This window comes from Streptosporangium sp. DT93, from assembly GCF_049844535.1.
Classification (GTDB): Bacteria; Actinomycetota; Actinomycetes; order Streptosporangiales; family Streptosporangiaceae; genus Streptosporangium.
The window spans coordinates 113,014-170,214 of the sequence record NZ_JBNCLF010000002.1 but is presented as its reverse complement, the minus strand read 5'-3'; the positions used below and the strand labels follow the sequence as shown (position 1 = coordinate 170,214).

At 72.2% G+C, this 57,201-nt stretch carries 49 protein-coding genes (2 of these 49 cut by a window edge); 28 read left to right on the top strand and 21 right to left on the bottom strand.

Annotation, left to right across the window (positions count from 1 at the left end):
* From ACLQ2R_RS06055 to ACLQ2R_RS06035, 5 genes are all read right to left on the bottom strand, one after another.
* Positions 1-577, bottom strand: partial view of a VWA domain-containing protein gene (locus ACLQ2R_RS06055; protein WP_425958314.1) — the beginning only. The gene continues 578 nt to the left of window position 1, outside the view; the window shows 577 of its 1,155 coding nt (coding positions 1-577); the start codon lies at positions 575-577; its stop codon lies beyond the left edge, outside the window.
* Complete coding sequence (locus ACLQ2R_RS06050) at positions 570-3,374, bottom strand: DUF5682 family protein (RefSeq protein ID WP_425958313.1); 2,805 nt, start codon at positions 3,372-3,374, stop codon at positions 570-572. The genes ACLQ2R_RS06055 and ACLQ2R_RS06050 overlap by 8 nt, the downstream gene beginning before the upstream one ends.
* Before the next feature lie 72 nt (positions 3,375-3,446).
* Entirely contained in the window at positions 3,447-4,514 is a 1,068-nt protein-coding gene (locus tag ACLQ2R_RS06045; protein ID WP_425958312.1) for an ATP-binding protein, read from the bottom strand.
* Positions 4,511-5,947: a DUF5691 domain-containing protein gene (locus tag ACLQ2R_RS06040; RefSeq protein ID WP_425958311.1), complete on the bottom strand. Its 1,437-nt coding sequence runs from the start codon at positions 5,945-5,947 to the stop codon at positions 4,511-4,513. Before ACLQ2R_RS06040 ends, ACLQ2R_RS06045 begins: the two co-directional genes overlap by 4 nt.
* Positions 5,944-7,476: an SWIM zinc finger family protein gene (locus ACLQ2R_RS06035; RefSeq protein WP_425958310.1), complete on the bottom strand. Its 1,533-nt coding sequence runs from the start codon at positions 7,474-7,476 to the stop codon at positions 5,944-5,946. The genes ACLQ2R_RS06040 and ACLQ2R_RS06035 overlap by 4 nt, the downstream gene beginning before the upstream one ends.
* 182 nt (positions 7,477-7,658) lie before the next feature.
* Between ACLQ2R_RS06035 and ACLQ2R_RS06030 the strand changes: the two genes are divergently transcribed.
* The 3 genes from ACLQ2R_RS06030 (at position 7,659) to ACLQ2R_RS06020 (ending at position 10,854) form a co-directional block, all read left to right on the top strand.
* Positions 7,659-8,090, top strand: coding sequence for a cupin domain-containing protein (locus tag ACLQ2R_RS06030; RefSeq protein WP_425958309.1), 432 nt, complete (start codon positions 7,659-7,661; stop codon positions 8,088-8,090).
* A 233-nt stretch (positions 8,091-8,323) separates the two neighbouring features.
* Positions 8,324-9,859, top strand: coding sequence for an aldehyde dehydrogenase family protein (locus ACLQ2R_RS06025; RefSeq protein WP_425958308.1), 1,536 nt, complete (start codon positions 8,324-8,326; stop codon positions 9,857-9,859).
* 185 nt (positions 9,860-10,044) lie between these two features.
* A complete protein-coding gene (locus tag ACLQ2R_RS06020) occupies positions 10,045-10,854 on the top strand; it encodes a class I SAM-dependent methyltransferase (protein ID WP_425958307.1) in 810 nt (269 codons plus the stop codon).
* 102 nt (positions 10,855-10,956) lie between these two features.
* Here the strand turns inward: ACLQ2R_RS06020 and ACLQ2R_RS06015 are convergent, their stop codons facing one another.
* The 3 genes from ACLQ2R_RS06015 to ACLQ2R_RS06005 form a co-directional block, all read right to left on the bottom strand.
* Positions 10,957-11,244 (bottom strand): hypothetical protein, encoded by a 288-nt coding sequence (locus tag ACLQ2R_RS06015; RefSeq protein ID WP_425958306.1) that lies wholly within the window; start codon positions 11,242-11,244, stop codon positions 10,957-10,959.
* A gap of 508 nt (positions 11,245-11,752) precedes the next feature.
* Positions 11,753-13,579 carry a M14 family zinc carboxypeptidase gene (locus tag ACLQ2R_RS06010; protein ID WP_425958305.1) on the bottom strand — a complete coding sequence of 609 codons (1,827 nt, stop codon included), beginning with the start codon at positions 13,577-13,579 and terminating at the stop codon, positions 11,753-11,755.
* Positions 13,580-13,698: 119 nt separating this feature from the next.
* Positions 13,699-14,106 carry an ATP-binding protein gene (locus tag ACLQ2R_RS06005; protein WP_425958304.1) on the bottom strand — a complete coding sequence of 136 codons (408 nt, stop codon included), beginning with the start codon at positions 14,104-14,106 and terminating at the stop codon, positions 13,699-13,701.
* A 150-nt stretch (positions 14,107-14,256) separates the two neighbouring features.
* Between ACLQ2R_RS06005 and ACLQ2R_RS06000 the strand changes: the two genes are divergently transcribed.
* On the top strand, positions 14,257-15,123 hold the full coding sequence (locus tag ACLQ2R_RS06000; RefSeq protein WP_425958302.1) for a helix-turn-helix domain-containing protein: 867 nt from the start codon (positions 14,257-14,259) through the stop codon (positions 15,121-15,123).
* A gap of 33 nt (positions 15,124-15,156) precedes the next feature.
* Positions 15,157-15,384, top strand: coding sequence for a DUF397 domain-containing protein (locus tag ACLQ2R_RS05995; protein ID WP_425958301.1), 228 nt, complete (start codon positions 15,157-15,159; stop codon positions 15,382-15,384).
* Positions 15,385-15,548: 164 nt separating this feature from the next.
* On the opposite strand, the gene ACLQ2R_RS05990 is transcribed toward ACLQ2R_RS05995, so the two are convergent.
* On the bottom strand, positions 15,549-18,209 hold the full coding sequence (locus ACLQ2R_RS05990) for a glycoside hydrolase family 3 N-terminal domain-containing protein (protein WP_425958300.1): 2,661 nt from the start codon (positions 18,207-18,209) through the stop codon (positions 15,549-15,551).
* A gap of 436 nt (positions 18,210-18,645) precedes the next feature.
* Between ACLQ2R_RS05990 and ACLQ2R_RS05985 the strand changes: the two genes are divergently transcribed.
* The 9 genes from ACLQ2R_RS05985 (at position 18,646) to ACLQ2R_RS05945 (ending at position 26,112) form a co-directional block, all read left to right on the top strand.
* Positions 18,646-19,236 (top strand): TetR/AcrR family transcriptional regulator, encoded by a 591-nt coding sequence (locus tag ACLQ2R_RS05985; protein ID WP_425958299.1) that lies wholly within the window; start codon positions 18,646-18,648, stop codon positions 19,234-19,236.
* A gap of 67 nt (positions 19,237-19,303) precedes the next feature.
* Positions 19,304-20,449, top strand: coding sequence for a cytochrome P450 (locus ACLQ2R_RS05980; protein ID WP_425958298.1), 1,146 nt, complete (start codon positions 19,304-19,306; stop codon positions 20,447-20,449).
* A gap of 120 nt (positions 20,450-20,569) precedes the next feature.
* Entirely contained in the window at positions 20,570-21,391 is an 822-nt protein-coding gene (locus tag ACLQ2R_RS05975; protein ID WP_425958297.1) for an SDR family oxidoreductase, read from the top strand.
* A gap of 243 nt (positions 21,392-21,634) precedes the next feature.
* Positions 21,635-22,942, top strand: coding sequence for a cytochrome P450 (locus ACLQ2R_RS05970; protein ID WP_425958296.1), 1,308 nt, complete (start codon positions 21,635-21,637; stop codon positions 22,940-22,942).
* Positions 22,939-23,199, top strand: coding sequence for a ferredoxin (locus tag ACLQ2R_RS05965; RefSeq protein ID WP_425958295.1), 261 nt, complete (start codon positions 22,939-22,941; stop codon positions 23,197-23,199). The genes ACLQ2R_RS05970 and ACLQ2R_RS05965 overlap by 4 nt, the downstream gene beginning before the upstream one ends.
* Positions 23,199-23,747 (top strand): hypothetical protein, encoded by a 549-nt coding sequence (locus tag ACLQ2R_RS05960; protein WP_425958294.1) that lies wholly within the window; start codon positions 23,199-23,201, stop codon positions 23,745-23,747. Before ACLQ2R_RS05965 ends, ACLQ2R_RS05960 begins: the two co-directional genes overlap by 1 nt.
* On the top strand, positions 23,744-25,186 hold the full coding sequence (locus ACLQ2R_RS05955) for an aldehyde dehydrogenase (protein ID WP_425958293.1): 1,443 nt from the start codon (positions 23,744-23,746) through the stop codon (positions 25,184-25,186). Before ACLQ2R_RS05960 ends, ACLQ2R_RS05955 begins: the two co-directional genes overlap by 4 nt.
* Before the next feature lie 145 nt (positions 25,187-25,331).
* Positions 25,332-25,760 carry an NAD(P)-binding domain-containing protein gene (locus ACLQ2R_RS05950; RefSeq protein ID WP_425958292.1) on the top strand — a complete coding sequence of 143 codons (429 nt, stop codon included), beginning with the start codon at positions 25,332-25,334 and terminating at the stop codon, positions 25,758-25,760.
* The gene (locus tag ACLQ2R_RS05945; RefSeq protein ID WP_425958291.1) at positions 25,729-26,112 is read left to right on the top strand and encodes a carboxymuconolactone decarboxylase family protein; all 384 of its coding nucleotides are present in this window, start codon (positions 25,729-25,731) and stop codon (positions 26,110-26,112) included. The genes ACLQ2R_RS05950 and ACLQ2R_RS05945 overlap by 32 nt, the downstream gene beginning before the upstream one ends.
* Positions 26,113-26,261: 149 nt before the next feature.
* On the opposite strand, the gene ACLQ2R_RS05940 is transcribed toward ACLQ2R_RS05945, so the two are convergent.
* On the bottom strand, positions 26,262-27,521 hold the full coding sequence (locus ACLQ2R_RS05940) for a nucleotide sugar dehydrogenase (RefSeq protein ID WP_425958290.1): 1,260 nt from the start codon (positions 27,519-27,521) through the stop codon (positions 26,262-26,264).
* Between the two features lie 487 nt (positions 27,522-28,008).
* Between ACLQ2R_RS05940 and rffA the strand changes: the two genes are divergently transcribed.
* Entirely contained in the window at positions 28,009-29,205 is a 1,197-nt protein-coding gene (gene rffA / locus ACLQ2R_RS05935) for a dTDP-4-amino-4,6-dideoxygalactose transaminase (RefSeq protein ID WP_425958289.1), read from the top strand.
* Positions 29,202-30,065 carry a GNAT family N-acetyltransferase gene (locus ACLQ2R_RS05930; RefSeq protein ID WP_425958288.1) on the top strand — a complete coding sequence of 288 codons (864 nt, stop codon included), beginning with the start codon at positions 29,202-29,204 and terminating at the stop codon, positions 30,063-30,065. Before rffA ends, ACLQ2R_RS05930 begins: the two co-directional genes overlap by 4 nt.
* Here ACLQ2R_RS05930 and ACLQ2R_RS05925 read toward each other — a convergent pair.
* Complete coding sequence (locus tag ACLQ2R_RS05925; RefSeq protein ID WP_425958287.1) at positions 30,016-31,083, bottom strand: glycosyltransferase family 2 protein; 1,068 nt, start codon at positions 31,081-31,083, stop codon at positions 30,016-30,018. The genes ACLQ2R_RS05930 and ACLQ2R_RS05925 overlap by 50 nt on opposite strands.
* Positions 31,084-31,258: 175 nt before the next feature.
* Here ACLQ2R_RS05925 and ACLQ2R_RS05920 point away from each other — a divergent pair, with 175 nt between their 5' ends.
* The 5 genes from ACLQ2R_RS05920 to ACLQ2R_RS05900 all read left to right on the top strand — a co-directional run bounded on the left by ACLQ2R_RS05920 (position 31,259) and on the right by ACLQ2R_RS05900 (position 37,179).
* On the top strand, positions 31,259-31,633 hold the full coding sequence (locus ACLQ2R_RS05920; RefSeq protein WP_425958286.1) for a GtrA family protein: 375 nt from the start codon (positions 31,259-31,261) through the stop codon (positions 31,631-31,633).
* A gap of 126 nt (positions 31,634-31,759) precedes the next feature.
* Positions 31,760-32,827 carry a glucose-1-phosphate thymidylyltransferase gene (locus ACLQ2R_RS05915; protein ID WP_425958285.1) on the top strand — a complete coding sequence of 356 codons (1,068 nt, stop codon included), beginning with the start codon at positions 31,760-31,762 and terminating at the stop codon, positions 32,825-32,827.
* A gap of 118 nt (positions 32,828-32,945) precedes the next feature.
* A complete protein-coding gene (locus ACLQ2R_RS05910) occupies positions 32,946-33,650 on the top strand; it encodes a class I SAM-dependent methyltransferase (RefSeq protein ID WP_425958284.1) in 705 nt (234 codons plus the stop codon).
* A 205-nt stretch (positions 33,651-33,855) separates the two neighbouring features.
* A complete protein-coding gene (locus tag ACLQ2R_RS05905) occupies positions 33,856-36,387 on the top strand; it encodes a hypothetical protein (protein WP_425958283.1) in 2,532 nt (843 codons plus the stop codon).
* A 351-nt stretch (positions 36,388-36,738) separates the two neighbouring features.
* A complete protein-coding gene (locus ACLQ2R_RS05900; RefSeq protein ID WP_344891015.1) occupies positions 36,739-37,179 on the top strand; it encodes a hypothetical protein in 441 nt (146 codons plus the stop codon).
* Between the two features lie 31 nt (positions 37,180-37,210).
* On the opposite strand, the gene ACLQ2R_RS05895 is transcribed toward ACLQ2R_RS05900, so the two are convergent.
* The 3 genes from ACLQ2R_RS05895 to ACLQ2R_RS05885 form a co-directional block, all read right to left on the bottom strand.
* Entirely contained in the window at positions 37,211-37,411 is a 201-nt protein-coding gene (locus tag ACLQ2R_RS05895; protein ID WP_425958282.1) for a hypothetical protein, read from the bottom strand.
* Positions 37,412-37,922: 511 nt separating this feature from the next.
* Positions 37,923-38,393: a hypothetical protein gene (locus ACLQ2R_RS05890; protein ID WP_425958281.1), complete on the bottom strand. Its 471-nt coding sequence runs from the start codon at positions 38,391-38,393 to the stop codon at positions 37,923-37,925.
* A 307-nt stretch (positions 38,394-38,700) separates the two neighbouring features.
* Positions 38,701-39,090 carry a PPOX class F420-dependent oxidoreductase gene (locus tag ACLQ2R_RS05885; RefSeq protein ID WP_425958280.1) on the bottom strand — a complete coding sequence of 130 codons (390 nt, stop codon included), beginning with the start codon at positions 39,088-39,090 and terminating at the stop codon, positions 38,701-38,703.
* Positions 39,091-39,161: 71 nt separating this feature from the next.
* Here ACLQ2R_RS05885 and ACLQ2R_RS05880 point away from each other — a divergent pair, with 71 nt between their 5' ends.
* Both ACLQ2R_RS05880 and ACLQ2R_RS05875 read left to right on the top strand, forming a co-directional pair.
* A complete protein-coding gene (locus ACLQ2R_RS05880) occupies positions 39,162-39,584 on the top strand; it encodes a MarR family winged helix-turn-helix transcriptional regulator (protein ID WP_425958278.1) in 423 nt (140 codons plus the stop codon).
* 366 nt (positions 39,585-39,950) lie between these two features.
* Positions 39,951-40,676 carry a thermonuclease family protein gene (locus ACLQ2R_RS05875; RefSeq protein WP_425958277.1) on the top strand — a complete coding sequence of 242 codons (726 nt, stop codon included), beginning with the start codon at positions 39,951-39,953 and terminating at the stop codon, positions 40,674-40,676.
* 115 nt (positions 40,677-40,791) lie between these two features.
* Here the strand turns inward: ACLQ2R_RS05875 and ACLQ2R_RS05870 are convergent, their stop codons facing one another.
* The 3 genes from ACLQ2R_RS05870 to ACLQ2R_RS05860 form a co-directional block, all read right to left on the bottom strand.
* Positions 40,792-41,091 (bottom strand): helix-turn-helix domain-containing protein, encoded by a 300-nt coding sequence (locus ACLQ2R_RS05870; protein ID WP_425958276.1) that lies wholly within the window; start codon positions 41,089-41,091, stop codon positions 40,792-40,794.
* Positions 41,088-41,444, bottom strand: a complete 357-nt coding sequence (locus ACLQ2R_RS05865; protein WP_425958275.1) for a type II toxin-antitoxin system RelE/ParE family toxin — start codon at positions 41,442-41,444, stop codon at positions 41,088-41,090. The genes ACLQ2R_RS05870 and ACLQ2R_RS05865 overlap by 4 nt, the downstream gene beginning before the upstream one ends.
* A gap of 248 nt (positions 41,445-41,692) precedes the next feature.
* Entirely contained in the window at positions 41,693-43,270 is a 1,578-nt protein-coding gene (locus ACLQ2R_RS05860; protein ID WP_425958274.1) for a right-handed parallel beta-helix repeat-containing protein, read from the bottom strand.
* 467 nt (positions 43,271-43,737) lie between these two features.
* On the opposite strand from ACLQ2R_RS05860, the gene ACLQ2R_RS05855 reads away from it, so the two are divergent.
* Positions 43,738-45,300: a carbohydrate-binding protein gene (locus tag ACLQ2R_RS05855; RefSeq protein WP_425958273.1), complete on the top strand. Its 1,563-nt coding sequence runs from the start codon at positions 43,738-43,740 to the stop codon at positions 45,298-45,300.
* A gap of 195 nt (positions 45,301-45,495) precedes the next feature.
* Here ACLQ2R_RS05855 and ACLQ2R_RS05850 read toward each other — a convergent pair whose 3' ends face one another.
* Positions 45,496-47,772: a hypothetical protein gene (locus ACLQ2R_RS05850; protein ID WP_425958272.1), complete on the bottom strand. Its 2,277-nt coding sequence runs from the start codon at positions 47,770-47,772 to the stop codon at positions 45,496-45,498.
* 520 nt (positions 47,773-48,292) lie between these two features.
* On the opposite strand from ACLQ2R_RS05850, the gene ACLQ2R_RS05845 reads away from it, so the two are divergent.
* Positions 48,293-49,162 (top strand): sulfotransferase family protein, encoded by an 870-nt coding sequence (locus tag ACLQ2R_RS05845; protein ID WP_425958271.1) that lies wholly within the window; start codon positions 48,293-48,295, stop codon positions 49,160-49,162.
* A gap of 40 nt (positions 49,163-49,202) precedes the next feature.
* On the opposite strand, the gene ACLQ2R_RS05840 is transcribed toward ACLQ2R_RS05845, so the two are convergent.
* From ACLQ2R_RS05840 to ACLQ2R_RS05830, 3 genes are all read right to left on the bottom strand, one after another.
* Complete coding sequence (locus ACLQ2R_RS05840; protein ID WP_425958270.1) at positions 49,203-50,381, bottom strand: glycosyltransferase; 1,179 nt, start codon at positions 50,379-50,381, stop codon at positions 49,203-49,205.
* Entirely contained in the window at positions 50,378-51,652 is a 1,275-nt protein-coding gene (locus ACLQ2R_RS05835; protein WP_425958269.1) for a hypothetical protein, read from the bottom strand. Before ACLQ2R_RS05835 ends, ACLQ2R_RS05840 begins: the two co-directional genes overlap by 4 nt.
* Positions 51,653-51,713: 61 nt before the next feature.
* Entirely contained in the window at positions 51,714-52,865 is a 1,152-nt protein-coding gene (locus ACLQ2R_RS05830; RefSeq protein WP_425958268.1) for a methyltransferase domain-containing protein, read from the bottom strand.
* Positions 52,866-53,364: 499 nt separating this feature from the next.
* Between ACLQ2R_RS05830 and asnB the strand changes: the two genes are divergently transcribed.
* From asnB to ACLQ2R_RS05815, 3 genes are all read left to right on the top strand, one after another.
* Entirely contained in the window at positions 53,365-55,275 is a 1,911-nt protein-coding gene (gene asnB, locus ACLQ2R_RS05825; RefSeq protein ID WP_425958267.1) for an asparagine synthase (glutamine-hydrolyzing), read from the top strand.
* Positions 55,260-56,555, top strand: coding sequence for a lipopolysaccharide biosynthesis protein (locus ACLQ2R_RS05820; protein WP_425958266.1), 1,296 nt, complete (start codon positions 55,260-55,262; stop codon positions 56,553-56,555). The genes asnB and ACLQ2R_RS05820 overlap by 16 nt, the downstream gene beginning before the upstream one ends.
* A 422-nt stretch (positions 56,556-56,977) precedes the next feature.
* On the top strand, positions 56,978-57,201 hold the 5' portion of the coding sequence (locus tag ACLQ2R_RS05815; RefSeq protein ID WP_425958265.1) for a glycosyltransferase. Its footprint extends 958 nt past the window's final position; 224 of the gene's 1,182 nt are visible here — the first part of the coding sequence; it begins with the start codon at positions 56,978-56,980; the stop codon falls past the right edge of the window.

The window sequence follows — 57,201 nt, the reverse complement described above, 5'->3', positions numbered from 1 at the left end:
GCCTGGAGGGGATCACGGTGTTGCGGTCGGGCAGGTAGTTCTTCAGGTTGACGCGGATCGTACGGTCCCAGTCGATGTCGGAGACCCGCTTGGGCCGGTGGGTGCGGGCCGAGCGGTCCAGCGCCCCGGTCACGGCCGCCTTCGTCTTCTGCACGAGCCGCCGCTCCAGCTCGGTGACGACCTTGCGGACCAGTGCCCTGGCCGACTCGCGCGCCTTCTCCGGCATCACCCGGTTGAGCGACAGCAGCGTGCCGACCATGTGGACGTCCGGCTCGACCGCCTCGAGCATCTCCGGCTCCATCAGCAGCCGGGTCAGGTTCAGCCGCTCGACCGCGTCCTTCTGCATGACCTGGACGACGGTCGAGGGGAAGTAGGAACGGATGTCGCCCAGCCAGCGCGCCACCCTGGGCGCCGAGGCGCCCAGACCTCCGCTCCGCTCGCCCGTCCCCTCGCCGCCGCCGTTGTACAGGGCGGCCAGGGCGCCGTCCATCTGGGCGTCGGTCCCGGTCAGCGAGCAGCCGGTGCCGTCGGCGTCGCCGCCCAGGACCATCCGCCAGCGGCGGAGCCTCTCATCCATCGGTCCGTCCCGTCCTTCCCAGGATCGCCAGTACGGTCCGCACGGCCGGTGCCGCGCGCTCCTCGTCGAGGTCCTCCGCCTCCGGTCCCCGGTCGGCGACGCCCGTGTCCAGCGAGCGGACACGCGAACCGATCGAGCGCCGCTCCGGGGCGGCGAACGCGCCGAACGTCCTGCGGAGCAGCGGCAGGACGTCGACGAAGGTCTCCGGGGCGAGCCCGGTGAGCCAGGCGTCGACCAGCCCGAGCAGCCGCGGGTCGTGGACCAGCAGCAGCCCTCCGCCCGACAGGAAGCCCTCGATCCAGGCGGCCGCCCTGGCCGGGGGGTGCCCGGCCGACATGGCCCGCGACATGCGCCGGTCCACGTCGGTCGTGTCGAGGTCGCCGGCGTCCAGCAGGATCCTGGTGAGCCGTCCCTCGATGAGCCCGTGCAGGTCGGCGCGGCCCGAGGCGGTGCGCAGCGCCGCCAGCCACCGGCCCCTCGGCGCCTCCTCCGTCCCGGCGTCGCGCTCCCCGGAGCCCGCGGAATCGGGGCCCGCGGAGCCGGAGCCCGCGGAATCGGAGCCCGCGGAGCCGGAGCCCGCGGAATCCGGGCCCGTCGAGCCTCCCGAGTCCGAGGCACCGTCCGCGCCCGCCGGTCCCGCCGGCCCTGTCGGCCCTGTCGGCCCTGTCGAGCCGGAAGAGTCCGAGGGGTCCGTCGCCCCCGGGGAACCCGTCCCCGAGGTACCCGTCGAGGCCGCGGTGCCCGTGGAGCCCGCCGGGTCCTCCTCGATCAGGGCGACGGCGGCGTGCACGGCGTCGATGTGGCCGATCAGGTCCCGGGCCGCGTCGTCGTCGAGACCGGTGACGGCACCGCCGACGCCGACGCAGATCCGGGTGAGCATGGCCTCGACGATGACCGTCAGGCCGGTGGCGGGGGTGCCGCGCACGTCACCGTAGCGCTGGGCGCGGACCATCGCCGGGAGCGCGGCCATCAGGTGCGTGACGTCGCCGTCCAGCGCCGCCCGCTCCGACAGCGCGTCGAGGACGTGCGGCAGCGCCTCGGGCAGGTCGGCGAGCAGGCAGCGCTCCACCAGGCCGGTGAGGGTGGCCAGGGTGACCCCGCCGGACGTCCGTCCGCCGGTTCCTCCCGGTCCCGTCCCTCCCGGTCTCGCGCCACCCGTTCCCGCGCCGTCCGTGCCCGGGGTCGTTCCCCCGTCGGCGAGGTCGCGGACCCGGGCGGCGGCCGCCGCCGGGACGGTCGTGCCCCAGGCACTCGCCTCGATCAGGTCGATGTCGAACTCGGGCCGCCAGGCCAGCGACCACGACTCACGGAAGGTGCCCTTGCTGCGGCTGTGCTGCGGGGTGCCCCACCCGACGCCCAGCAGGCGCAGGCGGTGCAGCAGCCTGCTGCGCTCCAGGTCGAGGGGCTTGCGCAGGTCGAGATCGTACTCGCGGTCGAGCGCCTCGGGCTTGAGGCGCACCCTGCGCTGCTCCTCGCGCAGGTGGCGTTGCAGGGGGACCATCGGGGTGCTGTCGGGCACCTGGCCGAGCCGCTCTCCCACGACCATGCGCCGCTGGATCAGCTCCACCGGCAGGTCGTCGCCCTCGCAGAGCACCGCCCTGACCGCCTCGGTCACCTCGGCCAGCCCGGCGAGCGGCCGTCCCCTGAGCACGGCCAGGCTCTCGGCGAGCCGTACGCCCTCGATGACGTGGGCGGAGGAGACCGGCAGGTCCTCCTCCCGCAGCACCCCGGCCGCACCGGTCAGCCAGCGCTCGACCGGGCGGTCCGGGGAGGTGAACAGGTGGTGGTACCAGCCCGGGGAGGTCACGCCCGCGCCGTACCCGCTCCAGGCGGCCAGCCGCCCGTACGTCCACGGCACCCAGGTCACCTCGGTCTTGACCTTGGGCAGTCCCTTGAGCAGCGCGTCGTCGGCCTTCGCGGTGGGCAGCCCGGCCCCCCACGGCGCCCCCTCGCGGGAGGTTCCCGACAGGGCGGGGACGTGCCACGCGCCGCAGACCACGGCGATCCGCTGGAACCCGTCCCTGACCGCCTTGCGGATCGTGCGCCGCATGAACGCCTCGCGCCGCGCCTCGTACTCGTCGGCGGTGTGACCGTCGCGGACGGCCTCCATGGCTTCCGCGATCATGTGGAACGGGGTGTCGCCACGGTGCTCGACCGCGTCCTCCCACCAGCGTTCGGGGTCGTCGTAGCCGGCGGCGCGGGCCAGGGCGCCGATCGGGTCGACCCGCACCACCTCCGGGGCGACCTCCGCGTCCTCCCCGGGCACCGCGTCCCCGGCGTCCCCGGCATTTCCGGTTTCTTCGGTGTCCCCGGTGTCCCCGGCCTGCTTCCCGTCTCCCGTCGTTCCGTCCTCGGTCCCGTCGCCGTCCGCGTCCGTACCCTCGTCCGGACGCTCGGGCCCGGTGTCCGCCTCCGCCCGGTCGCCCGGACGACCGGGCCCGGTCCCGCGCGGGCCGGGACCCTCGGCCGTACCGGGCCGGGAGGCGAGGCCGTGCGCGGCGGGAAGGTCGCAGAACCGGACCGGGACGCCCGCCCCGAGCGCGTGACGGATCGCCTGCCACTCGGGGGAGAACACCGCGAACGGCCAGAACGCGGCCTTGGACGGCTCGCCCGGCACGTGGGCGAGCAGCGCGACCGGCGGCCGGAGATCGGGGTCGCGTGCCAGCTCGACCAGCTCGTCCGCCTCCGGCGGGCCCTCGATGAGCACGATGTCCGGCGCCAGCCGCTCCAGCTCGTCGCGCAGGGAGCGCGCCGAACCCGGCCCGTGGTGCCGGATTCCCAGCACGGAGACGCTCATCGGCGCCACCCCTCCGGCGGAGGGACGGGTCCCGCGAGCGGCCGCGGGGCGCCCCGCCAGGGGGCCGCCGCCTCAGCCCGCGTCACGGCAGGCCCGGTAGAAGTCGCGCCAGTCGCGGCGCTCGCGCACCACGGTCTCGAGGTACTCGCGCCACACGACGCGGTCGGAGACCGGGTCCTGGATCACGGCGCCGACGATGCCCGCGGCCACGTCGGAGGGGCGCAGCACGCCGTCGCCGAAGTGCGCCGCCAGGGCGATGCCGTTGGTGAGGACGGAGATCGCCTCGGCGGTGCTGAGCGTGCCGCTGGGTGACTTGACCTTGGTACGGCCGTCCTCGGTGACGCCGGTGCGCAGCTCCCTGAAGACCGTGACCACGCGGCGGATCTCCTCCAGGCCGGTGAGGGTCTCGGGCAGCTCCAGGGAGCGGCCGAGCTGGCCCACCCGGCGGGAGACGATGTCCACCTCCTCCTCGGCGGTGGCGGGCACCGGCAGCACGACGGTGTTGAACCGGCGGCGCAGCGCGCTCGACAGCTCGTTGACGCCCCGGTCGCGGTCGTTGGCGGTCGCGATCACGTTGAACCCGCGGGTGGCCTGCACCTCCCGGTTGAGCTCGGGGATCGGCAGCGTCTTCTCCGACAGCACGGTGATCAGCGCGTCCTGCACGTCGGAGGGCATGCGGGTCAGCTCCTCCACGCGGGCGAGCCGTCCCTCGGCCATCGCCCGCATCACCGGGCTGTGGGTGAGCGCCTCCATGGACGGCCCCTCGGCCAGCAGCCGGGCGTAGTTCCAGCCGTAGCGGACGGCCTCCTCGGCGGTGCCCGCCGTGCCCTGCACCAGCAGGGTGGAGTCACCGCTGATCGCGGCGGCCAGGTGCTCCGACAGCCAGGTCTTGGCGGTGCCGGGCACGCCGAGCAGCAGCAGCGCGCGGTCGGTGGCGAGCGTCGCCACCGCCACCTCGACGATGCGCCGCGGCCCGATGTACTTCGGGGTGATCTGGTCACCGTCACCGAGGATGTAGGTGGTCACCGCCCAGGGGGACAGCTTCCAGCCCGGCGGGCGGGTCCGGTCGTCGCTCTTGGCCAGGATCGCCAGCTCCTCGGCGTACTGGTCTTCGGCGTGGGCCCGCAGAACCGTTGTCACTGCTGCAACTCCTTCAACATGTCGTCACGGAAACGCAGGAGGGCGGCGACCTCCTGGATGGGGGTTTCGGGGGAGAAGCGCCGGGCCGTCTCGTGCAGGGCGGGATCGACGCGCTCACCGGCGAGTCTGGCCACCTCGCCGACGTACCAGGACTGGTTGCCGGAGGAGAGCTTGATGATGTGCTCCAGTACGGCGAGTGTCAGGTCGGGCCCCCAGGGGGCGGGAACGCCGACCAGGCGGTCGACCAGCCGTCCGTGCCGGTCGGCGTGGTGCCGGACGAAGTCCACCGCCATGGTCTCGCGCTCCGCCGGGGGCAGCACCGCGAGCAGGTCGGCGAGCGGGTCGTCGAGGAACAGCTCGCGGGCCCACACCGGGTCGCCCTGCACGACGGCGGCCCTGACCCATCCGGCCGCGACCTCCCGGCGCCAGTCGACGACCTTCATGCGGACGATGTCGCGGGGCGAGCTCCCGAACAGGCGGGTCCAGACGGCCAGCGGGGTGCGGGCCACCAGCTGCTGGAGCCACCAGCTCTTCTCGCCGGTGCCGCGCGGGGCCTTCGCCCGGATGCCGTCGCGTTCCATCGCGGCGTCGCAGGCCTCGGGCGGGGTGACGAGGATCTTCCCGGCCCCGAGGATCCTCCCGCCCTTGACGGTCAGGTGGCGCGCCACCCGTTCGGCCATCCGCTGCCCGAGGCGCGAGTCCGGCAGCCTGCTGAGCAGGTAGGCGGCCTCGTTGCGGACCTCGCGGCGGCGGTCGTCCAGCGCGGCCTCCAGGAAGGGCTCGTCGTCGTCGGACAGGCCGTCGGCGAGGACCTTGACGAAGGTCTCCCGGTCGGCGGGCGTCTCCTTCTCCCAGGTCGCCGCGAGCAGTTCCCTGGCCCCGGCCGGGTCCGCCGCCCGCCGCGCGGAGAGATAGGCGCGGCGGTCGCCGGAGCTGCCCAGCTCCCAGACCTCGCCCCCGTCGAAACCGGTCACGGCCGCGGCGGTGACCTCCTCCAACAGGAAGCTCCACGACGGGTTGAGACCGGCCAGCCAGCGCCCCCGGCTCCCGGCCAGGACACCGACGTGCGGGCGGATCGACCTGTCCCTGGCCGCGTGGTCGAGGAGCCGGGGCAGCAGGTGCGGGGAGAGCCGGTAGCCGTGTCCCGCGGCGGCCTCCAGCCACTCGTCGAGCAGTTTCGGCCGTTTGCCCTCCACCAGGCCGGCGAACCGGTCGGCGGCGGCGGACGGGATCACGGGCTGCTCCTCGGGCGCCGCCACGGCCGGCGGCTCCAGCCCTGTGACCGGCCGCCGTCCCGCGCGCGTCCGCAGCGTGTGCACGGCCGCGCGTTCGAGCAGCTCGACCTCGCCCGCGGCGTGGCCGGGGACGGGGCGCCGGTCGGTCCCGACGAGCGCGGTGGAGAGGAGTTCCTCCCATTCGGCGGCGGCGTTCACAGGACGATCACCCTGCCTTCCTCGTCCCAGGTCGTCAGGGGGCGCAGCCCCCCGGGTGTCCATTCGGCGGCGACGGTCACCGGGTGACCGCCGGAGACGGCGGCCAGCCGCCAGGGGGTACCCGCGTACGGGTGGAGGGGCAGCCCGCCGGAGGGGCCGGCCAGCGATCGCAGGCCGCTCCCGGCGGGGACCACCCCCTCCAGCAGCACGGGCCAGGAGTCCAGCCAGGGGTCGCCGGCCAGCGCCTCGGCGATCTCGTCGAGGGCCGCTTCCACGGTCGTGCCGGGCGGCGGGCCCGCGCCCACGTCCTCACGCCGGGCCGGCGCCCGTCCGGCCGTTTCGAGCCCGGCCACTCCGGACCCGGCCGCGTCGGACCCGCCAGGACCGGACCCGGCCGCGTCGGACCCGCCAGGACGGGAACGGGCCGGATCGGAGCCGGCGCCCGGGCGGATCGTCTCGTGGCGGGCGGCGACCACGGCGCGCAGCGGGGCCGAGCCGGGATAGAACGCCAGGTCGGCGTCGACGACCGTGCCGGTGACGAGGGAGGCGTCCAGGGCCTGCCCGGCGGGGGCGAAGGAGAGCACCAGCGCGGCCCTGCCGGTCTCACGGCCGCGGAGCCACACCCTGCGCGCGGTCAGTCTGTCGTGCTCCTCGTCGCGCCGCCCCAGCACGTCCCACCGGTCGCGGACGACGCCACGGGCGATCACCTCCTCCTTGGTCATGGAGAAACCGACCCGGTCGCGCACCCGCTGCAGGAGCCCGTCGGGCACCGCGTCCCCTGCGTCCGCCCCGACGTCACCGGCACCGTCGGCGGGGGACCCGGGGGACCCGGGGGACCCGGGGGACGCTGAGGACGCCGAGAGGCGGCGGTGGGCCACGCAGAGCAGGTGCAGCAGCGCGTACTCGCCGAGGAGGCGGGCCGGCCAGTCGTCGATGTCCAGGAGCTTGCCCAGCCGGGAGAGCGAACCGGCGACCCCGGGGGCCTGGGCGTCGACCAGGCGCTTGGTCAGGGCGTCCCAGTGGTCGCGGCCGGATCCGGCGATGCCCTGCTTGATCTGGTCGGCGAGCCAGCGCTCCAGGTCGGCCAGGCCGGTGGCGACGCGCTGCTCGCGCTGCTCGGCCCGGCGGCCGTCGGCGGGACCCGGCTCGGCGGCCCTGGCCGCTCGGGCCGCGCCGGTCTCGGCCGCCTTGGCCGCCCGCCCGCGCCGCCCCTCGAGCCACTCGCCCACCCAGTCGGCGGGCTCGCCGACGGCGGGGACGGCGTCGGCCGACCAGAGCAGCAGCAGCCCCAGGGCGTGCTTGCAGGGGAACTTCCTGCTCGGACAGGTGCACTTGTAGGCGGGCTCGGACAGGTCGACGCACGCCCGGTAGGGCTTGGAGCCGCTGCCCTTGCACTCGCCCCACAGCGCGTCGGCACTCACCCCCGTCGCCGACCACTTGGCGGGAGAGGAGACTCCGTGGGCTGCCTTCTGGGAGGGGGCGTCAGGCGCGAGCGCCAGCACCTGATCCCGGTTCCACCGTTCGATCACGCAGCGAACCTAGCCAACATGGCCGACAAAACCACATCGATCTCCACGAGGCCCACCACCCGTCCGGCCAGGTACGACGCCGGTCACGGTCCCCGCCGGTTCACGACCCCGTCGGAACACGGGAAAACCGGCCATGCTCCGATCACGAGGGGGCGGGGGCCACCGTGCCTAGAATCCGTACGGTGACGACGACTTCCCGGCCTCCGCTCGCCGAGGCCCTCGACCTGCTGCCGCACCCCGAGGGCGGCTGGTTCCGCGAGACCTGGCGGACCTCAGCCGAGCTCACCCCGCCCGGGTACGACGGGGCGCGGGCCACCGCCACCGGCATCTACTTCCTGCTCCAGCCTGGGGAGGAGTCGCGGCCGCACGTGGTCCGTTCCGACGAGATCTGGTTCTGGCACCGGGGCGGCCCGCTGACGCTCGTCCTCGGCGGTCACGAGGGGGTGCCCGCCACCACCGTGACCCTGGGCCCCCTGGTGGAGGAGGGCCAGGCCCCGCAGGTCCTGGTGCCGGGAGGCACCTGGCAGGCGGCCCGCCCGGCGGGCGACGAGGGCGTGCTGGTGAGCTGTGTGGTCTCCCCCGGTTTCGACTTCGCCGACTTCCGCATGATCTGACGCGCCCCCGCCCCACGACCTCCCGCCCGGCGGCCTCCCGCCCCGCGACCTCCCACCCGGCGGCCTCCCGTCCCGCGACCTCCCACCCGGCGACCTTGCACCCCGAGACCTCCTGCCCGGCGGCCTCCTGCCCGGTGACCTCCCGGCCCGCGACCTCTCGCTCCGCGACCGATGTGACGGCCTCTCCCCGCGCGGGGAGAATGCGGTTACACGTCCATACCGGGAGGTCGAAGGTGACCAGCGAGATCGTCTCCGTCATCGGCGGAAAAGAAGCGTCCAACGGCACGACCTACGAGTCGGTCGACCCGGCTCACCTGGACGAGGTGGTCGCCCGGGTCCGGCTGGCGGACTCCGGCACGTTCTCGGCCGCGTGCCGTACGGCCGCCGCCGCGCAGCGGGAGTGGGCGCGGGTCCCCGCGCCGGTCCGGGGACGGGTGATCGCCTCCATCGGGCGCCTGGTGGAGGCCAACGCCGCCGACCTCGCCCGCCTGGTCACCCGCGAGATCGGCAAGCCGTACGCCGAGGCGCTGGGCGAGGTCCGCGAGATCGTCGACACCTGCGACTTCTTCCTCGGCGAGGGCCGGAGGCTGTACGGCCAGACGGTCCCCTCGGAGATGCCGGACAAGAACCTGTTCACCTTCCGTGTCCCGGTGGGGGTGGCCGCGGTGATAACCGCCGGCAACTTCCCGGTCGCGGTGCCGTCGTGGTACATCGTCCCCGCGCTGCTCTGCGGCAACGCCGTGGTGTGGAAGCCCGCCGAGTACGCGGCGGCCTCGGCGCACGCGCTCTACCGGCTGTTCGCGGCGGCCGGGCTGCCGGACGGCGTGCTGAACCTGGTCCTCGCCGACGGCGCCACGACGTTCGAGGGCCTGGAGGCGGCGCTGGCCGAGGGCACGGTGCACAAGGTCGGGTTCACCGGCTCCACCGAGGTGGGCCGCGCCGTCGGCGAGCTGTGCGGACGCCACCTGCAGTCCCCCTGCCTGGAGCTGGGCGGCAAGAACCCGATGGTGGTCATGCCGGACGCCGACCTGGACCTGGCGGTGGAGGGCGCGCTGTTCGCGGGCTTCGGCACCGCGGGGCAGCGCTGCACCTCGCTCGGCACGGTGATCGTGCACGAGAGCGTCCACGACGAGTTCCTGCGCCGCTACGCCCGCGCCGTGGCCGCCGCGGCGATCGGCGACCCCTCCGGCGAGGTGTTGTGCGGGCCGCTGCTGGAGCGCAGGTTCGCCGAGCGCTACGAGGAGTACCTGGGCTGGATCCGGCCCCACCACACGGTCGTCTCAGGACCCGTCGGCCGGATCACCGCCGAGAGCCCGCGCGGCGACTTCACCGGGGCGGGCGGTCTCTACTACCACCCGGTGGTCGTCGACGGCGTCCGCGCCGACGACCGGCTCTTCCTGGAGGAGACCTTCGGCCCCATCGTCGGCGTGACCTCCTTCGCCACCCTGGAGGAGGCCCTCGACCTGGCCAACCTCCCCGGCTACGGGCTCTCCTGCTCCATCTACACCACCGATCCGGCCTCGGTCTTCCGGTTCCGCGAGGGGATCGGCGCGGGCATGGTCAGCGTCAACAACTCCACGTCCGGCGCGGAGGCCCACCTGCCGTTCGGCGGCAACGGCCGGTCCGGCAACGGCAGCCGCCAGTCGGGGATGTGGGTCCTCGACCAGTTCACCCGGTGGCAGTCGATGAACTGGGACCACTCCGGAAGGTTGCAGAAGGCCCAGATGGACGTCGCGGAGATCGTCCCGGACCTGGACTTCCGCCTCTGAGTCCCCGGCGCCCTCCTTGCGTCCTCCCTGCGTCCTCCCGGCGCCGCTTCCGGGGCCCGCCCCTGGCGGCGCCACGCCCGGCAGGCTCGGCACGCCCTCCAGATGACCGAATAGTGAGACGATTCTTCTTGAAATGTGAGACCTCTGTTACGGTCGACACAGCCGCCGACGAGGAGAGGTTCCCCATGACAGGCACGAACGCCGTCTACACGCACGGCCACCACGAGTCCGTCCTCAGGTCCCACCGGTGGCGCACGGCGGAGAACTCGGCGGCGTACCTGCTCGATCACCTGAGGCCGGGCATGAGCCTGCTGGACGTGGGGTGCGGTCCCGGCACCATCACCGCCGACCTGGCCGGGCGTGTCGCGCCCGGCCGGGTCACGGCGGCGGAGGTGAGCGAGAAGGCTCTCGGCCTGGCGCGGGCGGAGGCCGAGCGCCGGGGGCTGACCGGCATCGCGTTCGCGGTGGCGGACGTGCACGCCCTGGACCTCCCCGACGACACCTTCGACGTGGTCCACGCCCACCAGGTGCTCCAGCACGTGGGCGACCCGGTCCTGGCGCTGCGCGAGATGCGGCGGGTGTGCAGGCCGGGCGGGATCGTCGCGGTACGCGACAGCGACTACACCGCGTTCACCTGGTTCCCCGAGGTGCCCGCGCTGACGGAGTGGCTCGACCTCTACCGCGAGACGGCGCGGGCCAACGGCGGCGAGCCCGACGCGGGGCGGCGGCTGCTGTCGTGGGCGCGGCGGGCGGGGTTCGCCGACATCACCGCCACCTCCTCGACCTGGTGCTTCGCCACGCCCGAGGACCGCGCCTGGTGGGGCGGCATGTGGGCAGAGCGGGTGCTGGAGTCCGACATGGCCCGCCAGGTCCTCGCCTCGGGGGCGGCCACCGGGGAGGACCTGCGCCGCATCTCCCGGGGATGGTCGGACTGGGCCGCGGAACCGGACGGCTGGCTGTCGCTGCTGCACGGCGAGCTGATCTGCCGCGCCTGAGCCCCCGCCGGATCGGGCCGGGCCGGGTGAGGAGGTCTCCGCGCGCCACGACGGCGGCCTGCCGGGACGGCAGACCACCGCGCGTCTCGACCCCGTGCGGGCCTAGTAGTGGCCGTACCATCCGTGGTGGTGGTCGTGCCCGTGGTGGTGGTGGCCGTACCAGGGGTGATGGTGGTGGCCGTGCCAGTGGTGCTGGTGACCGTACCAGGGCTGGTGTCCGCCGTACCCCTGCTGACGGTACTCCCCGGGGGGAGGATCGGTCAGAAGCCGGGCCACCTGGGCCCCCTCCTGGATCGTCGCGCTCGCTCCGGCGGGCTGGGCCGACATCGTCGTGGCGACGACGAGGCTGGAGGCCACCAGCGCGGTGGCGGCGAAGGCGTGCTTGAACATAGAAGATCACTCCGCGTCCGATGTATCGATCCCGGCGTACTTCCGGGCTGACAGAACGCCAATTCAATTTCCGGAAATATGACGAATTGGCGCTACGTAAGACGCTAGATCAGAGACATCCGGACATTCATCCCAAGTACGACAAAGTCATGGTCCGGGACCATCGTTGAAAGGAAAGCCGGGAGCTAAGCGGCAGCGGAGATCACGGGTTCGACCTCGACGACAAGTCCACCTAAATACTTTATATCCGGATAAAAAGGAGTCGAGCGCTCCGGCCTCGTATGGCCTCCGCGTTTCCTTGTCGTTACCGGCACTCCGGCGCCCGGGCAGCACGGGCAGCGCAGGCAATACGGGCAGCACGGACAGCACGGACGGCGGCGCGGGCAGTGGCGCCGGCAGTGGCGCGGGCAGTGGCGCCGGCAGTGGCGCGGGCGGGGAAAGACAGGGAAAGGCGGGGAAAGGACGAGGGGCGCCCGCCGGTGGCGAGCGCCCCGAGGACGGGCGGGGACTACTGCTGAGTGATCTTCACGTCGTCGATGCCGGCCTCGACGAGCGAGGCGCCGGAGGCGTCACCCGCCTCGACCAGGATGCGGACGCTCTGCCCGGCGAAGGCGGAGATGTCGACGTTGGCCGTGGCCCAAGCGCCGTTGCGGTTGGCGGCCGAGCCGAGCTGCTGGAAGACCTGGGTGGTGGAGGAACCGACGACCTTCACCCGCAGGAAGTCGGCGCTGGAGGCGTTGGAGCCGTGCGCCAGGTACCAGGAGAAGCCCAGCCTGAGCGTCCCGGACGAGGGCAGCGTGACCGCCGGAGATCGGACGCTGCTGATCCCGCCGTCCAGGTCGTAGTCGCCCGCCGCGCTGCCCGCGAGACGGCCGGTGACCAGGTCGTTGCTGCCGCTGACGGTGGTACCGAGCTGCTTGGCGCCGCTGGAGGTGGTGGCCTCGGGGTCACCGCGCTCCCACGCGCCGGCCGTGGCGGTGTCGGTGGCCGAGGGGTTGGTCGTCCACCCGGTCGCCGTCTCGAAGGTGTCGGAGTAGACCGTCACCCCGGGGTTGGAGCCGCCGCAGTACTGCGCCTCCTTGCCGATGATCCGGTAGACGCAGTCGGAGTACTCCATGAAGCGGAGCACGGCCTCGCGGTTGCGGGTGGTCTGGGGGCCGATCTGCTCGTCGGGAGGGTAGAAGCCCGGTGAGGCACTGGTCGGGTACATCTCGAAGGTGTAGCTGAAGATCTTGTGGACGCCCCACATCCAGTCGTCGATGCTGCCGTCGGTGACGTAGAGGTCACTGGCCTGCTGGGGGGTGTAGCCGTTGGTGGAGGCCATGTTCTGGCCCAGGGTCGCGTGGGCGTCGCGGTCGTCCTGGGTCAGGCCGGGCCCGGTGTCGTTGGAGGTGTAGCCGTACGGCCACAGGATCAGCTCGCCGTAGCTGTGCCAGTCGATGTGCGACTTGATCTGCTGCGTTCCGCCGACGACCCGGCTGCGGACCCAGTTGGCCACCGCCCTGACCTCGGGCGCCGACTCCGCCGCCGGGCCCCGGTAGGTGTCGCTGGAGGCCGAACCGGACGAGCCGCCGCAGCAGCCCCAGTTGTAGCCCCAGTTGCGGTTCATGTCCGTGCCCACGTACGACGAACCGGAGTTGGGCTGGCGGTTCTTGCGCCAGGAGCGGTAGGAGCCGGTGGCGATGTCGTACTCGCCGCCGTCGGGGTTGAGGTCCGGCATGATCCAGATCTCGCGGCCGTTGACCAGGTTCGCGACGCGGCTGTCGGTGGTGTAGCCGTCGGTGAACAGGTTGAGCAGGTAGATCGCCATCTCGACGGTCAGGTGCTCGCGGGCGTGCTGGTGGTGGGTGAACAGCACCTCGGGCTCGTTCTCGTCCGTGGCGACGTTGTCACTGATCTTCACGGCGATCAGGTCGCGTCCCTCGTACGAGGTGCCGTAACTGATCTTGCGGGCGATCGTCGGGTGGTCGGCGACGATCTTGTTCACCGCGGCGGTCATCTCGGCGTAGTTGTGGTATCCCGAGTCGGACGACGGGAAGTCCGCGCGCTGCTCGGGCCCGGTCGGGAATAACGCCCTGGGGATCCTGGTGACGGTGTAGCCGAGCTTCTTGATCTCGGCGACCTCGTCCTGGCTGGCGGTGACCACGATCGAGTCGGGATCGACCTGGTCGATCGCGGCGCCCGTCGCGGCGACCGCACTGCGCTGCTGGGACGTGCTCGGTCCCTGCACCTTGTACTGGCTGTTCGGTTGTGGCTCGGCCGAGGCCCCTGCCCCGGTAACACCGAGACACAACAGCGCCAGGGCGGCGAACACCACGATCAGTCGGCGTCTCACCTGTGTCCTCCTCAGGCACGCACTCTAGGGATTCGTCACGTGCCTCCACCGAGAGTCAGACAGCGGCGTTGATTAGGAAAGGCCCAAATTTTGGGCGCAGCGGGAACTCCGGGAGAAGATCAGAAGACGATCCTGAACCAGACCATCCGCGCACCGCCCAGGGGCTCGTCGTACATGCCCCAGCCGTCCGCGAGCAGGTCGACCAGGAACATGCCGCGCCCGCCCTCGGCCTCGGGGTCGTTGCGCACGTGCGGCGCCGAGGCGCCGGACCCGGCGTCGCGGACCTCGACCAGCACCGCGGCCGGACCCGGCGTCACCGCCATCACGACCTCGCCGCCCGCTCCGGAGCCGGAGTGGACGACCGAGTTGGTCACCACCTCGCTCACCAGCAGGACGACGTCGTCGAGGGCGGGGTGGCCCTCACCCAGCAGTTCCCTGACCCGGCCCCGCGCCGCCCCCACCGACTCCGGCACCCCCTTGAAGGTCACCGTCGTCCGAGGTGAGATGGCCTGCCGTCCGGTCGTCATCGTTGACCTCACTCCCCGACACGCATATTCCATGCACATCGCCCTCTGAGATGGCACACTCACTCACGGTGAACTGTTCTATCAAGGACTGCAATACCTCATGTTGAGAATCCACAGTTTTCCTATCAAAGGACGGAGGGAGGTGGATGCGTGGTTTCTCGGCGCAGTCCCACGGCCCGGCATCGCCGCCTGGTCGCTGAACTCAACCGTCTGCGAAAGGACAGTGGGCTGACCAGGGTGGAGGTGGCCGAGCGGATCGGCTCCACCGACACCACCGTCTGGCGGTACGAGACGGGTCAGACCCGTCCTCGTCCCTCGGACGTGTCGGCCCTCACCGACGTGTACGGCGTGACCGGGGAGGCGCGGGCCTCCCTGATCCAGATGGCCGTCGAGGCCAGGAGGCGCGACTGGTGGCACCGCCACCGGCAGGCGCTCAAACCCGGCTTCGACTCCTACATCGGGCTTGAGGCGGAGGCGTCCCTCGTACGGTCGTACGAGCCGCTGGTCGTCCCCGGCCTGATGCAGACCGAACCGTACGCACGTGCCGTGATCGAGGCGATCTCCGTCACCCAGACCCCCTCAACGACGGAGGAGACGGTCACCGTGCGCATCGCGCGTCAGCGGTTGCTGCACGGACTCAGCGACCCCATCCACCTCGTCGCGGTGCTCGACGAAGCGGTCATCCGGCGCCGGATCGGTGGCGGCGACATCATGTCGGAGCAACTGGAACATCTCGTCCACCTCGGCGGGCTGCCCCACGTGGAGATCCGGGTCCTCCCGTTCTCCGCCGGGGCCCACCCCGCGATGGACGGCCCGTTCTGCCTGCTCAGCTTCCCCGAACCGGAGGATCCCGACCTGCTCTACCTGGAGCAGGCCGCGAGCGGGCTCCTGCCGGACGAACCTGAACAAGTCAGCCGATACGCCTCCATGTTCGAGAGTCTCTGCGCCATGGCCCTCGACCAGGAGGCGTCGGCGGCCTTCATCGCCCAGATGGCGGGAAGGTTTTCCACCCCCTAGTACCCGAAGGAAGAAAAAGTGCGAGGGTCCACGATGGATCTGTCCGACGCCTCATGGCGCAAGAGCGGCCGCAGTACCGGAGGCAACTGCGTGGAGGTGGCGGTCGTCCCCGGTGACGCGACGGTCGCCGCCCACAAGGCCGACTCCGACCACCTCTACCTCGTCCGCGACTCCAAGGATCCGGGAGGCCCGGCGCTGGCGTTCACCCGGAGCGAGTGGGACGCCTTCGTCGGCGGCGTGAAGGACGGCGAGTTCGACTGACGGACCTCCGGGGGAACCGCCTCACCGGTTCCCCCGGAACAACGGCGAGGCCGGAGGACGACATCGTCGCCCTCCGGCCCCGCTTCCCGTCACCGGTCCCCCGGCGCGGCCCTTCCGGGTCGCCGTCCGCGACCGGCCGCGCCCGGGAGCCCCGGACGCCGGGTCTAGGTCAGATCCTCACACTTCCTCGCGTCGGGATCGGCGGCCGCCTTCGGCACCCAGCGGACGTTGGCGAACGAGGCCGAGAAGGGCCCGTCGGTGTAGACCAGGAACGGCGTGTTCACCACCTCCAGGTCCAGGCCCCCCGCGGCGAAGCAGGAGACGGGAATCTTGACCGTCGTCTTCGTGCCGACCGGGATCCCCTGGAACAGGGAGGTCGCCACCACCTCGGAGAAGCACGGGTAGACGCAGTGGACGCTCAGCACGGTCCTGGCCGACGGTGCCTGGTGCACGACCGTGTCGAAGACCAGCGCTCCGCCCGCGTTGAGGTACCCCCGAAGGTCCGAGCCTCCGGCCGGGTCCTGCATGTAGATCTGGGCCGGGCCGGTGCCGCTCCAGGTCGCCTTCAGGCCGTCCTGCTGCACGTTGACGTCCGCGGGCTCCACGCTGATCTCGGCGTGCGCCGCCCGGCCGTCGGCGCCGATCTCGGTGCCGCCCCAGTTCTCCGCCGAACCGATCAGGCTCTTGTACGGCGCGACGTCCGTCCGGTTGAAGATCTCCAGATCCTCGGCGGCCTCGCCGCCGCCGCCCTGCGGGCCGCAGCCGGCCGGCGAGGTCTCGTCCAGCGTCCCCACCGAACCGGTCTGGCCGTTGCGCAGGCCGTACCCGAGCGGGAAGAGCGGGTCGTACCCCTCGGCGCCCGGGTTCAGCGGCGTCTGGCAGGCGCCCTTCGGCCACGAGTACGGCAGCTTGCCGGTGTAGCCCTCGCGGTGCTTGCCGCGCACCAGCAGGTCGGCGACGCCGCCGCCCTCGGTGCCCGGCAGCCACGCGGCGACGAAGGCGTCGGAGCGGTTGAGCTCCTTGTTCACCCACATCGGCCGGCCGCTGACGTAGACGGTGACGACGGGCGCGCCCTTGCCGCTGACCCGGTCGAGCACCGCCAGGTCACCGGGGTGGAGCTTGGCGGCCTCCAGCGTGCGCCGCGCCAGGTCCCCCACGCCCTCGGCGTACGGGGTCTCGCCGATCACCGCGACGACCGCGTCGAACGCCGACGGGTCGACGCCCTCGCCGGTCTCGCTGAAGGTGACGTCGGCCTCGCCGAGCGCCTCGCGCAGGCCGCCGAGGATCGTCGTGCCGTTGGGGAAGTCGGCGTTGACGTTGCCGGTGCCCTGCCAGGTGAGCGTCCAGCCGCCGGTCTGGTTCTGCAGGCTGTCGGCGCTCTTGCCCACCACCAGGATCTTGGAACTGGCCGCCAGCGGCAGCACCTTGCCCTTGTTCTTCAGCAGGACCTGCGACCTGCGCACCGCCTCCCTGGCGAGCCTGCGCGCCTCCAGCGCGTCGGCCGACCCGGCGAAGGCGCGCTTGGAGGGCTTGGGCCCGTCGAGCACGCCGGCGCGCAGCTTCACCCGCAGGATGCGGGTGACCGCGTCGTCGATCCGCGCGATCGGGATCTCGCCGCTCTCCACCTGGGCGATCGTGTTGGTGATGAACGCCTTCCAGTCGCCTGGCACCATCACCACGTCGATGCCCGCGTTGACCGCCTTGGCGCAGCTCGCGTTGGTGCAGCCGGCGACCTGGCCGATGCCGTTCCAGTCCGAGACGACGACGCCGTCGAAGCCCATCTTCTTCTTGAGGATCTCCTCGAGGGCGCGCTTGCTGCCGTGCAGCTTGCCCTCGTCGATGCCGAGCTCGGTGTTGGTCCAGCTGTTGAACGAGACCATCACGCTCTGGGCGCCGGCCGCGAGCGCGCCGTAGTAGCCCTGGCCGTGCACGTTGATCATCTCGGCCTCGGACGAGGGGTTGACTCCCTGGTCCACGCCCTTGAGGGTGCCGCCGTCACCGATGAAGTGCTTGGCGGTGGCGATCACCCCGTCCTGGCCGATCCCCCACGGGTGCCTGCCCTGCAGGCCCTTGACGGCCTCGTACCCGTAGGCGCGGGTGATCCGGGGGTCCTCGGAGAAGCCCTCGTAGGTGCGGCCCCAGCGGTCGTCGAGGGGGACGGCGAGGGTGGGCGCGAACGCCCAGTCCTGGCCGGTGGCGCGGATCTGCCGGGCCGTCGCCGCGCTGATGTCGCGGACCAGGCACGGGTCCTGCGCGGCCCCCAGGCCGATGTTGTGCGGGAAGACGGTCGCGCCGTAGACGTTGTTGTTGCCGTGGACGGCGTCGATGCCCCAGATGACCGGGATCTTCGTCCGGGTGGCGACGGAGGCGTTCCAGTAGGCGTCGGCGAGGTCGACCCACGCCTTGGGCGCGGCGTGCTTGTCGCGGTTCGGCCACGCGCCGCCGCCGTTGAGCACCGAGCCGATGAAGTACTGCCCGACCTCGGCGGGGGTGATCGCGGTGATCTCCGGCTGGGTCATCTGGCCGACCTTCTCGGCGAGCGTCATGCCCGCGAGGATCTTCGCGATCCGGCGCTCCTGGAGCCGGTTCTGCTCGATCTTGCTCTTGACCTTCGGCCACTCGTTCAGGGTGGGCAGCTTCTTCTCGATGCGGGCACAGCCGCGGTGGTCCAGGGCCGGCTTGCCGATCACCGGCTGGCGGCCGCCTGCCGCGCTCTCGGCTCCCGCGTTCGGGATGCCGGCGGTCCCGGTGGCCAGCACGGCGAGACTCGCGAGCACCGCGAATCCGCTCCTGCGGGCACCCAGGCGGGCGAAGGGTCTGATCATCGAGGGTCCGTTCTCGAGGCACTGCGACGGTCACGGCGGCCCCCCCGGAGTCCGCACTTGGCAGATCCTGACGCTGTGACGCGGCCGAGTCAATAGCCTCCGGGGAGCGCTCTCTCGGCCGGGCGAAGACCCCGTAAACGCCCTGTCGGCAAAAAACCTCCTCCACCAGCGGCTTTGTCACCACGATCACCCGCACCCCCTCCCGGTCGGCGACCGGATCGGCGCTTTCCTGAGAGCGCTCTCACCTTTCGGGCACCCCGCTGCTCTTAAGACTGTTTACAGAAAACCCCTCTCCTTTACAACGTAGATCAATAAGCCCTCTCGCGGACGGCGCGCGTACCGGCCCACCCTCCGGCCCGCCGCCGCGAGTTTGGGTCTAGGCAACCTCCCCCGCGTGAACTAACTTCTGGACAGGTGTCCAGTTCAAGGAGCGACGATGGCCAGGACCACCGAGGCCCCCCGCGCCCGGCTGTCCGACCGGCAGGCCGAGACCGTGCGCAGGCTCACCGAGGCGGCGGTCGCCGAGGTCGCCGAACGCCGCTACGAGGGGCTGACCGTACGCGGGGTGGCCAGGCGCGCGGGAGTGGCACCCGCCACGGCGTACACCTACTTCGCCTCCAAGGACCACCTCCTGGCGGAGGTGTTCTGGCGGCGGCTGCGCGACCTGCCACCCGCCGCCCCCCTCCCCCACGGCGGCTCCCCGGCCGAACGGGCGGCCGAGGCACTGCGCGGGGTGGCACTGCTGGTCGCCGACGACCCGGCGCTGTCGTCGGCCTGCACCGCCGCGATGCTCGCCGACGAACCCAACGTCCGTCGCCTGCGGGCCCGGATCGGCCTGCGCGTCCACGAACGGATCGCCGAGGCCACCGACGCCTCTCCCGCCGCCCTCCAGACCTTCGAGCTGGCCTTCTACGGCGCCCTGGTCCAGGCGGGAATGGGCCACCTCTCCTACGACGACCTCCCCGCCCTCCTCACCACCACCGCCACCACCGTCTTCCCCCCCGGCTCCCCCGGGACCACACCATGAGGCCAAGCCGAGGATCATCCCCGTGAACCCAGAATCGGCGCTTTCGTACAGTCCCTATGACTACTCCGTGCACGAGGATCCCTACCCGGTCTACGCCAGGCTTCGGGAGGAGGCGCCGCTCTACCGCAACGAGGAGCTGGACTTCTGGGCGTTGTCCCGCCACGACGACGTCGGCTCCGCGTTCAGGAACGGCCGGACCTACTCCAACGGGTACGGGGTCTCGCTGGAGCCCACCGCGTGGGGGCCGAAGGCGTACCGGACGATGTCCTTCCTGGCCATGGACCCGCCCCGGCACACCAGGATGCGGGCGCTGGTGTCGCGGGGGTTCACGCCGCGCCGGGTGGCCGCGCTGGAGCCGCGCATCAGGGAGATCACCCGCCTGCACCTGGAGCCGGCCCTGGAGGGCGGGGAGTTCGACTGGATCACCGCCGTCGCGGGCCGGGTGCCGATGGACGTGATCTCCGAGCTGATGGGGGTCCCCGAGGCCGACCGGCAGGAGGTGCGGCGGCTGGCCGACGTGCTGATGCACCGCGACGACGGCCTCCAGGACATCCCGCCCGAGGGCATGGCGGCCTCCCTCGAACTGATCGGCTACTACGCGGACATGCTCGCCCTGCGGCGCGCCCGGCGGACCGGCGATCTGACCAGCGCCCTGCTGGACGCCGAGGTCGACGGTGACCGGATGAGCGACGAGGAGATCATCGCGTTCCTGTTCCTGATGGTGGTCGCGGGCAACGAGACGACGACGAAGCTGCTCGGCAACGCCCTGTACTGGGCGTTCCTGAACCCGGCGGAGGGGGCGAAGGCCCTGGGCGGGGCGGTGGGCCCGTGGGTGGAGGAGACCCTGCGCTACGACACGTCCTCGCAGATGCTGGCCAGGCGGGTCGCCGAGGAGGTGGAGGTGCACGGCACGCGCCTTCCGGCCGGCGCGCGGGTGCTGCTGCTGGTCGGCTCGGCCAACCGCGACGAGCGCGTCTTCCCCGACCCCGACCGGTACGACCTGGACCGCGACACCGGCGAGATGATCAGCTTCGGCCGGGGAGGGCACTTCTGCCTGGGCGCCTCGCTGGCCCGGATGGAGGGGCGGGTGGTCCTCGGCGAGCTGATCCGGCGGATCACCGGTTACGAGATCGACCCGGCCGGGGCCGAGCGGATGCACGCCGCCAACGTCCGGGGGTTCGCCCACCTGCCGATGAGCGTGACCCGCCGTTGAACGCGACCCGCCGGCGACCCCCGCGCGCGCCCCGGAGCGCCCCGGAGCGCCCCGGAGCGCCCCGAAGCGCATCGAGGCGCCCCGCAGCACCTCACCACGTCCCGACGACGGAGGTCTTCCATGCCAGTCCCCCCGCACCCCGAGCGCAGGCCGGCCCTGGTCACCGGCGCCTCGTCCGGCATCGGGGCGGCCGTGGCCGTGGCCCTGGCAGGTGCCGGTCGTCCCGTGGCCCTGGGAGCACGCCGGACGGCGGTCTGCGAGGACCTCGCGGCGACGATCAGGGCCCGGGGCGGGGAGGCCGTGGCGCTGCCGCTCGACGTGACCTCGGACGGGTCGGTCTCTTTTTTTGTCTCCGAAGCCGAGCAAGCGTTAGGTGAGACCGAGGTGGTGGTGACCTGCGCGGGCGAGGTGACGCCGGAGAACTCCCACGAGACCTCCGCCCCCGCCTTCGAGGCGCAGCTCCAGCTCAACCTCCTCGGCACCCAGCGGCTCGTGGCGGCGGTGGCGCCCGCGACGGCGGCCAGGAGACGCGGCGACGTCGTGTTCGTCACCTCCGGCGTGGTGCGCCTGCCCCGCCCCCGGATGGGTGCCTACGTCGCCGCCAAGAACGCGCTGGAGGGGCTGGCCGAGGCGATGCGGATGGAGCTGGAGGGCACCGGGGTGCGGGCGTCGGTCCTGCGTCCCGGGCCGACGCTGTCGGGCATGGGGTCCACCTGGTCCGCCGAGGTCCTGCAGAGGGTCCTACAGAGGGTCCTGCAGAGGGTCCTGCAGAGGGTCCTGCAGAGGGTCCTGGACGACTGGACGAGGTTCGGGCCGGCCGGGCACGACCGCTTCCTCAGACCCCGCGACGTGGCGGTGGCCGTCCTGGCCGTGGTCTCCATGCCCCGCGGCGCCCACGTCACCCTCCTGGAGATCGAACCCGAAGCCCCCCTGAACCCATGAGACCGCCCCCATGTCCCCGAGGGTCTCCCCGTGAGGCCGCGCCGGTGACTGGACTGAGGAGCGAAGGAGCGAAGCGGATGAGTGACGAGGGAAGGAACCGGGTTCGAGCGGCCGAACCGCGACGCGCAGCGTCGCAGGCAAACAGGAGCGAAGCGGATGAGTGACGAGGGAAGGAACCGGATCCCAGCGGCCGAACCGCGACGCGACAGCGTCGCCATGAAAACCACCGATAAACCGCCTTTCGTGTCTGGAAGCGATCATTTGGAGGAGTTGCGCACCGATCCCATCGAGCTCATGTGGCGGGTCCGCCGGGAGTGCGGGGACGTGGGGACGTTCTCGCTGGCGGGCCGGCCGGTCGTGCTGCTGTCCGGGGCCGAGGCCAACGAGTTCTTCTTCCGGTCGGCCGACGAGGACCTCGACCAGGCCGAGGCGTACCCGTTCATGAAGCCGATCTTCGGCGAGGGCGTGGTCTTCGACGCCCCGCCCGAACGGCGCAAGGAGATGCTGCACAACCAGGCGCTGCGGGCCACGATGATGCGCGGGCACGCCGAGACCATCGAACGCGAGGTCAGGGAGCTGGTCGCGCTCTGGGACGACGAGGGCGAGATCGACCTGCTCGACTGGTTCGCGGAGCTGACCATCTACACCTCCTCCTCGTGCCTGATCGGCCGCAGGTTCCGCGAGCGGCTCGACGCGCGGTTCGCGCGGCTCTACCACGACCTGGAGCGCGGCACCGACCCGATCGCGTTCGTGGACCCCTACGCCGACATCGAGTCCTTCCGGCGGCGGGACGCGGCCAGGGCCGGACTGGTGGCGCTGGTGCAGGAGATCATGGACTCGCGCGGCCCGGCGGCGCGCGAGGACCGCGACCTGCTGGACGTGCTGCTCTCGGTACGGAACGAGGACGGCACCCCGCGCTTCGGCGCCGACGAGGTCACCGGGATGTTCATCTCGATGATGTTCGCCGGGCACCACACGACCTCGGGCACCGCGGCCTGGACGCTGATCGAGCTGCTGCGCCACCCCGAGGCGATGGCGCGGGTCGGCGAGGAGCTGGAGACGCTGTACGCCGACGGCTCGGCCGTGAGCTTCCAGGCGCTGGGCGAGATCCCGGTGCTGGAGTCGGCGATCAAGGAGGCGCTGCGGCTGCACCCCCCGCTGATCCTGCTGCTGCGGGTGGCCAAGACCCCGCAGCGGGTGTGCGGGTACGACATCGAGCCGGGCGAGCTGGTCGCCGCCTCACCCGCGGTCTCCAACCGGCTGGCCGGGGACTTCCCCGACCCGGAGGCCTTCCGGCCCGAGCGCTACGCCGAGCCGCGCCAGGAGGACCTGGTCAACCGGTGGACGTGGATCCCGTTCGGGGCGGGCAGGCACCGCTGCGTGGGCGCCCGGTTCGCCATGATCCAGCTCAAGGCGATCTTCTCGGTGCTGCTGAGGGACTGGGAGTTCAGCCCGGCCCAGCCGCTGGAGAGCTACCGCAACGACCACACCACGATGGTCGTCCAGCTCGCCCGGCCCTGCGCGGTCCGCTACCGCAGGCGGGCCCGGTGAGCGTGACGCCCGCCGGGGGCGGGCCCGGCGAGGGCGACACCGGACACCGGGCGGCGGCGGGCCCGGTGCGAGTGATCCTGGACGCCGACCTGTGCCAGGGGCACGCCGAGTGCGAGCTCGCCGCCCCGGCGGTCTTCTCCGTGCCCCGGCGTGGCGCGGTGGACGTCCTGGTGGCCGAGCCGCCCGCCGCCCTGGCCGGCGCGGTCCGCGAGGCCGTGCGCAACTGTCCCACCCGAGCTCTGCGACTGGAGGAGTGATGTACCCGCGTGAGGAACTGGACGAGATGGTCCGGCTGTGGCTGTCGTCCAACCGGGAGTGCGAGCGTCTCGGTGACTGGAGGCCGCTGGCCTCCCTCTACACCGAGGACGCCACCTACGGCTGGAACCTCGGCCCGGAGACGGAGTTCATGGCCGTCGGCCGGGACGAGATCCGCGACGTCGCGCTCGGTCAGGAGATGGGCGGGCTGGACGGCTGGCGCTACCCGTACCAGAAGGTGCTCGTCGACGAGGTGGAGGGCGAGGTGATCGGCTTCTGGAGGCAGGTCGCCGAGGCGACGCGGCCGGACGGCACGCCGTACGAGGTGGCGGGGATCGGCGGGTCGTGGTTCCGGTACGCGGGCGGCATGCGCTGGTCGTGGCAGCGCGACTGGTTCGACGTCGGCAACGCCACCGCGCTGTTCGCGGAGATGATCGGGGCGGGCGTGCTGACGGACGGCATGAGGCGCCGCATGGAGCGCGCCGGGGGCAGGCCGCGGGGCTGGTACCGGCTGGGAGGCGCCCCTGTCGCGCTGTGGGAGCGCCCGTGAGCCCGGGGATGGGCCGGGCGGCGCCGGGCACCTGTTTCGTGAGCGTCGACCCGGCCACCGAGGAGATCGTGGGCGAGGCCCCGGACGCGACGCCCGCCGACATGGACGCGGCGATCGGCGCCGCGCGCGAGGCGTTCGACGCCGGGGGGTGGGCCTCGGACCCGTCGCTGCGCGCCCGCTGCCTGCGGCAGTTGCGGGACGCCCTGGCAGGGCACGCCGGCGAGCTGCGGGAGCTGACGGTGGCCGAGGCCGGCTGCCCGGTCTTCCTGACGTACGGACCGCAGCTCGACTCCCCCGTGGCCGACCTGGGGTGGTTCGCCGACCTGGCCGAGTCCTACGAGTGGTCGCGGGACCTGGGGGTGGGCGCGCCGATGGGCATGACGTCGCGGCGGACGCTGCTGCGCGAACCCGCCGGGGTGGTGGGCGCGATCACGCCGTGGAACTTCCCGCACCAGATCAACCTGGCCAAGCTCGGCCCGGCGCTGGCCGCCGGCAACACCGTGGTCCTCAAGCCGGCCCCGGACACCCCGCTGGTGGCCGCGTTCCTGGCGCGGGTCCTGCGCGAGGAGACCGACGTCCCGCCCGGCGTGGTGAGCGTGGTCACCTCCTCCTCGCACGCGCTCGGCGCGCAGCTCGTCTCCGACCCCCGGGTGGACCTGGTCTCCTTCACCGGCTCCACCGTGACGGGCCGCTCGGTGATGGTCTCGGCGGCGGCCACGGTGAAGCGGGTCTTCCTGGAGCTCGGCGGCAAGTCGGCGTACGTGGTGCTGGACGACGCGGACGTCGGCGCGGCGGCGGCGACGGCGGCCTTCGCGGTGGCGACGCACGCCGGGCAGGGGTGCGCGACCACCACCCGGCTGCTGCTGCCCCGGGAGCGGTTCGACGAGGGCGTGCACGCGGCGGCCAGGACGCTGGTCACGCTGGGCGTGGGCGACCCGGCCGATCCCGCGACCGTCTGCGGGCCGTTGATCTCCGCCCGGCAGCGCGACCGGGTGGAGTCCTACCTGCGGCTGGCGCTGGACGAGGGCGGCGCGTTCGCCTGCGGCGGGCGGCGGCCCCCGGGCCGGGAGCGGGGGTTCTGGATCGAGCCGACCCTGATCGTGGGGGTGCCGAACTCCGCCAGGGTCGCCCGGGAGGAGATCTTCGGCCCGGTCCTGGTGGCCCTGCCGCACGACGGGGACGACGACGCGGTCCGGATCGCCAACGACTCGCCGTACGGATTGTCGGGGGTCGTGCACGGCGGCGACGAGGAGCGGGCGCTGGCGGTGGCGCGGCGGCTGCGGACCGGGACGGTCGGCGTCAACGGCGGGCAGTGGTACGGCGGGGACGTGCCGTTCGGCGGCTACAAGCAGTCGGGGATCGGCCGGGAGATGGGCGTGCTCGGCTTCGAGGAGTACCTGGAGAGCAAGGTCGTCGCCACACCGTACAGGGGCCGATGATGCGCTTCGAGGACGGCCTGGAACGGCTGGGACGGCGAGGACGGCGGGCACGTGATCCGCTCATGAGGACCGCGTCCGCTCACGAGGGCCGCGGCGCGGTCGTCCCCGGGGCCGGGCGGCCCCCGGCCCCGGAGGGAGAGCCGGCATGAGGGCCGGATTCGTCGGGCTGGGCCGGATGGGCTCGCCGATGGCCGTACGGCTGGCGGGGCGGCCCGGCGGGCTGCTGGTGTACGACGTCAGGCCCGGGGCGTGCGCGCCCGCGGTGGAGCGGGGCGCGCGGGCCGTCGCGGACCCGCTGAAGGCGCTGGCGCAGGCCGTCAGGCACTCCGACGCGGTCACCGGCGGCCCTGGGGCGATCATGCTGCGGAAGACCACGGAGCCTGTAACGCCGGATGATCCGTGGTACGAAATATTGCTGCATGTCAGAACCCTGGGGGAAAAGGATCTCTCCCTGGCGCTGGAACTCGCACGGGCCAGCGGGGTCGAGACCCCGATGGCCGCCCTTGCCCTGGAACGGCTGGCCGACGGACTTGGAGTGCCCCATGAGCGACCACGCGGACGAGACCACTCCTGAGCGCCGGGCCCGCGGATTGGAGATCATGAAAAGGGTCTACGGCTGGGATCACATCGGGGACGGCCCCGGTGACTTCTTCGGGATGACGGTCGAGCACCTGTTCGCCGAGGTGTGGTCCAGGGAGGGCATCTCCAACCGCGACCGGCGGCTGCTCCTGCTCGGCATGCTGGTGGGCCAGGGCATGGACGACGTCGTCGGGCTCCAGCTCGACGCGGCCGTCCGGACCGGCGACCTCACGCCCGACGAGCTGCGCGAGATCGTCGTCTTCCTCACCCACTACGCCGGCTGGCCCCGGGGGGCCAAACTGAACACCCAGGTCGAGGAGCTGATCGCCCGCGTCATGCGCCCGTAGCCGACGACGGGCGGCCCGTCACGTCCGGCCCGGGGCGCGCGGCCCGTCATCCACGGCCGGAACACGTGGTCCGGAGCACGCGGTCCGTCCCGCACGGTCGTCACACGCGGACCGGAGCGCATGCTCCGGGGCACGCGGACCGGAGCCGGTCAGAGTCTCTCGACGTTGGGCCCCCGGCAGCGGTTGCGGGTGTCGAGGACGAAGGCGCTCGCCCGCTGGACGAGCGCGTAGTCGAAGCAGTCGTGGTCGGTGAGGACCACCGTCGCGTCCGCCTCGGCCAGCTCCCGTTCCGAGAACGCGACGACCCCGACCCCCGGCGGCAGCAGGAAGGGGTCGACGTGCGGGTCGGTGGCCCGCACGTCGGCGCCCAGCTTGCGCAGCCCCCTGACCACGTCGATCGCCGGTGACTCCCGGCAGTCGCCGGCGTTCTTCTTGTACGCCAGGCCCAGCGCGAGCACCCGGCTGCCGTTGACCGGTTTGCGCGCCCGGTTCAGCGCGAGCCCCAGGCGGCGTACCACCTGGTCCGGCATGTGGCGGTTGATGTCGTTGGCCAGTTCCACGAACTGGAAGTTGTGTCCCAGGCTGCGCTTGACCTTCCACGACAGGTACGACGGGTCGATCGGCAGGCAGTGCCCCCCGACGCCGGGCCCCGGGGTGAAGCGCATGTACCCGAAGGGTTTGGTGGAGGCGGCGTCGATGGCCTCCCACACGTCGATGCCGAGCTGCTGCGCGAAGATCGACAGCTCGTTCACCAGGGCGATGTTGACGTGCCTGAAGGTGTTCTCCAGGAGCTTGCACAGCTCCGCCACCTGGGGCGAGGAGACCGGGACGACCTGGTCGACGAGCCGGGCGTAGAACGCCCGGATCCGCTCCAGGGACGCCGCGTCGATGCCGGATACCACCTTCGGCGTGTTCTCCAGGCGCCAGTGCCCGTTGCCGGGGTCGATCCGTTCCGGACTGTAGCCGAGGTGGAAGTCCTCCGGCGCCCGCAGGCCGGAGCCCTCCTCCAGCAGGGGCAGCAGGTACTCCTCGGTGGTGCCCGGATAGGTGGTGGACTCCAGCACGACCGCGGCGCCCCGCCGCAGCAGCGGGGCGACCGCCTCCCCGGCCGCGCCGATGTGGCGCAGGTCCGGGACGCCGTCGCGGAGCGGTGTCGGCACGGTTATCACGCAGACGTCGAAGTCCCCGGCGGCGCCGTAGTCGGCGCTCGCCAGGTAGCGGCCGGAGCGGTGGGCGGCGAACAGCGCGCCGTCGCCGACGTCCTCGACGTAGGACTCGGCCGCGTTGAGGCGCTTGACCCGCCGCTCGTCGACGTCGACGCCCACCACGTCGAATCCCGCCGCGACGGCCCGCATCGCGAGAGGCAGGCCGACGTACCCCTGGCCGACCACGACCAGTTTCTCTCCCACGGCAGGACCCCCGTCGCCTCGAAAAAAAGGAGAATACGAAACGACTTTAGGAGCGATATTCTCCCGGCACCGATCAGGCGGTGAGCCCGGCGTGTCGCCGGGCACTCCCACGCCTCCTAATCGGCGCCGGATCGGCCTGGAGTGAGCATGGAATGAGCATGGAATTCGCACGGCGTCGACGTCGAATCGACCCCGGCGCGGCACGGGCCCGGCCCGCATGGGGACGCCGCCGGCCGCGGCCCGCGCGGGGCGGTGTCCCCACGCGGGCCGTTCCACACACCATATGACGCGATATACAGAGATATCCGACTTTTCTAAATATTACGGTGTTATCGCAGCTCAAAGGGCCGGGTAAAAACCTCGCGGCCACCCGTACAAGAGACCCGTCCGCCCGCATGTCGGTTCGCGGAGGGGCCGGGCGGGATACATAGCATTCAGCCGTGTATTCCATGCGTGACATCGGCGCCGGACCGGAGAAGAGGGTCCCTTGACGGCGACCGGCGCTTCTTCGCGCGTCCTTCCGCCGCATTCCGGCCGCCCGTCCCCGGGCGTTCCCTTCAATCGGACCTACGTCTCGGACAACGAGATCGACTATCTCGCCGAGGCCGTGCGCCAGGGCTCCACGTCCGGGGACGGGCCGTTCACCCGGCGGGCCGCGGCACTGCTGCGGGAGATGACCGGGGCGCGGCAGGCGCTGCTGACCACCTCCTGCACGCACGCCCTGGAGATGTCGGCGCTGCTGCTCGACCTCAGGCCCGGCGACGAGGTGATCATGCCGTCGTTCACCTTCGTCTCGACGGCCAACGCCTACGCCCTGCGCGGGGCGGTACCGGTCTTCGTCGACTGCAGGCCCGACACCCTGAACCTGGACGAGAGGCTGCTGGCGGACGCGATCACCGACCGTACCCGGGCCGTCGTCGTCGTCCACTACGCCGGGGTCGCCTGCGAGATGGAGCCGATCCTCGCCGTGACCGAGCGGCACGGCCTGGCCCTGGTCGAGGACAACGCCCACGGCCTCGGGGGCTCCTACCGGGGGCGCCCGCTGGGGTCGTTCGGCCGCATGGCGGCGCAGAGCTTCCACGAGACCAAGAACGTGCAGTGCGGCGAGGGCGGCGCACTGCTGGTGAACGACGACGCGCTCGCCGCCCGCGCGGAGATCGTCCGGGAGAAGGGCACCGACCGCGGGCGGTTCTTCCGCGGCCAGGTGGACAGGTACCGGTGGGTCGACATCGGCTCCAGCTACCTGCCCTCCGACCTCCTCGCCGCGCAGCTCACCTCCCAGCTCGAATCCTTCGGGAAGATCCAGGCGATGCGCCAGGAGGTGTGGCGCAGGTACCACGCGGAGCTGGCGGGCTGGGCCGCCGCCAACGGGGTCCGGCAGCCGTCGGTCCCCGGCGACCGCGAGCACCCGGCGCACCTGTACCACCTGCTGCTGCCCGATCTGGAGAGCAGGCAGGCGCTCATCGCCCACCTCGCCGGCAGGGGCGTGCAGGCGGCGTTCCACTACCAGCCGCTGCACACCGCCCCCGCCGGCCTGCGGTACGGCAGGACGGCCCCGGGAGGATGCCCGGTCACCGAGGAGGTCGCCGACCGCCTGGTGCGGCTGCCGCTCTTCGCCGACCTGGACGACGCCGGGGTGAGGCGGGTCGTCGAGGCCGTACGCGAGCACGAGGTACGCCGGTGAGCTGGTGGGAGATGACCGGGAACGGGACGCCGCGCGCGGTGGAGTCCCCGTTCGACTCGGCCCGGTTCGGCCGCCCGGTGCAGCGCCTGACCGTCCCGGCCGGGTCCGGCCCGTCGTTCGGACCGGTCCGTGAGGCCGTCCTGGGCTCGGCGGCCGACGTCATCGTGCTCCGCTACCCGGCCGGGCACGTCGGCTGGTTCGCCGAGCTGACCTCGCTGGGCCGTACCGCCGTGTTCGCGGACTCGCTGGCCTACTGGCGGCTGCGCGCGGGCCGGGGCCGGGCGCCGGAACCCCGGGCGGACCTGCGGGTCGTCGGCCCGCTGCCGGCGGACGCGGTGCCAGGACCGGTCTGCGACATCTTCGCCGCCTACCGGAGCCACTACACGGCCAACCCGCTGTTCGACGCCGGGGCGGCGCTGGAGGGGTACCGGGAGTGGGCGGTGCGCTCGGCCGCGTCCGGGGGGTGCGTGGCCCTGCGGGAGCGGGACGCGCACGACGACGGGAGCGGGGTCCTCGCGCTGGCGACACTCGCCGGCGACGGGATCACCGGCGGGGGCGGCCACGAGGTCGCCGACGACGGCGGGACCGGCGGGGGCAAGGACGAGGACAGCGCCGGGGTCACCGAGATCCTGCTCGCCGGGGTCGTCTCCCGGGCGCGTGGGCGCGGCCTCTACGGCCACCTGCTGGCGGCGGTGGAGGAGCGCGCCCTGGCCCGGGGCGGGCGGGAGGTCGTCATCTCCACCCAGGGGCACAACACCGGCGTGCAGCGGGCCTGGGCGCGCTACGGGTTCGAGCCCGTGCACACCTTCCTCACCGTTCACCTGATCCGGAGCCGGCTGCTGCGTGGACCGCGCCGCTAGCGCCTCCCGGCTTGGCGCCACCCGGGCCGACGCCTACCGGATTGGTGCCCCCTGGCTTGGTGCCTCCCGGCTGCCGGGGGACGGCCGCCACGGCCGGAGACCCGACGCGCTCGCGCACCACGTAGGTCGGCCGTCCCATGCCGTTGCCGTGGATGCGCCCGATGTACTCGCCGAGCACGCCGACGGATATCAGCTGGGCCGAGGAGAAGAGCGTGACCATCGACGCGATCGTGGTGAAACCGGCCACGGTGGTGTCCCCGCTGGCGAAACGCCAGAGCACGACGCCTCCCAGCAGCAGGCCGACGGTGCCGATCAGGAACCCCAGGTAGCTGGCGGCGCGGAGCGGGGCCGCACTGTAGCCCAGCAGCATGTTGACCGCGTGGCGCAGCAGCATGCCCGGCGTGTAGTTGGAACGCCCGTGGCCGCGCTCGTTCATCTCCACCCCGACCGAACCCACCTTCGTGGTGGCCCAGGACAGGGCCACGTCGACGCAGGCGTGCGGCCCGGACAGCTGCTGGAACCCGTCGCGCAGCCGGGTGCGGAAGGCCCGGAAGGCGCTGATCGTCCGGGCGGTGCGGATTCCCAGTCCCCCGGCCATGGCGGTCTTGACCGACCGGGACGCGAGGTTGCGGACGAGCCCGTGCTCCTCGCGGTGCGGCACGCCGTACACCAGGTCCAGGCCGTCGCCCTCCAGCGCGGCCAGCAGCAGGGGGATCTGCCCGGGCGGGTGCTGCAGGTCGTCGTCCATGGTGACGATCACCTCGCACTCGGCCTCCCTGATCCCGGCGACCAGCGCGTTGTGCTGGCCGTAGTTGCGCGACAGGTGCAGCGCCCGCACCCCCTCGACGCGCTGCGCGAGCTCGGTGGCGGCCCGCCAGGTGTCGTCCGGGCTCCCGTCGACGACGAGGATCACCTCGTGGCGGACGGAGAGCTCGCGCAGGACCGCGACGACCCCGGTCACCAGTGCCGGAAGGGTCCGCGCGGAGCGGTAACACGGAATGACCACCGACACGGACATGGATCCCCCGATCACATCTCACAGCGAGCTAACATCCACGTACCGCGACAATCAATATAATCTGAAATGGCCAGATATGGTACGAGCAGGAAAGCGGACTAATAACGAAAAATGCGCGCATGCCGGGCGAGGAGGTTTTATCTCCTCTCTTGCTGGACAGCGCATCACATACCTGATGGCCAGCGCCACGACGGCCGTGCTCTATTACGCTCTCCTGGGCCTGGCATTGCTCGTCGCGCACGATGCGGTCTCCTACCTTCTGCTGGCGATGGCGGCCCATCTGACGACCGTGGTGATCGTCTACCCGTGGTACCGGCTGGTGGTGTTCAGGGCCCGCGACCGGTCGTGGCTGTCGGGCTACCTGCGCTTCTACGCGGTCGGCCTCGGTTTCCTGGGGGCCTCCCTCGCCGGCCTGCCCGTGCTGGTGGAGCTCTGCCACCTCCCCGTGATGGCGGCCCAGGCGGTGATCCTCGTCATCAGCCCCACGGTGACCTACGCGGTGCACCGCGCCTGGACGTTCCGGGAAAAGGTGAACGTCCGTCCCGGTTGAAAACACCCCCCTTTCTCCGCAAAGGCGACCGCGCCGCAGAAACGCCGCCCGGCTCCCCGCGTAGTTTCCAATGGGATCGACCGGCCGCCGTGGCCACGCGGTTCCCCGGGAAAGGGGCCGGCAACGATGAAGGCACTTGTTCTGGCGGGCGGCAGGGGTACGAGGCTGCGCCCGCTCACCCACACGTCCGCGAAACAGCTCGTCCCGGTGGCCAACAAACCGGTGCTGCACTACGGGCTGGAGGCGATCAGGGACGCCGGGATCACGAACGTCGGCATCGTCGTCGGCGACACCGCCGCGGAGGTACGCGCCGCCGTGGGCGACGGCTCGGCGTTCGGCCTGGAGGTCACCTACATCCGGCAGGAGGCGCCGCTCGGCCTGGCGCACTGCGTGCTGATCGCCCGCGACTTCCTGGGTGACGAGCCGTTCGTGATGTACCTGGGCGACAACTTCCTGCTGGACGGCATCGCCGGCCTGGTGGACGCCTTCCGCGCGTCCGACCACGACGCGCAGATCCTGCTCACCAAGGTGACCGAGCCGCAGTTCTACGGGGTGGCCGAGCTGGGACCGGACGGGGAGATCGTCGCCCTCCAGGAGAAGCCGGAGAACCCGCGCAGCGATCTGGCGATCGTGGGCGTCTACACCTTCTCCCCCGCGATCCACGAGGCGGTCCGGGCGATCGAGCCCTCGGCCCGCGGCGAGCTGGAGATCACCGACGCGATCACCTGGCTGATCGACAACGGCCGGCGCGTGCACTCGCACTTCGTCACCGGCTACTGGAGGGACACCGGCCGCCTGCAGGACATGCTGGAGTGCAACCGCATGGTCCTGGAGGCGCTCGAGACGACCGTCCGGGGGACGGTGGACGCCGCCTCGGAGATCACCGGCCGCGTCGACATCGGGCCCGGCGCCACGGTGATCGGGTCGGTGATCCGCGGCCCGGCCGTCATCGGCGCCAACGCCAGGATCGAGGCCTCCTACGTCGGCCCGTACACCTCGATCGGCGAGGGGTGCGTGCTGGAGGAGGCCGGGGTGGAGTACAGCATCATCCTCGCCGACTCCACCGTCAGGGGCGTCTCCCCGCTCACCCGCTCGCTGATCGGCCGGAACGTGGAGGTGAGCCGGGCCGTCGGCCTGCCCGACACGCACCAGCTCATGGTCGGCGACCACAGCCGGGTGCGACTACGCGCCTGAATCCGCGTCCGGGACCACGATCGCGCCTGAGGACACGTCCGGGACCGTCCAGGAACACGCTTGAGAACACGACCGCCGCCCGGGAACACGTCCTGGCACACGTCTGGAGGGACGACGCATGGAGGCCACGGAGATCCGCCGTACGGTCGCGCTGGAGGACCGCCACTGGTGGTACCGCGAGCGGCGCGCCATCCTCGCCCGCGAGCTCCGCGAACTGCGCCGGCTCGGCCCGCCCGGCAGGGCGCTCGACGTCGGCGCGGCCGGGGGCGGCAACACCCGCGTGCTGGTCGAGCACGGCTGGGACGCCCTGGTCGCGGACTTCTCCGAGCTCGCGGTGGAGCTCGCCAGGGAGCGCGGCCTGCGGGCGATCCACGCCGACGCGCGGGACCTGCCCCTGCCCGACGCGGGGTTCGACCTGGTGATGGCGTTCGACGTCCTGGAGCACATCGAGGAGGACGGCCGGGCCGCCGGTGAGCTGGCGCGCGTGCTGCGGCCCGGCGGGACGGCCCTGATCACGGTCCCCTGCGACATGGCGCTCTGGTCGGCGCACGACGTGGCATCCGGTCACGTCCGCCGCTACACCCGCGAGGAACTGGGCGCCCTGCTGACCGGGGCGGGCCTGGTCGTCGACCGGATGTGGAGCTGGAACGTCCTGCTGCGGCCGGTCGTCGCCCGCCGCAGGAGGAACACCTCGGGGTCGGACGTGACGGAGACCTCTCCCCTGGTGAACATGGGGCTGAGGGCCGTGGTGGTGGCCGAGAGGTACCTGCCGGTCACCTCGCTGCCCGGGGTCTCGCTCATGGTGCGGGCCCACCACCCCTGACCCGCCCCCGACCGGCCTCCACCCCGCACCGCCACCGACCGGTACCGTCCCCGCACGCCCGCGTCCCGTACGCCCGCGGGCGGTGCCGTCACGAGCGGCCCGCCCCGCCCCGATGACCTGGCGAATGGCAAAAGACCCGGAAAGACATCGCCGGGCGCGGGTGCCGGAGACCTCGCGGGCCGCTCGTTTCACCAGGCTCGGGCCCATGGCAGAAACCCCGCCCCGTCACTCTCGTCGCCCCTCGCCGGGGCCGCTGCTGACCGCCGGGGACGGCGACCCCTCCCGGGAACGGGAGGCCGACCGGCCGGACACCCCGCGTCACGGGATCGGGCGCCTCGCCGCCTGGGCGCCCGCCGCGACGGCGATCGTCATGACCGGGGCCGTACTGCACCGGTACGGTGTCCCCGGCACCGACGCGGCCCTGTTCCTCCTCTACGTCGCGGCGGGCGTGACCCTTCCCGGCGTGCTGGTCCTGCGGCTCCTGTACGGGGGCAGGCGCACCCTCGCCGAGGAGATGGCGCTCGGGCTGGCGCTCGGCTACGCCGTGGAGGTCTTCGCCTACGCCGGTGCCCGCGCCCTGGGGATGCCGCTGCTCGTCCTGGCCTGGCCCGTCGTCACCTGCCTGCTCTTCCTCCTCGTGCCCCGGCTGCGCCGGCACTGGGCGGGCGATCCGTCCCGGCGGGAGAGGTCACCGGCCTGGTGGTCCTGGTCGCTGGCGCTGCTGTTCGCGTACCTGCTCGCCTGGAGCGCGGTGTCGTTCTTCGCGCGCAACGCGCTGACCTGGCCCGCGCTCGGGAACGCGTTCCCCGACATGCCGTACCACCTGGCGCTGACCGGTGAGCTGAGGCACCACATGCCGCCCACCGTGCCGATGGTGGCCGGGGAGCCGCTGCTCTACCACTGGTTCGTCTACGCCCACCTGGCGGCGGCGAGCTGGGTCACCGGCCTGGAACCCCTGGTCCTGCTGCTCCGCCTGGGCATGCTGCCCGTGCTGGCCGCGTTCGTGGTCCTGGCCGGGATGACCGGGCGGCGGGTCACCGGCTCCTGGGCGGGGGCGGCGCTGACCGCGGCCGGCACGGTGCTGGTGACGACGCCGAGCCTCTACCTCGGCAGGAGCGGGGCGTTCACCTGGGGAGGGGTCCCCGACCTGATCTGGGCGAGTCCCACCCAGATGTTCGGCGCCCTGCTGTTCGCGCCCGTCGTCCTGCTCCTGATCGACCTCCTCGACCACCCGCGGCGGACCGCCGGGCACTGGACGCTCCTGGGCATCCTCCTGGTGGCGGTGGCGGGCGCCAAGGCCACGTACCTTCCCCTTCTGGGCGCGGGACTGCTGGCGGTGGCCGCGACCGAGGCGGTCAGGGGGCGCGATCCCTCCCGGCCCACACTCGGGGCGGTCAGGCGCCGGTCCTCCCGGCCCGCGCTCGAAGCGATCGGGAGGCGCGTGCCCTCCCGGCCCACGCTCGTCGCGCTCGCGACGACGGCGGCGTGCTTCCTGCTCGCGCAGTTCGTGCTGTTCGGCGGGGCGAAGCAGGCGCTCGTCGTCGACCCCTTCTCCTTCATGCGGACGGTCCTGGAGGAGATGACCGGCGCCGGGCCCCTCCCAGGCCAGGGTGCCCCGTCGCCGCTCCTCATCCTGGGGATCGCCGCGGTGTTCCTGCTCGGCTGGACGGCCGCCTGGGGCGGGATCACGGGACTGCTGTGCCGGCCCCGGCTGCTGGCCCGTCCGGGGGTGGCGCTGATGCTCGGCATCGGGGCGGCCGGGATCGGCGCGGCCCTCCTGCTCGGCCATCCCGGCCGGAGCCAGCTCTTCTTCCTCTGGGGCGCCTACCCCTGCCTGGCGGCCCTGACCGCGCTCGGGATCACCGTCCTGCTGCGACGCGCCGGGCAGTCGCGCCGCGCCACGCTCTGCGCGGCCGGTGCCGGGCTGGCCGGGGCCTACCTGATCCCGTTCCTGTGCGGGGTCAGGCTCCCGCTGGCGCCGGGCACGCCCGACTCCGCGCTCTACCGGCCGTACGCGGTGCTGGTGGTCGCCGTCCTGACGGCGGCGATCGTGCTGACGCTCACCCGGGGGCGGCTGCGCGCCTGGGCCCTCGTCGTCACCGCCCTCACGGCCGTCGGCCTGCCCGCCGGGGTGCACGCGCGCGTGCTGACGGCCGTGTCCGGCGGCGTCCCATCCGGCGGGACGGGAACCACACAGACCGCGCCGACGGCCCCGACGGCACAGGACACCCGGACGGCGCGGCCGACACCGGGAGCCACGACCGTAACCAAGACCGGGACCAGGACCGGGACGGCGCCTCCGCCGGGCGCGCTCGCCGCCGGGCGGTGGCTGCGGGACCACTCGCTCCCCGGCGACCTGGTCGCCACGAACGCGCACTGCCGCTGGGGCATGGAGGAGCCGTGCGACGGCCGGCACTTCTGGATCGCCGCGCTGACCGAGCGGCGCGTGCTGGTCGAGGGATGGACGTACACCGCGAGGAACACGGCCCGGTGGCGTCCGGGCATGCCGACGCTGCACCTGCCGTTCTGGGACGCCGGGCTCATCGAGCTGAACGACGCGGTCTTCTCCAAGCCGACCGCCAGGACCGTCCGGCTGCTGCGCGAGCGGCACGGGGTGCGCTGGCTCCTCGCCGACGACCACCGCCGGACCGTGGCTCCCGATCTCGGGACCTTCGCCACCCTCCGCTTCCGCTCCGGCGCCTACGCCGTCTACCACCTTCCCGACGCCCCGCCATGAGAGCGGGCCCCGCATGCCGCGATGGGGGTCACAGACCTTGATCGAGCAATGATCTTCACCACCGGCCATTGCGGCCTGGTTCCTACGAGCGTGTATCTGTGTGACCCATGCGAAGAGCAGCGATCTACTGCCGGACTGCGCATGGCCAACCACGCCACCCTGGGCTCCGCAAGCCCATGACCTGGCCGGTCGGGATTGTCGGCAGGCGCAGCACCAGGTCCCCATCGACCAGAACGGCCAGGCGACGGAAGACCCGAAGGGCGCCCCTCCCACATCCTCGCCAAGGAAACCCGGCAGTAGAAGATCGCCGCTGACCGGAACACCCAGATCCACAGGGCCTAGGCTGGCGAAATGAGTCTTCTTGAAGAAGTGGCGGAGCGTGACGGCTGGCGCTGCTGGGTGTGCGATGAGCCAGTCGATGCCGACATGTCGGTGAACGACCCGCGTGGCCCCAGCGTCGACAGCCGCACCGCTGACCGGAAGACCAAGGTCGTCCCGAGGCTCGCGCATCGCGCCTGCAACACGCGCAAGGGCGCGGTCAAGGTGGTCATCGCCTGGCCAGAACGCCTGCACGTGGCAGACCCCGCGCCGCTCATCGCCGTGGCTGAGCGTCTCGAACGAAAGGGCGGCCGCGAACTGGTCGGCCGCTGCCTGAGCAAGAAGGATGCCCAAGAAGCGGCCGACTGGCTCGTCGACCGCTTCTCCCGACTGGCCCCCGGGCTGCCGGTGACCGCGAGCGTCGACGCGGGTGGGGGCCAGTTCCTGGTCGCCTTGGCAACCGGCCGCCCCTGATCTCCCCTGAGGAGCCGGGGAGATCAGGGGGTTAGTTGTCGAGTGCCTGGTAGAGGGTGGTCCAGAAGTCGTGGATGAGGTGCGCCGAGTTCGGCGCGGACATCCCGACCTGGGTGAGCGGGATTCCGGTGAGCCCGTTGACGGGGTCTGCGTAGGTGGAGGTGCCTGATCCGCCGTCCCAGCCAAACTGGCCGATCGGCGCGTAGCCACCCCGGCGGGTGCGCACTGCCATACCGAAGCCCCAACCGCCGTGCTGCCCTTGTCCATCGCATGCCGTACAGCCTGCTGCTCTGTGGTGATCCGATTGGTGGTCATGAGCTCGACGGCGGGACGCTCTCACAGAGAGAGAGGGCATCCCGAAATTGCGCTGTTCGAGGTGCTCAGGCGCTACCTGTGTGAGGGCCTCTCCTAGCTTGCCGAGGGCACTGAGACCCCCGAACGGCATGCTCGCCGTACACGGAGGTCTCTAAATTCGGGGACTACTCCTCTGAGGTCGTCGACCCTGTCGGGCAGGCCACACCCGTTCCGCCTAGGCTGAGGTATCCGTCTGAGCTCCGGAGGCTGCCGCCATCCGAGCGGGAAATCACCTGAATCGGCGCGCAATGCCTCAAAGCACCGGCGCGTGTTGGCCAAGGCGTGACGGCACAACTCCTCCCATCCCTTGACCGCATCGCTGCTACCGAACCGGATATCCCATTCGTCATCCGGAGGTGGGACCGTGACACGATCACCACGCTTCGGACTCACGCTGAGACCCCTACCGGTCCGAAGTCACCGCTTGTGGCCTTGCGAGCCTGGGCGTAGCGCACGGGGTCGGCTTTGATCCGAGCGGTCGCCTGCCAGCCCACGATGACCTCTTGGGTGGTGACGTCGACATCCAACTCCGCGGCGTCGGAGAGCGCCTCTACCAGTTCGAGAGTGAAGGAACGCAGTTCGGCGGAGGTGAGGTGACGCACCCAGGGAAAGACCTCGGGCATGGCGATAACCAGTGTGCGGGCCGTCGGATCATGCTTGACGAGGGCGAGGAACAGCCGGGAGGCGGTGGCCAGCGTCTGCCCTCGTTGATCTTCGCGGTCGGCGGCGGTCAGGTAGAAATCAGGGGCGTCGCGGTGGGTGATGCGTACTCGACCGAGGCGTGCAGCGCGTTCGGCGACGGCTCGGGGATTTCTCGACAGGTCCGAGAAGGTGACGGCGTCGGCGTTACCAGTGCTCACTCTGCCATCGTAAGTCAGAACACGTTCTGATGGACGGTGAACCACACGAGAGAACGCCCTGCCGTCGCCTACCGGAAACCCGGGCGAGCCGAACCGCCGGACAACTCATCCCGGAAGGACATGCAAGCGCGGGGAGTCATCTTCGGCCAGGCCCTCGCCCGTCCAGCAAGGCGTCACGTGGACGGGTCACCCAGCTTGACGTGGTTGCCGCTGGGTGTGCGACAGCCGTTCAGTCCGGAGGTCGTCGGTGTGGACACTCACGCCGGCGAGACGGCTCGGCAGGATCACGGCAACGATGTGCGTGGTGTCACTGGCTGGTGAAGCGGGTGGGTCGCACGACGAGAACCACCCTGCGCTCGGCGTCGCCTATCGGCGCTTCGTACTCCAGGCCGTAGCGCTTGGCCAGCACGTCGAAGAAGTCGCCCCCGGGATCGGGGTCGAGCCGTTCGACGGTGCCACGGACCTCCAGGTAGCGGTACGGCTGGTCCGGATCGTTGATGGAGACGGCCACGTGAGGACGAGCGCTCGCGTTGCGCCCCTTCTGCCGGTCGGTCGTGGTGGTGAAGCGCAGGAACTCACCGTCCCAGACGGTCCACACCGGCGTCACCTGAGGGGTGCCGTCGGGCATCAGCGTCGCCAGGTGCGCGTACAGAGGACGGGCCAGCAGGTCGAGGTGGCTTTCCGGGATCACGGTCACGAGGAGAATAGTATCAAAGCTTTGATAGGCATCAACCTTCTTATATCAATGACGACTTGTAAGCTCCGCTCATGGACATGCCCGCGGAGGAGCGACTCGGTCTGCCCCTGAAACGCGCCGAGCAGCGGCTCATGGCGGCCAAGCACGCGGCGGTGAAGACGGCGGGGTTGACCGTGCCGCAGTACGCCGCCCTGCTCGTGCTGGCCGACAACCCGGGCATCTCCGCGGCCGCCCTGTCCAGGGAGTGCCTCGTCACCCCGCAGGCGATGACCGTCGTGCTGAAGAACCTGCTGGAGCACGGCCTGATCGAACGCGGCCCGCATCAGTGGCACCGCACAATGCTGGAGACCCACCTCACCGACGCGGGGCGTGAGGCACTGCGCACCGCGGACGCGGCGGCCGTGGTCATCGAGCGCAGGATCGCCGACGCCTTCACCCCGGACGAACGCGGCACTCTCCGCGACCTGCTCGCCCGCTTCACCCAAGCAATCTAGGAACTCTTCGAGGTCCGGATCCGGGTGAGGCCCGGCGAACGTCACGGACCCCGGTTCACGCTCCGCTCCCGGTCTGACGACCGGGCCGAAGCGGCGATGCTTCATGATCCGATGGGCACACCGACCGCCGTGACCGTCTCGCGCGAGCAGGTCGGGCCGGAGCCGGACCGTGCTCGACGAGAGCGAGGAACAGCCGGGAAGCGGTCGCCGATCGTCCGCCCGCGTTGATTCTCACGGTCGGCGGCATCTCGTACCAGGATGGACAAAAATGTGAGAGCCTCTCACGTATTTCAGATTGATCGCTATGTGTACCGAATTGAACGCGTAAGGCTACATTCGAGGCTCTGTCCTGCGCGAAGGAGCCTCGTGATCCGCACCATCAGAGCGTCCCTGCTCGCCACCGTCCTCGCCGTGCCCGTGGCCATGGCGCTGCCCGCCGAAGCCTCCGCCGTGCCGAAGGGCACGAGGAAGGCGACCGTGGTGAAGATCGTGGACGGTGACACGATCGACGTCCGCTTCACCCGTACCGGCTCCACCGTGCGTGTGCGCCTGCTGGAGGTCGACACCCCCGAGCGCGGCGAGTGCTGGTTCCAGGCCGCCACGAAGCGCACCGCCGCCCTGCTGCCCGTCGGCAGGACGACGTACCTGCTCGCGGACAAGGAGCCGAAGGACCGCTACGGCCGCTCCCTGTACTACGCGTGGAACGGCGGCGGGGTGTTCGTCAACCGCAACCTCGTCCGCTACGGCTACGGCAAGGCCGTGCTGTACAAGCCGAACGACCGGTACATCACCGTGATGCGCGCCGAGCAGGACAAGGCCAAGCGGGAGCGGCTGCGCGTCTGGTCGGGCAGGTGCGACACCACCTCGGGTCCGACGCCCACCCCAGCCCCGCGCCCCACCGCGGCGCCACGCCCCACCGCGGCCCCTCGGCCCACGGCGGCACCGGATTCGTCCTCCGGTGGGAACGATCGACGCTTCCCCACGTGCGCCGCTGCCAATGCCGCAGGGCACGGCCCCTACCGGCGTGGGACCGACCCCGAGTACGCCTGGTACCAGGACCGCGACGGTGACGGCGTGGTCTGCGAGCGCTGACCCCGTCCTCCGGAGGCTCCCGTCCACGCGGCGCGGGAGCCTTCGCCGTTCCCGCGTAGGGCCACCGTCAGGGGATCGGGCGGTCGCCGAACGTCTGGAGTGCCCGGCGCACCGCTCAGGCAGCCGGAGCCTTCGGCGTCAGGCGGACCTCGAGATCCGCGCCCAGGGCTCGTGCCAGACGTTCCAGAACCGGCAACGTGGGAACGGTTCCGCCCCCCTCGAAGCGGGCCACCGCGGACTGGGTCATACCGGCCTCCCGAGCCAGATCACTCTGGCTCCATCCTCGCCCCTCGCGCATCGTCCGGACCGTCCTGCCCAGCTCGTACGCGATACGCGCGGCCTCGTACGCCTCGGCCGCGCCCGGCTCGGCCATCCGGCGATCCCTGAGCTCTCGCCAGCTTCCCTGTTCGCTCATACCGCTTCTTCTTCCTCGTCAACGGTGTGCGCCGACTCGACGCAGCGACGCATGGCCCGCCGGGCCCGGTCGATCTCCCGATCGTCACGTGTCCGCGTCTTGTGGAACACGGTCAGGAGCACGATCCGGCGACCGGGCGCGATCCAGTAGGTGACGCGCATTGCGAACTCGTCGAGATGGAACCGAAGTTCACGGAGCTTGCCGTCCAGCTGCTTGGTGTAGGGCTCACCCAGCAGGGGGCCCTCTGCCGCAAGAAGATCGACATAGAAGGTCACTCTCGCGAACAATCCCGCAGGCAGGTCTTCAAGCCACGCGCGAACTTCTGGTTCCAGCTCCACGATACCCCAACTCATAGCATTGATGCTATGAGGCCTGGTTTCGGCACGCTCCGTTTTCACGAAAACGCGTTCCGTGACAATGCGGACCGCACCTCCAGCCGCGACGACGCGAGCCGTACCGGAACCGTCCTCCGACGAGGCGCTGCGGCACCCGGACAGTACCCGCCAAGCCTGGCGAACAGGGCCACCCGGACAGAGGCCGTCCCGCGTCGCGACCGGGGTCACGGCGCGGGACGGCGCGGGTCAGCGCGGGTCGGCGCCGGTCAGAACCGCGCTCCGACGTCGGTGCCGTTGGACGGGCGCAGGAAGGACGACGACGGGATCGAGCCGTCCGCCGCGCGGGGGCCGGTGATCGTGCCGGAGTCGGTGCTGACGAAGGTCCAGGTGCCGCCGAGGTTCCAGGAGTTGCCCGAGCCCGAGGACGAGCCGAGCGATACCTGCGTCGCGTTCGCCACCGACAGGTTCCTGGTGAGGGTCGAGACGGAGCGGGAGAAGTTGAACCCGGTGCCGCCGTTGCGCCAGGCGGTGTTGCGGTCGGCGGTCAGCCGGCCGGGGTTGCCGTTGTCGATGAAGCCGCCGACCGCGTTGTCGAACGCGATGGAATTGCGGGTCACGTGGTCGACCGCCGGGTCCGGGTCGCCGCCGCCGAGCTTGAAGCCGTTGCCGTCCCCGGTGTGGCCGGGCAGGTTCCACCGGTTGAACCCGTTGCCCCAGGCCACCGACGACTCCACGGTGACCGGGGACAGGAACAGCCAGAAGTCCAGGCCGTCGTCGGAGTTGTTCCACAGCCGGGCACCGCGCACCACGTTGCCGCTGCCCGAGCCCTCCTTGATGGCCAGGCCGTCGGCGCTCTCGCCGTTCTTGCGCGGGTCGCGGTTGCCGTGGGCGTCCAGGTTGACGATCTGGTTGTTGCTCGAGGCCCCCTGGAGGTGCAGGCCCGACTCGTAGTTGTCCCGGGTGACCAGGCGGTCGAAGACGGTGTTGTTGACGTCCAGGCCGAAGATGCCGTACGGGCCGTTGATGATCTCCAGGCCGCTCAGGCGCCACCAGTCGCCCTCGATGTGGATGGCGCCCCGCTCGGGGCGCGGGATGCTGGAGCCGACCGCGCCGGGCGTGTAGGGCATGTTCTCGCCGTCGAGGACGACCCGCTCACCGGCCTGGTTGCGCATCGTGATGGGCCGGCTCTGCGTGCCGTTCTTGAGGAGCTGGACGTTGGTGGCCGGCGCGTAGGTGCCGCCGCGGATGACGATCGTGTGTCCCGGCTGTGCCAGGTCCACGGCCCGCTGGATCGTCCGCAGCGGCGACGCCTGCGTGCCCGGGGCGGCGTCGTCGCCGGTGGTGGCGACGTACAGCGTGTTCGCCGGCGGCGGCTGGTCGCCGGTCTCGACGTCGAGGTGGTCGAGGTTGGGCAGGCCCAGGGCGGTGGTCGGGTTCAGCCGGACGGTGTTGGCGCCGGCGTTCAGGGTGACGGTCAGCGTCTTGGTGACCCACGTCGCCCACGCGCCGGTGCCCTCGAACGAGGGGGTCTGCACGGTCGCGCCGTTGACGATCAGGGCGGCGGGGCGGGCCGCGGTGCCGTTGGCGAAGCGGACGCTCAGGGTGGCCGTTCCCGCCGCGGGGGCGTTGACGGTGAACTGGGCGTGGGCGCCTACGGCGTTGGTGCCGTTGCAGAAGCCGGTGCCGGAGTAGCCGGCGTGGTTGGAGTCGATGGTGCCGGTACAGGTCGCGGGCGAGGTCTCGGCCTCGTACCGCGTGGTCGCGGCGTGGGCCGCGTTCGCGGACAGCGCGACGAGCACGCCGGCCAGCAGGGTGGAGCACGCACGGAAAGGCGTCGGGCGCATCGCTGCCTCCAAGATTGTCGGGTCGTCGCTCCTGGGTCCTCGGATCCGCCGGGAAGCCGCCCGCTCCGCCGTCTCGACGCGGCGGTCACGGGGGCCGTTCCAGCGATCATGTCGCGAACAACCGGTTGCAGACACAGTCGCGTCACACGAAGGAAACGTCAAGGCATCCCGGCAAAGCCGCAAACACCGATGGGGATCCCGCCCGGCCGTGCCATGATTTTTGCGGCAACCGGTTGCAAAAGTGCGGCAAGAGTCCCGTGAAACTTTCACGGTCGTACGGCGGCACGGCATGACGACGGACGTCCCCCCTTCCCGTCGCCCGTGACCTCGGCCGACGTGCCGTCCGCCGAGGGGACCGCCGCGTCGCGGGCGGCCTCTCCCTCACACACCCCCTTCCCATGTCCGCCGACGCGTGCTTAGCTTCGATCACTTCAGGAAAGCGCTTACCGAGCTTTTGGAGACGAAGGATGCGCCACAAAGCCATCAGCACCTGTGCCGGCCTGCTCGCCTGCGCGCTCGTCGGGCTGGCACCGTCCGCCCATGCCGCGACCACGCGGTACGAGGCCGAGACCTCGCCCGCGACCTGTACCGGCACCATCGACTCCAACCACGCCGGCTACTCCGGCACCGGCTTCTGCAACGGCACCAACGCCACCGGCGCCCACGCCCAGTTCACCGTCAACGCCCCGGCGGCGGGCACCGCCACCCTGAGCGTCCGCTTCGCCAGCGGGACCAGCAGCAGCCGTCCCGTCAGCCTGACCGTCAACGGCGCGGCCGCGCAGTCGGTGTCGTTCGAGGGCACCGGCGCGTGGGCGACGTGGGTCACCAAGACGCTGACCGTCACCCTGAACGCCGGCGCCAACACCATCCGGTTCACCCCCACCGGCAGCGCCGGCCTGCCGAACATCGACTACATCGACGTGGAGACCGGCGGCACGACGCCGCCGCCGGGTGACACGCTGTACGTGGCGCCGAACGGCACCGACGGCGCGGCCGGGACGCAGGCGAACCCGACGACGCTCACCTCGGCGATCACCCGCATCGCCCCCGGCGGGACGATCTCCATGCGCGGCGGGCGCTACGACTTCTCCCAGACCGTCACCATCGCGCCGGGCAACAACGGCACCTCGAGCGCCCGCAAGAAGATCTCCGCCTACCCCGGCGAGACGCCGATCCTGAACTTCTCGGCCCAGAGCGAGGACCCGGCCAACCGTGGGCTCGCCGTGGGCGGGTCGTTCTGGCACATCCACGGCATCATCGTCGAACGCGCCGGTGACAACGGGATCCTCCTGGCCGGCAACGACAACATCATCGAGCGCACGGTGACGCGCTTCAACCGCGACACCGGGCTGCAGCTCTCGCGCCTGGTGGCCGGGGCGCCCCGCGAGCAGTGGCCCTCCCGCAACCTCATCGTGAGCGTGGAGTCGCACGACAACGCCGACTCCGACGGCGAGGACGCCGACGGCTTCGCCGCCAAGCTCACCTCGGGCCCGGGCAACGTCTTCCGTTACGCCGTCGCCCACAACAACATCGACGACGGCTGGGACCTGTACACCAAGAGCGACACCGGGGCCATCGGCGCGGTGACCGTCGAGGACTCCCTCGCCTACGTCAACGGCACCCTGAGCAACGGCGGCCAGGCCGGCAACGGCGACCGCAACGGCTACAAGCTCGGCGGCGAGGACATCGCGGTCAACCACGTCATCCGGCGCAACATCGCCTACGACAACGGCAAGCACGGCTTCACCTTCAACCGCAACCCCGGCACGATGACGGTGTCGAACAACGTCGGCGTCGGCAACACCGAGCGCAACTTCAACTTCGACGGCGGCACCTCGGTGTTCCGGAACAACACCTCCTGCGACAGCGGGTCGAACGACAGGATCGTCGGCAACTCCGACGGCTCGAACCAGTTCTGGTCCGGCTCGAACGGTTCTCGCTGCTCCTCCTACACCGGCGCCCTGGGGTGGTCCTTCGCCTCGGACGGCCGTCTCGTCGTGACCTTCGGCGGCAGGCCGGTGACGCCGTGACGACCCCCGTGGACCGACCGCCGGGGCCGGGCGGGTCGTGAGGTCCGGCGCCCGGACCGGGCCGCCCCCGCCCGGTCCGGGCGCCGGACCGTCACACCCTCGCCCGGCCTCGGCGGTCCGGGGCGTACGGGGCGTCACACCCCCGCCCGGTCTCGGCCGTCCGTCCCGTCCGGGGGATCCGGGCGGTCCTGGTCGTCACGCCCCCGCCCGGTCTCGGCCATCCGGCCTGCCCGGGATGCCCGGGCCGTCCGGGTCGTCCGGGTCGTCCGGGAGCCGGTAGACCGCGCAGCCCGCCGAGCGGAAACTCGGCGTCGCGAACTCCCCGATCCTCGGGCTCAGGCCCTCCCCGCCCTCCTCGACGAAGAGCCAGCGCACCCCGTGACGCTCGCGCAGGCGCCGCACCGCCTCCGCCGAGGGCGCCGTGAAGACCGTCTCGTTCAGCGAGAGCCTCCCGGTGTCCCAGAACGGGATCCCCGTCACCGACGCGCCCGGCCGCCACCGGTCCAGGTTCCTCGCGGTGTACGCCCAGCCCTCGACCAGCACGCGCCGCTCGGTCAGCGCGGAGATCCAGAAGTGCCGGCTGTCGCAGGGGGTCCCGGCCCGCCAGACGCAGTGCGCGTTCGTGGCGACGAGCTCGTCGGGGCGCGAGTGGTCGCGCAGCCACCGCCCGGCGGCGAGCATCCCGGCAGGGACCTCCCCGGCCACCGGCCGGCTCACCCGGTAGACGGCGTTCTCGCCTCCGCCGTACGCGATCGACAGGGCGCGGGCGTGCCAGGCCGAGAGCGGGCCGACGGCCGTGACCAGGGCGATCAGCAGGGCCGCGTCGCGCGGGCGCCGCCCGGTCGCGACCAGGAGCACCACCGCCGCCGCCACGACGACCGCCACGGCCGCGAAGGGCCGGTACAGGAGATCCTCGTCCCGGCCCGCCTCCAGCGGGACCCGAACGTCCGACAGGACGCGGACCAGGTGGGCGAGGGCCACCCCCGCGGCCGCCGCCCCCGCCAGTGCCCAGCGCGACACGCCCGTGCCGCGTACGACGACCAGGAACCCGTGGGCCGCGGCGACCGCCAGGCAGGGGTAGGCGCCCTGGAGGAAGTAGCCCTGGTTCAGGGCCGGCCCCCCCAGCAGCGCCGTCGCGCCGATCCCGGCGGCGCCGACGCCCAGGACCAGGACGACGCCCGGACGCGCGAGCGCGCGCGGGCGGCCGAGCAGCCCGGCGATCCCGCACCAGGTGACGGCCCAGCACGCGGCGTACAGCAGGGTGATCCCGGCCAGGGAGGCCGGCGACGGCTGGGCGTGCTCGCCCAGGCCGGTCAGCTCGCCCCAGGTCCTGCGCATCAGCGAGAGCGGATCGAGGGTCATCGCCTGCCGGGTGCCGCCGAACAGCACCGTCTGCGCGTACAGCAGGCAGGCGGCGGTCATGGCGAGCGCGCCGAGCACGGCCCAAGGCGGCCGGCGCCGCCTGACCGCCTCGACCACGGCGAGCGCCGTCAGCCCCGCGAGGAGCATGGGCAGGTAGGTGGCCTTGGCCCCGGCCACCCCGGCCAGGAGCACCGCCGCCAGCACCCACCGCCCGGCGCCGTGCCTGCGACGGCGGCGTTCGAGGACGTCGACCAGGAGCAGGACGACGGACGCGAACAGCAGGGCGCCGAAGGTCTGGGTGGGGCTCTCCCACGCGGAGTGCTGCACTCCCGTCCAGGTGAACAGGCCGTTGGCGTTCGCGTACAGGCTCGGCACCGCGACGAAGACCGTGCCGGCGACGGCCAGCGCCGATCCGGCCCGGGACCCGGTGACGCGGTGCCCGATCGCCCCCACCAGGACGGTGAAGGCGACCAGCATCGGGAACATGCCCAGGCGGAAGAGCAGGACCAGGGGTTCCAGGCCGGTGACCCAGCTCGCCGCCGCCAGGTGGGCGTAGACGAACCAGTGGTAGAGCAGCGGCTCCCCGGCCACCACGGGCACGGTGGGCGGCATGTGGTGCCTCAGCTCGCCGATCAGCGCCAGGTGGTAGGGGATGTCGAACAGGGACGTCCCGGCCGCCGGCCAGGTCAGGGCGGTGGTCCTGAAGAAGGTGAAGGCGCTCCAGGCGGTCACGTGGACGACGAGCAGCGCGAGGAACCACGCGTACCAGGCGGGCTCCCGCGTGCGGGCCGCGCCCCTGAAGTGCCCGCGCAGCCGGGGGACGGCGGCGAACGCGGCACAGGTGCCGAGCGGCCACAGCAGCACGAGCAGCGGCGCCCCCGCCGCCCGGGCGGCGATGTAGGCGGGCACCTCGACGGCGTACCCCAGCGCGAGCCCGAGCGCGAGCTCCTCGGCGAGCGCGAGCGCGCGCGCGCCCCGGTACAGGGCCCGGACCAGCAGCAGGCCGGGAAGCGCCACCCCCAGCGCGGCGTAGAGGCAGAAGACGGCCAGGTCCGCGACCGGGACCCCGTGGAAACGCAGCGCGGCCGCCACGACGACGGCCGCGAACACCGCCGGCGCCCATGTTCCCGCCCATCGCCGCGCGCGATTCACCCCGCGCTCTGGCGTTTCCCGCCTTCTCCACGAAAAGACCCTGCGAGTAAAGGGAGCGGACGTTTCCGTACGCGCCGTGACCTCCGGCGCGCCGGGCGCGGAACCGTGATCGGTCGCGGATTCTGTCATGGATGCGATTGTGACGACCCGGACGCGCGGGCCGGGCGCGCGACCCCGCGCCGGGAGAGGTTTTACCGGGCGTTTGCGCAGCTCGGAGCCGTACGGCGAGCGGGAGGCGCACGCCGGGACGGCTCGGACGGCCAGGACGCGCCGACGCGGGCGGAAGGCCCGCGCGGAAGGCGGCGTGAATGGCGACGGCGGTCGTTTCGCCCTATTCCATGAATGTTCTCCGCCGACACCGGTCCCACGAGGGCGACATCCGCCGACGGCCCCGGAAGGTGCGTTACCGTCGAATATCCGGCCCGGCCCCGATCGACCGGATTCGTATTCGCGACATCACCCGGAACGGGGATTCCCTATGCTCGACTTCCTCATCGGCAGCGGACGGTGCGGTTCCACGCTCCTGTACGAGGTCCTCACCCGCCACCCCGAGGTCGGGTTCGTCACCAACCTGGACGACCGCTTCCCCCGGACCCCGGACGCGGCGAGGCGGATCGGCGGCGCGGTCTACCGCGGCACGCCGCCCGACTTCCCCCGCAAGCGGCTGCGGCCCTGCGAGGCCCACCGGGCCCTGAGACGGGAGGTCTCCCCGCTGATCGTCGACTCCTTCCAGGATCTGACGGCCGCCGACGCCACCCCCTGGCTGGCCCGGCGGCTGCGCGCCTTCTTCGAGACGCGGGCGGAGGTCCAGCGGTCCGGGCACTACCTGCACAAGTTCACCGGGTGGCCGCGGGCCGCGTTCCTGCACGAGGTGTTCCCGAAGGCGCGGTTCGTGCACATCGTGCGCGACGGGCGCGCCGTGGCCAACTCGTGGCTGCAGATGCCGTGGTGGCGCGGGCACCTGGGGGTGCCGGGCTGGCACTTCGGCCCGCTGCCCGAGGACTACGCCCGCGAGTGGGACGAGGCGGGCCGTTCCCAGGCGCACCTGGCGGGCATCGGCTGGAAGCTCATGATGGACGCCGCCGAGACGGCGCGCGCGGCGCTGCCGCCGCAGGCGTGGATGCAGGTGCGCTACGAGGACCTGCTCGCCGACCCGCGCAAGCAGACCGACCTGGTGCTGGAGTTCCTCGGGCTCGCCTGGACGCCCGCCTTCGAGCGGCACTTCGCGCGCCGCGTCTTCTCCCCGGCCCGCTCGGAGGCGTTCCGCCGGGACCTCACCCCGGCCCAGCTCGCCCTGCTCGACGGCTCGCTCGCCGGTCACCTGCACGACCTCGGCTACCGCCTCTGACCACCGCGCCGCCTCCGGCCGGGGCGTCCCGGCGGAGCCCTCAGGTGCGCCGCGCCGTCTGCGTCAGCTCCTCGTAGAGGCTCTCGAACCACTCCGCCGTGCCCGCCATCTCGACGCTCTCCGCGCTGGCGGCCGCCCCGGACCGCAGCCGGCGGTGCACGGCCGGTTCCATCGCCTGGAGGATCCCGGCGGCCAGCGCGTCCGGCGACTCCGGTTCGGTCAGGATGCCGTTCCAGCCGGAGGAGACCAGCTCCGGGATCCCGCCCACGTCGGTGGAGACCACCGGCACCCCGGCCGCGAGCGCCTCCATGACCACCACGGGCAGTCCCTCGTAGTGCGAGCTCAGCACCAGCAGGTCGGCGGCGGCGACCAGCCGCCTGGCCTGGCGTACCCGGCCGAGCACGCGCACCCGGTCGTGCAGGCCGCGCCGTTCGATCTCGCGGGCGACGTCCTCGCGCAGCGGCCCGTCCCCGGCCAGCAGGAAGACCGCGTCGTCCCGCGCCGCCAGCACGACGGCGGCGGCCCGGATCAGCAGCGCGTGGTTCTTCTCCGGCCGGAAGTTGGCGACGCAGACCACCAGGAACGCCGCCTCGGGCACGTCGAAGCGGCGCCTGACGATCCCCGACCGCAGCGCCCAGGAGCGCTGCTCGGCCACGTCCACGCCGTGCACCCGGGTCAGCAGGCGGCGTGCCCCGCGGACCGAGGGGGAGCACGCCACCTGCGTGGAGACCGCCACCGTCCGGTCGTCGAGCCTTCGGGTGAGGTAGTCGAGGAGCATGCTGGCCGCCGCCGTCACCCGGCGGAACCGCACGGTGGTGGGGCGCCGGCAGTAGTGCACGGTGGAGACCAGGACCGGCCGGCGGGGGGTGAGCCGGGCGGCCAGCCACAGCGCGGCGGCCGGGGTCGGCGAGTGCACGTTCAGCACGTCCGGGGCGAGCCTGCGGACGGTCCGGACCAGGTGGGCGTAGACCAGCGGGCGCGGGTCCCGGCTGAGGTCGACGACCGCGATCCCGGACGCGCGCAGCCCCTCGATGAGCTCGCCGGTGGACGCCTGGAGGCAGACCACGGTGTAGTCCTTGTTCACCCGGGGGGCGCGGCGCAGCCGCTCCACGAGGAGCACCTCGACCCCTCCGGCGTCGAGGGTCTTGACGACCTCGCACACCCGCAGCTCCCTCGGCGCTCCCCCGCCCGGCAGGGACGGCCCGGACGGCCCGCTCACCGGGCGGTCCCGGGGACGGCCGCGGGCTCCGGCGGGAGCGCGGGACCGGGCACGTGCCGGGGGGCGGCGGGCCGCAGCCGCTCCCGCAGGCCGGTCGGGCTCCACGCCAGGGCGGCGAGCAGGCTGACGATCAGCATGATCGGCATCCGCTGGCGGAAGATCAGGCCGATGTTGGCCATGGTGGTCGCGTAGGCGATCGTGCCCGGGACGATGAACAGCACGAGGACGAACAGCAGCGTCCGGTCGCGGGCCCACAGGCGGCGGGCGCCGCGCAGCGCGTTGTAGAGCAGGTAGTACCAGATGAACGTGTCCACCTTGCCGAACTGCAGCGCCATGCTGCCCGGTGTCCACGGGAACGGGGCGAGCAGCGTGTAGAACAGCTTGGGGACGAGCGCGCTCCAGGCGTTGCCGCCGTCCTCGAACAGCACGCCCGACCCTCCCCCGGCGTTGGCCCGGCGGACCGACTCCGACTGCCCCAGCTCCAGCTGTTCCTGCAGCATGGTCAGGGACGCGCCGCCGTCCATCCGGGCGAGCAGCACCACCAGGGGGACGAGCAGCAGGGTCGAGACGACCACGGAGCGCACGGAGAGCTTCCGCTTCATGGGCGAGAGCCCCACCACCAGCGGCAGTGCGCACATGAACACCATGTAGGGGCGCACGTGCCACAGGGCCCACAGCAGCGGGACCATCAGGAGCAGCTTGCGCACGTCGAAGCGCTTGACGTTCGAGACCACCAGCCACAGGCAGGTGACGACGAGGAAGGCGTTGATGCCGTCCTTGAACGTGTCGGAGGTGTGCACCAGCAGGGCCGGCAGGAAGGCGACCACCATGAACAGCCGGAACGCCGCGCGTTCACCGGCCCCGATGAGCTGCGCGAACCTGTACATGACGATGCACAGCAGGCAGGACAGGGTGGCCACCACCGCCGTGCAGGCCAGCGTCGCCGGCCCGTCGCACAGGTAGACGACGACGGCGAAGAGGTTGCAGGGCACCTCCATGGAGTGGATCGCGGCGATCTGGTCGGCGGTGACGAACCGGAAGCCCGACTGTCTCCAGTAGGTGGCGATCTCCCAGGCCCTGGCCATGTAGGTGCGGTTGTCCCCGCCGTACTCGATGATGCGCGGTCTCATCACCAGGACGTGCACGACCAGGCGGGTGACGAAGGCGAGGACCAGCACCGGGAGCAGCCGGTTGGCCTGGCGCACCCCCAGCCCGGCGTAGGTCACGAAGATCAGGAACGCCGCCATGAAGACGACGAGGAAGTACTCCATGGACGGGTTCACCTCGAAGACGCGTCAGGGGCGCGGGACTCCCGGCGGGCGGGCGGAACGGTCATTTGACGCCGCGGACGACGTACATCCCGCGCCGGCGGACGATCGAGACCTCGCGCAGCCCCAGTTCCCCGGTCCAGCGCCTGATCGTGCGGCGGAACTGGGGTTTCTCGTAGCGCGGCGAGAACCAGTCGAAGGTGTCCAGAACCGACCACTCCAGCTCCGTCCCGGCGTCCTTCAGGCCCAGGTGGCGGTGGTTGGCCACCGGGACCAGCCGGGCGAGTCCCTGGCCCACGCCCGGGACGGCGCTGAGCGCCGTGGACAGCGGCAGCAGGCGCGGCACCGCCCGTTCCACCAGCGGGTACAGCCGTTCGGGAGGCATCCGCCGGGTGAAGGGGCGGATCAGTTGCCGCAGGTGCGGGTAGGCGATCGGCGCCGCGTAGACGTCGACGCAGAACCGGCCCCCCGGCTTCAGGTGGCCCATCAGCGTCGTGAACGCCCGCCGCACGTCGGGCGTGTGCTGGATGACCCCGAGGCAGACGACGACGTCGAAGGACTCGCGGGGAAGCGGCAGCTCGTAGACGCTCGCCCGCAGGAGCCTCAGGTTGGGGAAGCGGCCGTTGGAGGCGGCGTTGGCGTGGACGGCGCCGGACAGGTCGAACGAGGTCACCAGGGCGCCGGTCTCGCAGAGCACCTCGGTGAACCGGCCCGCCCCGCTGCCGCACTCCAGCACGGTCCTGCCGCGCAGGTCGCCGGCGGACCAGCCGCCCGCGGTCATCAGCCGGTCGCGGGAGATCGGCATGCCGACATGGGAGTCGAGCTGCGTCAGCCGGTGCCTGGTCCACTGCAACCCGAACCCGTCGGCGTAGCCGTCGCGGGGGACGAACCGGGGGATGCCGCGGTCGACGGGGTAGCCCGCCCCGCACCCGGAGCACCGCAGCGCGTTCTCACCGTCCTGCTCACCGTCCTGGGCCTCCTGCCCGCGCGGCCCGCCCGCGCCGCGGACGTCGTCCCGCGAACCGGCGGACCCGCCCGGCTCCCCGTACGGCCCGTACGGTCCGGCGGACCCGCCCGGCTCCCCGTACGGCCCGCGCGGCCCGGCGTCCTGGCCGTCCTCGGCGTGCAGCGCGCCCCCGCAGCGGGGGCAGCGGAGCGGCGGGTGCCCGGTGACGCCGGTTCCCGTACCACCGGCCATGTCGTCCGTGAAGGTCATCCGGCCACCCGTTCAGCGAGAGGGAAGGAAAGGGACGCGGCGTCGGGGCCGGATCCCGGGGGCCTGCCACGGGGGTCCGCCGCGGGCGTCCGCCGGGCGGGCCGGTGGACACGCCGGGCGCCCGCGACGAGCCGGAGTCGTGCCCGTCCGCCACGTTCGTTCCCAAGCTCGCACGCCGCCGCCGGGCCGGGCCGCGCGGCGGGTCCCCCGCGAGCAACGATCTTCGTGATCCTTACCCCGCCTTGGGACTCCCCTCGACCCGCCCCGGGACCACCCGCCGCGGCCCGTGACACGCCCCGGGACCGCCCGTCGTAACCCGCGGCGTGCCCCGGGAGCACCGGCCGCGACCGGCGACACGCCCCCGGTGCCGCTGGTCGCGACCACCCCGCTCCGTTACCGTGATCTTGCAGTACGTCACCGACGGGGACCGCCCGCGCCGGCGAACGGGACGGCCCCGCGGGCGCCGGCCCACGAGCGTCACCGAGCAATGGAGGACCCGATGTGCGGGATAGCCGGGGTCGTCTCGACCTCACAGCCCGATCCGGAGCTCGTCCGCCGCATGTGCGACGTGATCGTGCACCGGGGCCCCGACGGCGCGGGCTTCCACACCGACGAGCACGCCGCGCTCGGCATGCGCAGGCTCGCGATCGTCGACGTGGCCACCGGGGACCAGCCCGTCCACAGCGAGGACGGGCGGGTCGTGTCGGTCTTCAACGGGGAGATCTACAACTTTCCCGAGCTGCGCCGGGAGCTGGCGGGGCGGGGGCACCGGCTGCGCTCGGCCGGCGACTCCGAGTGCCTCGTCCACCTCTACGAGGAGCACGGCCCGCACCTGGCCCGGCTGCTGCGCGGCATGTTCGCCTTCGCCGTCTGGGACCGCGACCGGCAGCGGCTGGTCCTGGCCAGGGACCGGGTGGGCAAGAAACCGCTGTACTGGTGGGCCGACGAGACCTCCATCCGGTTCGCCTCGGAGCTGAAGTCGCTGGCCCGCGACCCCGCCATGCCCCGCGAGATCGACCCGGTCGCGCTGCACCACTACCTGACCTACCGCTACGTGCCCGCCCCCTGGTCGATCTACCGGGGCGTGCGCAAGCTCCTGCCCGGCCACGTGCTGGTCTGGGAGCGGGGCCGCGTCACCGTGGACCGCTACTGGCGGCTGGACCGCACCCCACGGCCGGTGACCGACGTGCGCGAGGAGGAGGAGCGACTGCGCGAGCTGATCCTGGAGGCGACCCGGATCCGGATGGTGAGCGAGCGTCCCATCGGCGCGTTCCTGTCCGGCGGGATCGACTCCTCCGCCGTGGTCGCGGCGATGGCCATGCAGAGCCCCGAGCCGGTCAAGACGTTCTGCGTCGGCTTCGACGACGGCCGCTACGACGAGCGCGCCGAGGCGCGGCAGGTCGCCGAGCGCTACTCCACCGACCACCACGAGCTCATGGTGACGGCCGACGTCCCGGAGGTGCTGCCGCTGCTGGCCTGGCACTTCGACGAGCCGTTCGCCGACTCCTCGGCCGTGCCGAGTTTCTACGTGGCGCGGCTGAGCAGGCGGCACGTCACCGTGGTGCTCAACGGCGACGGCGGCGACGAGTGCTTCGGCGGCTACCAGCGCTACGCCCTGATGAACCAGGCCGCCAGGCTCCCGGCGATGCCCGGCGCCGTGGCGGCGATGTCCGCCCGCGCCGGGACCCTCATCACCGAGCGGAGCCGCTACCGCTCCCCGGCCCGGCTGCTGGGACGGCTGATGCGGTTCGCCGCCGAACCTCCCGCGCGCCGCTACGAGGGCCTGATGTCCTGCTTCACGCCCGCCCAGAAGGACGAGCTGTACGAGCCGGAGCTCCGCGGCCACCTGGCGGGGGTGGACAGCGGCGCGCTGCTGGAGGAGGCGTTCCTGGGCTCGTCGGCGACGACCGCGCTGGGCCGGGTGCTGGACGCGGACGTCGCCGGCTACCTCCCGTACGACCTGCTGGTCAAGGTCGACATCACCACGATGGCGAACTCCATGGAGGCCCGCTCGCCGTTCCTGGACCACCACCTGATGGAGTGGGCGGCGGGGCTGCCCGACCCGCTGAAGGTCCGCGACCGGCGCACCAAGCTGCTGCTGCGGCGGGCGGTCGCGCCCTGGCTGCCCGGCCGGCTGCACAACCGCCCCAAGCGGGGGTTCGGCGTGCCGCTCGCCGCCTGGCTGCGGGGCGACCTGCGCGAGCTCGCCCACGACACGCTGACCGACGACACCGCCCGCGGCAGGGGATTGTTCCGGCCCGAGGTCGTGGCCGGCCTGCTGCGGCGGCACGACGAGGGCGCCGACCACGGCGACCGGCTGTGGGCCCTGCTGCAGTTCGAGCTCTGGCACCGGGCGCACGCGGTCCCCGGCGGCACCGTCATGGCGGAGATCGGATGCCCGCGGTCCTGAACGGGAGCAGCACCCTGGGGCGGACCGTCCAGACGATGGCCAGCCACCTGGTGCGGCTGACGCTGGCGGCGCTGACGGGCATCCTCATCGCGCGCACCCTCCAGCCGGAGGGGCGGGGCGTGTACGCGATGATCGCGACCACCGGCGGGATCGCGATCGTGCTGGGCAACCTGTCGATCGGCAGGTCGCAGATCGCGCTCTGGCCCGATCCGGCGCGGCACCGCGCGCTGACGGGCAACGGCCTGCTGCTGGGGCTGCTGTCGGGCGTGGTCTCGGCGCTGGTGACGCTGGTGGCGGTGACCGCGTTCACGCCCGTGCCCGCGCCGCACCTGCTCGTCATCGCCCTGCTGGCGGTGCCGTTCGGCGTGGCGGCGGCCAACCTCAACGGGATCGCGCTGCTGCGCTCGCGCAGCGACCTGGCCAACCGGGGCGTGGTCGCGACGGCGCTCGTGCTGAACCTGCCGATCCTGGTGCTGTCGGCCACCGGGAACCTCACCGTGGCGGCGGTGATCGTCTGCTGGGCGCTGGCCATCTGCGCGCCGTTCTGGCTGCTGCTGGCCGCGCTCGGGCCGCGCGCCATGCGCGCCGGGGCGTCGCTCGCCCGCCGCCAGCTCGCCCTGTCGTGCCGCTACCATCCCGGGCTGGTCGCGTTCCACCTGCTGCTGACCGCCGACGTCTTCCTGCTGAGCGCCCTGGTCTCCCCGGCCGAGGTGGGCCTGTACACGGTGGGGACGGCCCTGCTGACCTTCTCCCGGGTGCCGGGCGACGCGGTCACCCAGGTGGTCCTGCCCCGGCAGGTCGTCGAGGACGGCGCCGACGCCCGGGACGTCACCGTGCGGGTGCTCCGGCTCAACCTGGCGGTCTCGGCACTGTCGGCCGGCGCGCTGGCCGCCGTCGCGCCCGTGCTCGTCCCCCTGCTGTACGGCGCCGCGTTCACCGGCAGCGTGGCGCCGCTGCTGCTGCTGGCGCCGGGCATGGTCGCGCTGTCGCTGCTGCGCCCGGTCGAGCAGTACCTGATCCGGCTGGAGCGCCCGGCGACCATGACGGCCGTCGCCGCCGGAGCCCTGGCGCTCGACCTCGCCCTGAACCTCGTCCTCATCCCCCGCTGGGGCGCCTCGGGCGCCGCCCTGGCCGCCACCGTGAGCTACACCGCGATGGCCGCCGTGGAGATCACCTGGTTCGCCGTCACCACCTCCACCCCCCCGCGCGACCTCCTCCCCCGCCCCTCCGACCTGAGAGCCGCCCTCAAACCCCCCACCCCGCTCCCAGCACCCCCGTGAACCCCCCGAGGGACCAAGCCCACGAACCCACCCGGGGACTCCCCGTGAGTCCGCGCCGGCGACTGGACCGAGGAGAGGAAGGTCGTGAGGAACGAGCGACCTCCCTCGACGAGGGAAGGAGCCGGATCTGAGCGGACTCACCGCGACGCACCGGCGTCGCCATGAACACAGAGCCGGATCTGAGCGGACTCACCGCGACGCGCCGGCGTCGCCATGAACACAGAGCCGGATCCCAGCGGCCGAACCGCGACGCGTCAGCGTCGCCGTGACACGCCGCCATGACACCCCTATGAACACCCTCCCTCACGTTTAGGTAGGGAGTAGGAAAAACATCGCGCCGTCCCCGTGATGGTGCCCGCTGACGGATCCGGCGGAGAACTAGTTTCTCCGACGTGAGCCAGGCCTGTCAGCAAGGAGCCTCCATGAAGCCAGACGGCCGGATTCGCGTCATGGAGATCATCGCGCGAATGAACGTCGGCGGTCCCGCCACCCAGGTCTCGGGGCTGCACGAGCGGCTGAACCGCGAGGAGTTCGACCACCGTCTCTACACCGGCCACGTCGGCGCCGGGGAGGCCGACCACCTGCTGCTGCACGGCGCGCGCGCCCCGGTGCACCACGTTCCCGGCCTGGGCCGTTCGGTCAGGCC

What these genes read in the sequence shown, in the direction of transcription:
- ACLQ2R_RS06050 (WP_425958313.1), bottom strand. Translation starts at nt 3,374, where the DNA reads ATGAGCGTCTCCGTGCTGGGAATCCGGCACCACGGGCCGGGTTCGGCG.
- ACLQ2R_RS06020 (WP_425958307.1), top strand. Translation starts at nt 10,045, where the DNA reads ATGACAGGCACGAACGCCGTCTACACGCACGGCCACCACGAGTCCGTC.
- ACLQ2R_RS06015 (WP_425958306.1), bottom strand. Translation starts at nt 11,244, where the DNA reads ATGTTCAAGCACGCCTTCGCCGCCACCGCGCTGGTGGCCTCCAGCCTC.
- ACLQ2R_RS06005 (WP_425958304.1), bottom strand. Translation starts at nt 14,106, where the DNA reads ATGACGACCGGACGGCAGGCCATCTCACCTCGGACGACGGTGACCTTC.
- ACLQ2R_RS05995 (WP_425958301.1), top strand. Translation starts at nt 15,157, where the DNA reads ATGGATCTGTCCGACGCCTCATGGCGCAAGAGCGGCCGCAGTACCGGA.
- ACLQ2R_RS05990 (WP_425958300.1), bottom strand. Translation starts at nt 18,209, where the DNA reads ATGATCAGACCCTTCGCCCGCCTGGGTGCCCGCAGGAGCGGATTCGCG.
- ACLQ2R_RS05985 (WP_425958299.1), top strand. Translation starts at nt 18,646, where the DNA reads ATGGCCAGGACCACCGAGGCCCCCCGCGCCCGGCTGTCCGACCGGCAG.
- ACLQ2R_RS05975 (WP_425958297.1), top strand. Translation starts at nt 20,570, where the DNA reads ATGCCAGTCCCCCCGCACCCCGAGCGCAGGCCGGCCCTGGTCACCGGC.
- ACLQ2R_RS05960 (WP_425958294.1), top strand. Translation starts at nt 23,199, where the DNA reads ATGTACCCGCGTGAGGAACTGGACGAGATGGTCCGGCTGTGGCTGTCG.
- ACLQ2R_RS05950 (WP_425958292.1), top strand. Translation starts at nt 25,332, where the DNA reads ATGAGGGCCGGATTCGTCGGGCTGGGCCGGATGGGCTCGCCGATGGCC.
- ACLQ2R_RS05945 (WP_425958291.1), top strand. Translation starts at nt 25,729, where the DNA reads ATGAGCGACCACGCGGACGAGACCACTCCTGAGCGCCGGGCCCGCGGA.
- ACLQ2R_RS05925 (WP_425958287.1), bottom strand. Translation starts at nt 31,083, where the DNA reads ATGTCCGTGTCGGTGGTCATTCCGTGTTACCGCTCCGCGCGGACCCTT.
- ACLQ2R_RS05920 (WP_425958286.1), top strand. Translation starts at nt 31,259, where the DNA reads ATGGCCAGCGCCACGACGGCCGTGCTCTATTACGCTCTCCTGGGCCTG.
- ACLQ2R_RS05915 (WP_425958285.1), top strand. Translation starts at nt 31,760, where the DNA reads ATGAAGGCACTTGTTCTGGCGGGCGGCAGGGGTACGAGGCTGCGCCCG.
- ACLQ2R_RS05910 (WP_425958284.1), top strand. Translation starts at nt 32,946, where the DNA reads ATGGAGGCCACGGAGATCCGCCGTACGGTCGCGCTGGAGGACCGCCAC.
- ACLQ2R_RS05905 (WP_425958283.1), top strand. Translation starts at nt 33,856, where the DNA reads ATGGCAGAAACCCCGCCCCGTCACTCTCGTCGCCCCTCGCCGGGGCCG.
- ACLQ2R_RS05900 (WP_344891015.1), top strand. Translation starts at nt 36,739, where the DNA reads ATGAGTCTTCTTGAAGAAGTGGCGGAGCGTGACGGCTGGCGCTGCTGG.
- ACLQ2R_RS05895 (WP_425958282.1), bottom strand. Translation starts at nt 37,411, where the DNA reads ATGGCAGTGCGCACCCGCCGGGGTGGCTACGCGCCGATCGGCCAGTTT.
- ACLQ2R_RS05880 (WP_425958278.1), top strand. Translation starts at nt 39,162, where the DNA reads ATGGACATGCCCGCGGAGGAGCGACTCGGTCTGCCCCTGAAACGCGCC.
- ACLQ2R_RS05870 (WP_425958276.1), bottom strand. Translation starts at nt 41,091, where the DNA reads ATGAGCGAACAGGGAAGCTGGCGAGAGCTCAGGGATCGCCGGATGGCC.
- ACLQ2R_RS05865 (WP_425958275.1), bottom strand. Translation starts at nt 41,444, where the DNA reads ATGAGTTGGGGTATCGTGGAGCTGGAACCAGAAGTTCGCGCGTGGCTT.
- ACLQ2R_RS05860 (WP_425958274.1), bottom strand. Translation starts at nt 43,270, where the DNA reads ATGCGCCCGACGCCTTTCCGTGCGTGCTCCACCCTGCTGGCCGGCGTG.
- ACLQ2R_RS05855 (WP_425958273.1), top strand. Translation starts at nt 43,738, where the DNA reads ATGCGCCACAAAGCCATCAGCACCTGTGCCGGCCTGCTCGCCTGCGCG.
- ACLQ2R_RS05845 (WP_425958271.1), top strand. Translation starts at nt 48,293, where the DNA reads ATGCTCGACTTCCTCATCGGCAGCGGACGGTGCGGTTCCACGCTCCTG.
- ACLQ2R_RS05835 (WP_425958269.1), bottom strand. Translation starts at nt 51,652, where the DNA reads ATGGAGTACTTCCTCGTCGTCTTCATGGCGGCGTTCCTGATCTTCGTG.
- ACLQ2R_RS05830 (WP_425958268.1), bottom strand. Translation starts at nt 52,865, where the DNA reads ATGACCTTCACGGACGACATGGCCGGTGGTACGGGAACCGGCGTCACC.
- asnB (WP_425958267.1), top strand. Translation starts at nt 53,365, where the DNA reads ATGTGCGGGATAGCCGGGGTCGTCTCGACCTCACAGCCCGATCCGGAG.
- ACLQ2R_RS05820 (WP_425958266.1), top strand. Translation starts at nt 55,260, where the DNA reads ATGCCCGCGGTCCTGAACGGGAGCAGCACCCTGGGGCGGACCGTCCAG.